The sequence below is a fragment of the Stenotrophomonas sp. GD03877 genome, assembly GCF_029840555.1.
GTDB lineage: Bacteria > Pseudomonadota > Gammaproteobacteria > Xanthomonadales > Xanthomonadaceae > Stenotrophomonas > Stenotrophomonas geniculata.
In genome coordinates this window covers 115344-171570 of the sequence record NZ_JAOCCT010000001.1, presented here as the reverse complement: position 1 = coordinate 171570, position 56227 = coordinate 115344, and the positions used below count along the sequence as shown (strand labels likewise).

The 56227-nt window shown below is 67.6% G+C and carries 51 protein-coding genes, 1 pseudogene and 1 riboswitch (2 of these 53 only partly in view); of the genes and pseudogenes, 25 read left to right on the top strand and 27 right to left on the bottom strand.

The features are described 5' to 3' along the window. Nucleotides 1-1184: the 5' portion of a 2-octaprenyl-6-methoxyphenyl hydroxylase gene (gene ubiH / locus N5D20_RS00710; protein WP_049411660.1), read on the bottom strand. The gene continues 25 nt to the left of window position 1, outside the view; the window shows 1184 of its 1209 coding nt (coding positions 1-1184); the start codon lies at nucleotides 1182-1184; the stop codon falls past the left edge of the window. 106 nt (nucleotides 1185-1290) lie between these two features. On the opposite strand from ubiH, the gene N5D20_RS00705 reads away from it, so the two are divergent. The 10 genes and pseudogenes from N5D20_RS00705 to N5D20_RS00660 all read left to right on the top strand — a co-directional run bounded on the left by N5D20_RS00705 (nucleotide 1291) and on the right by N5D20_RS00660 (nucleotide 11180). Next, nucleotides 1291-1875 (top strand): hypothetical protein, encoded by a 585-nt coding sequence (locus N5D20_RS00705; RefSeq protein ID WP_019338105.1) that lies wholly within the window; start codon nucleotides 1291-1293, stop codon nucleotides 1873-1875. A gap of 8 nt (nucleotides 1876-1883) precedes the next feature. After that, nucleotides 1884-2438 carry a cob(I)yrinic acid a,c-diamide adenosyltransferase gene (locus N5D20_RS00700; RefSeq protein ID WP_049411657.1) on the top strand — a complete coding sequence of 185 codons (555 nt, stop codon included), beginning with the start codon at nucleotides 1884-1886 and terminating at the stop codon, nucleotides 2436-2438. Nucleotides 2439-2447: 9 nt separating this feature from the next. Further along, nucleotides 2448-3386, top strand: coding sequence for a histone deacetylase family protein (locus N5D20_RS00695; protein ID WP_010481827.1), 939 nt, complete (start codon nucleotides 2448-2450; stop codon nucleotides 3384-3386). Nucleotides 3387-3475: 89 nt separating this feature from the next. Continuing rightward, entirely contained in the window at nucleotides 3476-5977 is a 2502-nt protein-coding gene (gene lptD, locus N5D20_RS00690) for an LPS-assembly protein LptD (RefSeq protein WP_279915048.1), read from the top strand. Continuing rightward, nucleotides 5974-7305: pseudogene (locus N5D20_RS00685) on the top strand (peptidylprolyl isomerase); the annotation flags it as partial. The gene lptD and the pseudogene N5D20_RS00685, both read left to right, overlap by 4 nt. An 18-nt stretch (nucleotides 7306-7323) precedes the next feature. After that, nucleotides 7324-8304, top strand: a complete 981-nt coding sequence (gene pdxA / locus N5D20_RS00680) for a 4-hydroxythreonine-4-phosphate dehydrogenase PdxA (RefSeq protein ID WP_049453800.1) — start codon at nucleotides 7324-7326, stop codon at nucleotides 8302-8304. Continuing rightward, on the top strand, nucleotides 8301-9104 hold the full coding sequence (gene rsmA / locus N5D20_RS00675; RefSeq protein WP_005408139.1) for a 16S rRNA (adenine(1518)-N(6)/adenine(1519)-N(6))-dimethyltransferase RsmA: 804 nt from the start codon (nucleotides 8301-8303) through the stop codon (nucleotides 9102-9104). Before pdxA ends, rsmA begins: the two co-directional genes overlap by 4 nt. 13 nt (nucleotides 9105-9117) lie before the next feature. Then, complete coding sequence (gene apaG, locus N5D20_RS00670; protein WP_005412297.1) at nucleotides 9118-9501, top strand: Co2+/Mg2+ efflux protein ApaG; 384 nt, start codon at nucleotides 9118-9120, stop codon at nucleotides 9499-9501. 15 nt (nucleotides 9502-9516) lie between these two features. Beyond that, the gene (locus N5D20_RS00665; protein WP_279915046.1) at nucleotides 9517-10539 is read left to right on the top strand and encodes a symmetrical bis(5'-nucleosyl)-tetraphosphatase; all 1023 of its coding nucleotides are present in this window, start codon (nucleotides 9517-9519) and stop codon (nucleotides 10537-10539) included. Then, nucleotides 10536-11180, top strand: a complete 645-nt coding sequence (locus tag N5D20_RS00660; RefSeq protein ID WP_279915045.1) for a DUF1287 domain-containing protein — start codon at nucleotides 10536-10538, stop codon at nucleotides 11178-11180. Before N5D20_RS00665 ends, N5D20_RS00660 begins: the two co-directional genes overlap by 4 nt. An 88-nt stretch (nucleotides 11181-11268) precedes the next feature. Here the strand turns inward: N5D20_RS00660 and N5D20_RS00655 are convergent, their stop codons facing one another. From N5D20_RS00655 to N5D20_RS00610, 10 genes are all read right to left on the bottom strand, one after another. After that, nucleotides 11269-11760 carry a dihydrofolate reductase gene (locus N5D20_RS00655; RefSeq protein ID WP_279915044.1) on the bottom strand — a complete coding sequence of 164 codons (492 nt, stop codon included), beginning with the start codon at nucleotides 11758-11760 and terminating at the stop codon, nucleotides 11269-11271. After that, a complete protein-coding gene (locus N5D20_RS00650) occupies nucleotides 11757-12044 on the bottom strand; it encodes a hypothetical protein (RefSeq protein WP_065179687.1) in 288 nt (95 codons plus the stop codon). The genes N5D20_RS00655 and N5D20_RS00650 overlap by 4 nt, the downstream gene beginning before the upstream one ends. An 81-nt stretch (nucleotides 12045-12125) precedes the next feature. Continuing rightward, nucleotides 12126-12920, bottom strand: a complete 795-nt coding sequence (locus tag N5D20_RS00645; RefSeq protein WP_279915043.1) for a thymidylate synthase — start codon at nucleotides 12918-12920, stop codon at nucleotides 12126-12128. Further along, complete coding sequence (lgt, locus tag N5D20_RS00640) at nucleotides 12917-13804, bottom strand: prolipoprotein diacylglyceryl transferase (protein ID WP_279915042.1); 888 nt, start codon at nucleotides 13802-13804, stop codon at nucleotides 12917-12919. Before lgt ends, N5D20_RS00645 begins: the two co-directional genes overlap by 4 nt. Before the next feature lie 51 nt (nucleotides 13805-13855). Beyond that, nucleotides 13856-14350, bottom strand: coding sequence for a TPM domain-containing protein (locus tag N5D20_RS00635; RefSeq protein WP_012479191.1), 495 nt, complete (start codon nucleotides 14348-14350; stop codon nucleotides 13856-13858). Beyond that, nucleotides 14350-15231 carry a TPM domain-containing protein gene (locus N5D20_RS00630; protein ID WP_279915041.1) on the bottom strand — a complete coding sequence of 294 codons (882 nt, stop codon included), beginning with the start codon at nucleotides 15229-15231 and terminating at the stop codon, nucleotides 14350-14352. Before N5D20_RS00630 ends, N5D20_RS00635 begins: the two co-directional genes overlap by 1 nt. A 3-nt stretch (nucleotides 15232-15234) precedes the next feature. Then, nucleotides 15235-15852, bottom strand: a complete 618-nt coding sequence (locus N5D20_RS00625; RefSeq protein WP_019336335.1) for a LemA family protein — start codon at nucleotides 15850-15852, stop codon at nucleotides 15235-15237. 568 nt (nucleotides 15853-16420) lie between these two features. After that, nucleotides 16421-17581, bottom strand: a complete 1161-nt coding sequence (locus N5D20_RS00620; RefSeq protein WP_279914675.1) for an MFS transporter — start codon at nucleotides 17579-17581, stop codon at nucleotides 16421-16423. A gap of 225 nt (nucleotides 17582-17806) precedes the next feature. Next, nucleotides 17807-18556, bottom strand: a complete 750-nt coding sequence (locus tag N5D20_RS00615; RefSeq protein WP_010481853.1) for a TerC family protein — start codon at nucleotides 18554-18556, stop codon at nucleotides 17807-17809. Nucleotides 18557-18587: 31 nt separating this feature from the next. Beyond that, on the bottom strand, nucleotides 18588-18983 hold the full coding sequence (locus tag N5D20_RS00610) for a diacylglycerol kinase (protein WP_010481854.1): 396 nt from the start codon (nucleotides 18981-18983) through the stop codon (nucleotides 18588-18590). A 213-nt stretch (nucleotides 18984-19196) separates the two neighbouring features. Here N5D20_RS00610 and N5D20_RS00605 point away from each other — a divergent pair, with 213 nt between their 5' ends. Then, nucleotides 19197-19898 carry an SGNH/GDSL hydrolase family protein gene (locus N5D20_RS00605; protein WP_279914673.1) on the top strand — a complete coding sequence of 234 codons (702 nt, stop codon included), beginning with the start codon at nucleotides 19197-19199 and terminating at the stop codon, nucleotides 19896-19898. Between the two features lie 135 nt (nucleotides 19899-20033). Here N5D20_RS00605 and N5D20_RS00600 read toward each other — a convergent pair whose 3' ends face one another. The 3 genes from N5D20_RS00600 to N5D20_RS00590 all read right to left on the bottom strand — a co-directional run bounded on the left by N5D20_RS00600 (nucleotide 20034) and on the right by N5D20_RS00590 (nucleotide 22906). Further along, nucleotides 20034-21305: a HAMP domain-containing sensor histidine kinase gene (locus tag N5D20_RS00600; protein WP_049399778.1), complete on the bottom strand. Its 1272-nt coding sequence runs from the start codon at nucleotides 21303-21305 to the stop codon at nucleotides 20034-20036. Between the two features lie 155 nt (nucleotides 21306-21460). Continuing rightward, nucleotides 21461-22174, bottom strand: a complete 714-nt coding sequence (locus N5D20_RS00595) for a response regulator transcription factor (protein ID WP_002811889.1) — start codon at nucleotides 22172-22174, stop codon at nucleotides 21461-21463. An 87-nt stretch (nucleotides 22175-22261) separates the two neighbouring features. Further along, on the bottom strand, nucleotides 22262-22906 hold the full coding sequence (locus N5D20_RS00590) for an arylesterase (RefSeq protein ID WP_043398033.1): 645 nt from the start codon (nucleotides 22904-22906) through the stop codon (nucleotides 22262-22264). A 75-nt stretch (nucleotides 22907-22981) separates the two neighbouring features. Between N5D20_RS00590 and N5D20_RS00585 the strand changes: the two genes are divergently transcribed. Beyond that, entirely contained in the window at nucleotides 22982-23629 is a 648-nt protein-coding gene (locus N5D20_RS00585) for an ATP-binding cassette domain-containing protein (RefSeq protein ID WP_010481858.1), read from the top strand. Then, complete coding sequence (locus N5D20_RS00580; RefSeq protein WP_279914671.1) at nucleotides 23626-26139, top strand: FtsX-like permease family protein; 2514 nt, start codon at nucleotides 23626-23628, stop codon at nucleotides 26137-26139. Before N5D20_RS00585 ends, N5D20_RS00580 begins: the two co-directional genes overlap by 4 nt. A 107-nt stretch (nucleotides 26140-26246) precedes the next feature. On the opposite strand, the gene N5D20_RS00575 is transcribed toward N5D20_RS00580, so the two are convergent. The 5 genes from N5D20_RS00575 to N5D20_RS00555 form a co-directional block, all read right to left on the bottom strand. Beyond that, nucleotides 26247-27173 (bottom strand): DUF6607 family protein, encoded by a 927-nt coding sequence (locus N5D20_RS00575; protein ID WP_057504247.1) that lies wholly within the window; start codon nucleotides 27171-27173, stop codon nucleotides 26247-26249. 73 nt (nucleotides 27174-27246) lie between these two features. After that, nucleotides 27247-27846: a hypothetical protein gene (locus N5D20_RS00570; protein ID WP_010481862.1), complete on the bottom strand. Its 600-nt coding sequence runs from the start codon at nucleotides 27844-27846 to the stop codon at nucleotides 27247-27249. A 4-nt stretch (nucleotides 27847-27850) separates the two neighbouring features. Beyond that, the gene (locus N5D20_RS00565) at nucleotides 27851-30058 is read right to left on the bottom strand and encodes a TonB-dependent hemoglobin/transferrin/lactoferrin family receptor (protein WP_010481864.1); all 2208 of its coding nucleotides are present in this window, start codon (nucleotides 30056-30058) and stop codon (nucleotides 27851-27853) included. Between the two features lie 189 nt (nucleotides 30059-30247). Beyond that, complete coding sequence (locus tag N5D20_RS00560) at nucleotides 30248-30442, bottom strand: hemin uptake protein HemP (protein ID WP_005412278.1); 195 nt, start codon at nucleotides 30440-30442, stop codon at nucleotides 30248-30250. 292 nt (nucleotides 30443-30734) lie between these two features. Further along, nucleotides 30735-31706, bottom strand: coding sequence for an aldo/keto reductase (locus N5D20_RS00555; protein WP_010481868.1), 972 nt, complete (start codon nucleotides 31704-31706; stop codon nucleotides 30735-30737). 193 nt (nucleotides 31707-31899) lie between these two features. On the opposite strand from N5D20_RS00555, the gene N5D20_RS00550 reads away from it, so the two are divergent. Together N5D20_RS00550 and N5D20_RS00545 are read left to right on the top strand one after the other, a co-directional pair. Then, complete coding sequence (locus N5D20_RS00550; protein WP_049453452.1) at nucleotides 31900-33198, top strand: nucleoside transporter C-terminal domain-containing protein; 1299 nt, start codon at nucleotides 31900-31902, stop codon at nucleotides 33196-33198. A gap of 25 nt (nucleotides 33199-33223) precedes the next feature. Continuing rightward, complete coding sequence (locus N5D20_RS00545) at nucleotides 33224-34189, top strand: ribokinase (protein ID WP_010481872.1); 966 nt, start codon at nucleotides 33224-33226, stop codon at nucleotides 34187-34189. Between the two features lie 64 nt (nucleotides 34190-34253). Here the strand turns inward: N5D20_RS00545 and N5D20_RS00540 are convergent, their stop codons facing one another. Further along, nucleotides 34254-35474 (bottom strand): MFS transporter, encoded by a 1221-nt coding sequence (locus N5D20_RS00540; protein ID WP_279914668.1) that lies wholly within the window; start codon nucleotides 35472-35474, stop codon nucleotides 34254-34256. Between the two features lie 94 nt (nucleotides 35475-35568). On the opposite strand from N5D20_RS00540, the gene N5D20_RS00535 reads away from it, so the two are divergent. The 4 genes from N5D20_RS00535 (at nucleotide 35569) to N5D20_RS00520 (ending at nucleotide 39057) form a co-directional block, all read left to right on the top strand. Beyond that, a complete protein-coding gene (locus N5D20_RS00535) occupies nucleotides 35569-36486 on the top strand; it encodes a LysR family transcriptional regulator (RefSeq protein ID WP_010481875.1) in 918 nt (305 codons plus the stop codon). Nucleotides 36487-36595: 109 nt separating this feature from the next. Next, the gene (locus N5D20_RS00530) at nucleotides 36596-37027 is read left to right on the top strand and encodes a hypothetical protein (protein ID WP_043398005.1); all 432 of its coding nucleotides are present in this window, start codon (nucleotides 36596-36598) and stop codon (nucleotides 37025-37027) included. Between the two features lie 147 nt (nucleotides 37028-37174). Next, complete coding sequence (gene dusB, locus N5D20_RS00525; RefSeq protein ID WP_279914666.1) at nucleotides 37175-38170, top strand: tRNA dihydrouridine synthase DusB; 996 nt, start codon at nucleotides 37175-37177, stop codon at nucleotides 38168-38170. A 59-nt stretch (nucleotides 38171-38229) separates the two neighbouring features. Next, complete coding sequence (locus N5D20_RS00520; protein ID WP_005415318.1) at nucleotides 38230-39057, top strand: class I SAM-dependent methyltransferase; 828 nt, start codon at nucleotides 38230-38232, stop codon at nucleotides 39055-39057. A 44-nt stretch (nucleotides 39058-39101) separates the two neighbouring features. On the opposite strand, the gene N5D20_RS00515 is transcribed toward N5D20_RS00520, so the two are convergent. The 3 genes from N5D20_RS00515 to N5D20_RS00505 all read right to left on the bottom strand — a co-directional run bounded on the left by N5D20_RS00515 (nucleotide 39102) and on the right by N5D20_RS00505 (nucleotide 42780). Next, nucleotides 39102-40148: a metal-dependent hydrolase gene (locus tag N5D20_RS00515; protein WP_279914664.1), complete on the bottom strand. Its 1047-nt coding sequence runs from the start codon at nucleotides 40146-40148 to the stop codon at nucleotides 39102-39104. A 119-nt stretch (nucleotides 40149-40267) separates the two neighbouring features. Next, nucleotides 40268-41068, bottom strand: a complete 801-nt coding sequence (locus tag N5D20_RS00510; protein WP_010481879.1) for a UDP-2,3-diacylglucosamine diphosphatase — start codon at nucleotides 41066-41068, stop codon at nucleotides 40268-40270. After that, nucleotides 41065-42780: a lysophospholipid acyltransferase family protein gene (locus tag N5D20_RS00505; RefSeq protein WP_241885823.1), complete on the bottom strand. Its 1716-nt coding sequence runs from the start codon at nucleotides 42778-42780 to the stop codon at nucleotides 41065-41067. The genes N5D20_RS00510 and N5D20_RS00505 overlap by 4 nt, the downstream gene beginning before the upstream one ends. A 326-nt stretch (nucleotides 42781-43106) precedes the next feature. Here N5D20_RS00505 and metK point away from each other — a divergent pair, with 326 nt between their 5' ends. Next, complete coding sequence (metK, locus tag N5D20_RS00500) at nucleotides 43107-44318, top strand: methionine adenosyltransferase (protein WP_010481882.1); 1212 nt, start codon at nucleotides 43107-43109, stop codon at nucleotides 44316-44318. Between the two features lie 140 nt (nucleotides 44319-44458). Then, complete coding sequence (locus tag N5D20_RS00495) at nucleotides 44459-44965, top strand: acyl-CoA thioesterase (RefSeq protein ID WP_010481883.1); 507 nt, start codon at nucleotides 44459-44461, stop codon at nucleotides 44963-44965. Nucleotides 44966-45032: 67 nt separating this feature from the next. Here the strand turns inward: N5D20_RS00495 and ppc are convergent, their stop codons facing one another. Next, a complete protein-coding gene (gene ppc / locus N5D20_RS00490) occupies nucleotides 45033-47744 on the bottom strand; it encodes a phosphoenolpyruvate carboxylase (RefSeq protein WP_279914661.1) in 2712 nt (903 codons plus the stop codon). A 234-nt stretch (nucleotides 47745-47978) separates the two neighbouring features. After that, nucleotides 47979-50495, bottom strand: coding sequence for a prolyl oligopeptidase family serine peptidase (locus tag N5D20_RS00485; RefSeq protein WP_279914660.1), 2517 nt, complete (start codon nucleotides 50493-50495; stop codon nucleotides 47979-47981). A 120-nt stretch (nucleotides 50496-50615) separates the two neighbouring features. Further along, nucleotides 50616-50699: riboswitch (S-adenosyl-L-homocysteine riboswitch) on the top strand. 36 nt (nucleotides 50700-50735) lie between these two features. On the opposite strand from N5D20_RS00485, the gene ahcY reads away from it, so the two are divergent. The 3 genes from ahcY to N5D20_RS00470 all read left to right on the top strand — a co-directional run bounded on the left by ahcY (nucleotide 50736) and on the right by N5D20_RS00470 (nucleotide 53328). After that, entirely contained in the window at nucleotides 50736-52181 is a 1446-nt protein-coding gene (ahcY, locus tag N5D20_RS00480; RefSeq protein ID WP_019338084.1) for an adenosylhomocysteinase, read from the top strand. A 170-nt stretch (nucleotides 52182-52351) separates the two neighbouring features. Continuing rightward, entirely contained in the window at nucleotides 52352-52825 is a 474-nt protein-coding gene (gene ybaK / locus N5D20_RS00475) for a Cys-tRNA(Pro) deacylase (protein ID WP_279914659.1), read from the top strand. Continuing rightward, entirely contained in the window at nucleotides 52825-53328 is a 504-nt protein-coding gene (locus tag N5D20_RS00470; RefSeq protein ID WP_279914657.1) for a hypothetical protein, read from the top strand. The genes ybaK and N5D20_RS00470 overlap by 1 nt, the downstream gene beginning before the upstream one ends. On the opposite strand, the gene N5D20_RS00465 is transcribed toward N5D20_RS00470, so the two are convergent. Then, a complete protein-coding gene (locus tag N5D20_RS00465; protein WP_279914656.1) occupies nucleotides 53325-53939 on the bottom strand; it encodes an energy transducer TonB in 615 nt (204 codons plus the stop codon). The two genes, N5D20_RS00470 and N5D20_RS00465, sit on opposite strands and share 4 nt — an antisense overlap. 108 nt (nucleotides 53940-54047) lie before the next feature. Further along, nucleotides 54048-54605, bottom strand: coding sequence for a DUF3228 family protein (locus N5D20_RS00460; RefSeq protein WP_019338080.1), 558 nt, complete (start codon nucleotides 54603-54605; stop codon nucleotides 54048-54050). Nucleotides 54606-54740: 135 nt separating this feature from the next. Here N5D20_RS00460 and N5D20_RS00455 point away from each other — a divergent pair, with 135 nt between their 5' ends. Then, nucleotides 54741-56227, top strand: partial view of an amidohydrolase family protein gene (locus N5D20_RS00455; RefSeq protein ID WP_279914654.1) — the 5' portion only. Its footprint extends 31 nt past the window's final position; 1487 of the gene's 1518 nt are visible here — the first part of the coding sequence; its start codon is at nucleotides 54741-54743; its stop codon lies off the right edge, out of view.

Sequence of the window (56227 nt, the reverse complement as noted above, 5' to 3'; positions counted from 1 at the left end):
CGCGGCACGTCGCCACGGAAGCCCATCGCGCCACCGACCAGCATCGACTGCACCGACGCGCGTTGCGCGGCCACCAGGCCGAGGCTGCGCAGCGGCCGCATCAGCGGCGCCGGGTTGCTGGTCAGGCGTGCCAGCCCACCGGAGAACGCCACCGTCTGCCGGCGGTCTTCCTCGCGGCGCGCGGCGTAGGCCTGCAGCAGTGCATCACTGCCGGCATCCTCATGCGCATCCTCCAGCAGCTCGGCCAGGGTCAGCGCATCGCGCAGGCCCAGGTTGAAGCCCTGTGCACCCAGCGGATGAATGGTCTGCGCGGCATTGCCCAGCAGTACCGTGCGTTCACCGGCCAGCGCGCGCGCCAGTACCTGGATGAGCGGATAAGCACTGCGTGGACCGGATTCGAGCAGGCGGCCGGCACGCCAGCCGATCGCGTTCTGCAGGCGTTGCAGCCACGCCGCATCGTCCAGCGCCATCACCGCATCGGCGTGGTCGCGCGCTACGCCATGCACGGTGCCGAAGTGACGATCGCCACGCGGCAGCAGGGCAGTCGGGCCGGTATCGGTGAACCGCTCCCAGGCCGTGCCGTCCGGCGCGCGCTGGCTGCGCACGCGGGCCACGAACAGGGTCTGCTGGAAATCATGGCGGTCGACCTCGATGCCCAGCGCGCCACGCACGCCGCTGGTGGTGCCATCGGCCCCCACCACCAGACGTGCCAGCAGCACGCGTTCACCCGCCTCGTCAGCCACCCGCACCTGGCGGTAGCCGTCCACCACCTCGCCCAGTCCCAGGAACCGCATCGGCCGATAACGGCGCAGGCGCGGCAGCTCCTGAAGCCGCGCTTCCAGCGCCTGGCCGAAATCGCGCGCGACCACCACCTGGCCGAACCACGGCCGGTCGTAATCGGCCGCTTCGAGCTGCACACGGCCGAAATCGCCGGCACGACTGACATGGATGCGCCGGATCGGGCCCGGTGCCATCGCCAGCTTCTGCATCACCCCCAGCGCGGTCAGCGCATTGACGGTGGCAGCGGCGAAACTGAGATTGCGCTGGTCGAACACCGCAGGCAGCTCGCCGGCCGGGCTGGCCTCGAGCAGGCCCACGTCGCGGCCCAGGCGGTCCAGGGCAATGGCCAGGCTGGCACCGACCAGGCCACCACCGACGATCAGCACGTCATGTCGTTCACTCATGTGTTCATGATACGCGCTCGTCCCGACTGTACGCCGAACGGGCGGCACCTGCGCCAACCTGCGCGGCGGGCTAGAATGAAACCTGAATCCGCTCCGGGCCCCCGCCATGTCCGATACCGCCAACCGCGCCTTCGTCCTGTCCGTACTCGTACTGCTGCTGGCGGCGACCCGGGTCAACCACTTCGCGGCCATTCCGGATGCCTCCTGGGCCGTGTTCTTCATCGGTGGCTTCTACCTGGCCCGCTGGACGCGCTGGGCGTTCCCGCTGCTGATGGTGTTCGCCGTGCTGGTCGACTGGATCGTGATCCGCAGCAGCGGACTGGATTTCTGGCAGCACTACTGCGTGTCGCCGGGCTACTGGCTGCTGCTGCCGGCCTACTTCTCTTTGTGGGCCGGCGGCATGCTGCTGGGCCGCAACTACCAGAGCGCGCGCTGGCCGGTACTGGCCAAGGGCGCACTGCTGCTGGTCGCCTCGGTGGCGGTCTGCCACCTGCTGGCTCAGGGCGGCTTCTACTGGTCCAGCCGCAACGTGGCCGAGCCGACCCTGGCCGGCTGGGCGCAGAACTACGCGCAGTGGTTCGGGCCCTACCTGCGCACCACGGCGATCTATGTGGCGCTGGCCGCCGCCCTGCAGCTGGCCGTGGAGCAGGTGTTGAAGCTCCAGCAGGCCCGCCGCGACATCCGCCACTGAGCCGCGCCATGGGTCATCGCCTCTCGCGCATCTACACCCGCACCGGCGACGACGGCAGTACCGGCCTTGGCGACGGCCAGCGCGTGGCCAAGGATGACGCCCGCGTGGCGTCCTTCGGCACCGTCGACGAGGCCAACGCCGCGCTCGGCCTGCTGCTGGCTGCTCCCCTGCCCGAGGATGTGCGCGCGCTGGTGGTGCATCTGCAGCACCAGCTGTTCGACCTGGGCGCCGAACTGTGCATCCCCGGCCACGCTGCGATCCATGCCGCCGACGTTTCGGCGCTGGAACAGCAGCTGGACCATTACAACGCCGACCTGCCGATGCTGAAGGAATTCATCCTGCCAGCCGGCGGCGAAGCCGCCGCGCGCTGCCATCTGGCCCGCACCATCGTCCGCCGCGCCGAGCGCGAAACGGTCACCCTGGCCCGCCACGAAGCCGTGCGCAGCGAGGCGCTGCAGTACCTCAACCGGCTGTCGGACCTGCTGTTCGTGCTGGCCCGGGTGCTGGCCCGCGCCGATGGCGAGGGCGAAGCGCTGTGGCAACCGCAGCAGCGCCAGCGCTGAGTCGGCACGATGCTGGTCTATACCCACCCGTCCTGCCTGCTGCATGACCCCGGTCCCGGCCATCCCGAATGCCCGCAACGCCTGCAGCATGTGCTGGACGCGCTGCACGCGGCCTTCCCCGGCCAGCTGGACTGGCGCGAAGCGCCGCCGGCCAAGTTCGGCGAACTGACCCGGGTCCACGACAGCGCCCTGCTCGACTTCGTGCTGCAGCCGCAGACCGCGCCGTTGCGCCAGCTGGACATGGACACCTGGACCTCGCCCGGCTCGGCCAGCGCCGCCGTGCACGCCGCCGGTGCCGGTGTGGCCGCAGTCGATGCGGTGATGCTGGGCGAGGACCCGCTGGCCTTCTGCGCGGTGCGCCCGCCGGGCCACCACGCCACCAGCAGCACGGCGATGGGCTTCTGCCTGTTGAACAACATCGCCATCGCCGCCGCCTATGCCCGCGACCGCCATGGCCTGGAGCGGATCGCGGTGGTCGATTTCGACGTGCACCACGGCAATGGCACCCAGGACATCTTCCAGCACGATGCCCGGGTCTCGTACTACAGCACCCACCAGGCTGGGCTGTTTCCCAATTCCGGCCTGCGCCGCGACCGCGGTGCCGGCAACCTGATGAACATCCTGCTGCCGCCGGGCAGCGGCGGCTTCCGCTTCCGCAACGTCTGGGCCGACGAGATGCTGCCGGCCATCGACGACTTCCGCCCGCAGCTGCTGCTGATCTCGGCCGGCTTCGACGCCCACCTGCGTGATCCGCAGGCGGACCTGATGCTGGAGACCGACGATTTCGCCTGGATCACCCGTGAACTGCACGCGCTGGCACGCCGTCACGCGGCCGGCCGGGTGGTCTCGATGCTGGAGGGAGGCTACGACCTGCAGGCCCTGGCCGAGTGCAGCGTGGCCCATGTCCAGGCCCTGATCACCCCCTCTGCGGGTGCCTCCGCCGGATGAACCCGAACCGGCAGGCTCCGGCGCCCTTCATTGCCCCTATGCAAGGGATGGGGCAAGCTACCGTCCGTTTTCGCCCGAATCCGAACCGCGTGCGCCGAGCCCTCCGCCTGCTTCCCCTGCCTCTGAGCATCGCCATCAGCCTGCCGGCGATGGCCGATGATAAGCCGCTCAACTGGGGCCTGTGCCCGGCCACCGACGTCATTCCCGCGTTCACAGACGCCCCCACCCCGGTCCCGGCCCAGGACAAGGCTGCCGCCGCGGCCGCCCGCGAGAACCAGCCGACCGACATCGAAGGCGACCAGCTGCTGGGCACCACCACCGTGCCGCAGTACGAGGGCAACGTGGCGCTGCGCCGCGGTGACCAATTCGTCGGTACCGACAAGCTCAGCTTCGACACCGAGACCGGCAACTACATCGCCGACGGCAATGTCCGCTACCAGGACGGGTCGATCCGGATGGTCGCCAAGCGCGCCGAAGGCAACCAGGAAAGCGACACCCACAAGATCTCCGACATCAAGTACCAGCTGGTGTCGCGCCGGGGCAACGGCGATGCCGAGTCGGTCGACCTGCAGGGCGCGGTCGGCCAGATGCACCGCTCCACCTACACCACCTGCGACCCGTCGCAGCCGGTATGGAAGCTGTCGGCGCCGCAGATCGAAGTGGACAACGACGAAGGCTTCGGCACGGCCCGCAACGCGGTGCTGCGCATCGGCAAGGTGCCGGTGCTGTGGGCGCCCTACTTCAAGTTCCCGATCGATGAGCGCCGCAAGACCGGCCTGCTGTTCCCGCAGCTGGGCATGTCCGGCCGCAACGGTTTCGACTACGCGCAGCCGATCTACTTCAATCTGGCGCCGAACTACGATGACACCCTGACCCCGCGCTACATGAGCCGGCGCGGCCTGCTGCTCGACAACGAGTTCCGCTACCTCTACAACGGCGGCCGTGGCGAGGTGCTGACCAGCTACATGCCCAGCGACAAGCTGCGCGACCGCGACCGCGGCCGGGTGATGTTCGACGGCTACCACAACGTGAACAGCCACTGGCAGGCCCGCGCCAACCTGGCCTGGGTGAGCGACGAGCGCTATGTCGAGGACTTCGCCAACCGCCTGGTGGGCGTGACCGCCTCCAACCTGCAGAGCACCATCGGCCTGTACGGCACCGGCCAGAACTGGACGGCCGGCATCATGGCCGACCGCTGGCAGCTGACCGACTACACCCTCGACGAGCGCGCCCTGCCCTACAACCGCGAGCCACGCCTGTTCTTCAACTGGAACAAGCCGGTGCTGCCGTGGCTGGAAACCGGCATCTACACCGAAGCGGTGCGCTTCACCCACGACGACGTCAACTTCAAGTACGGACCGGACCGGGGCACGGATCTGCAGTACACGCGGAACGGCATCCAGCAGACATCCGGTCTTGGCATCAGCGGTGGCTCGCGCCTGGACGTGAAGCCGTACGTGTCGTTCCCGATCAGTGGCGCGGCCTGGTACATCACCCCGACCCTGGCCTACCGCTATACGGCCTACCAGCTGGACCGCGGCCTGGTCGACGGCGTCAACGGCATCCAGGCCCAGATCCTGCGCTCGCAGGGCATCGACCCGGCCACGGCCACCCCGGAACAACTGCGCGGCAATACCTCGCCCAGCCGCAGCCTGCCGATCGGCAGCCTTGATGCCGGCCTGTTCTTCGATCGCGAGACGTCGATCGGTGGCAAGTCATTCCTGCAGACCCTGGAGCCGCGCCTGTTCTACCTGCGCACGCCCTATCGCAACCAGGACGAGCTGCCGATCTTCGACACCCGTGACTTCACCTTCAGCTGGGGCCAGCTGTTCCGCGACTCGCGCTATACCGGCGCCGACCGCCAGAACGATGCCAACCAGTTGACCCTGGCACTGGGCACCCGCTTCATCGACCAGACCACCGGCAAGGAACGCTTCTCGGCCGCGATCGGCCAGATCCAGTACTTCGACGAATCGCGGGTCAGCACCACGCCGGGCGGCGCACCGGTGGAGAAGGGCAAGTCGGCCTGGATCGCCGACGGCAACTACATGATCAACGACCGCTGGACCCTGGGCGCCACCTACCAGTGGGACCCGAAGTACAAGCGCGAGGATCTGGCCAGCGTGCGGGCCCGCTACCTGATGCCCAACGACGGCGTGGTCAACCTAACTTACCGTTACCGCATCAAGACCGACGCCCTCGTCGATGCCAACAAGCGTGACCGGACCCTGCTGGAGCAGGCCGACCTGTCGTTCCTGTACCCGCTGAATGCGCGCTGGAGCCTGGTGGGCCGGTATTACTACTCGCTGCAGGACAAGGAACCGCTGGAGATCATCGCCGGCGTGCAGTGGGACAGCTGCTGCCTGGCGGTCCGTGCGGTGGCCCGCCGCTACGTACGCAACCGCGAAGGCGACATGAACAATTCCTTCCAGCTGGAGTTCGTGCTCAAGGGCCTCAGCTCCATCGGCCAGGACACGGACCGTACGCTGCGCCGTGCTATCCTCGGCTACAACCGCGACGACCTCTATCTCGTGCCGCCCAGCAACACCGGGGCGACCCGGGATGACTACGATCCGAATCAGATCCCATGACCAAGCGCTTCCCCGTTCTTCTCGCCTCCCTGCTGGCGGTGTCCAGCGTGTCCGCCCCCCTGCAGGTGCTCGCGCAGGAGGCGCAGCCGTTGGACCGCATCGCCGCCGTCGTCGACGAGGACGTGATCCTGCAGAGCGAGCTCCAGCGTGCGATCGCCAACATCAAGGCGCAGTACGCCGGCCGTGAAAACCAGCTGCCGCCGGAAGACGTGCTCAGCCGCCAGGTGCTCGAGCGCCTGGTGCTGGTCAAGCTGCAGGTGGCCCGCGCCCAGGGCAGCGGCATCCGCGTCAGCGACCAGGAGCTGAACCAGGCGATGAATGCCATCGCCCAGCAGAACGGCTCGGACCTGGATGCACTGCGCCAGCGCCTGGCCCACGACGGCATCGATTTCAACGATTTCCGTGCTTCGGTGCGCGATGAAATCACCGTGCAGCGCCTGCGCCAGAGCTTCGCGCAGAGCCGCATCAGCGTCAGCGAGGGTGAAGTGGACGCCGCGCTGAAGCAGCAGGCCACGGTGGGCAACCAGTACCACCTGGCGCACATCCTGATCGCCCTGCCCGACGGCTCCAACGCCGACCAGATCGCCACCGGCCAGAAGAAGGCCGAGGGCGTGAAGGCCCTGCTGGACAAGGGTGAGCTGGACTTCAACGCGGCCGCCGTGCGTTATTCGGACAGCCCGAACGCGCTGGAAGGCGGCGACCTGGGCTGGCGCAGCCTGGATGAAATCCCGCAGGCCTTCGCCCAGCTGATGGAAAAGATGAAGCCCGGCGAAGTGGTCGGCCCGATCCGCGGCCCCAGCGGCTTCCAGTTGCTGAAGCTGGTGGAAGTGCGTGATGCCAGCGCCGCCAGCGGTGGCGCGCACACGGTCACCGAATACCACGGCCGCCACATCCTGGTGCGCGTGGACGATCACCAGAGCGACGCTGCCGCCAAGGCCAAGATCGATACCCTGCGCGCCCGCATCGCCGGCGGCGCGGATTTCGAGACCGTGGCCAAGGAATCCTCCGAGGACAACAACAGCAAGGGCCAGGGCGGCGATCTGGGCTGGTTCCCGGTCGACGCGTTCGGTCCGGCGTTCGGCCAGCAGGTAGCCGGCATCCAGGACGGCGGCGTCAGCCAGCCGTTCCGCACCGATGCCGGTTGGCACATCGTGCAGCGCGTGGCTACCCGCCAGACCGACGTAACCAACGACAACCAGCGCGCCCAGGTCCGCGAGACCATCGGCCGCCGCAAGCTGGAAGACGAGTACAACCGCTTCCTGCAGGAACTGCGCGGCGAAGCCTATGTCAGCTTCCGCAGCGGGGACCGCGCGGAAAATACCGCCACGCCGCCGCAGTCCTGACCGATGCGTCCCGAGCTCGCTCTGGTACCGGGCGAGCCCGCCGGGATCGGCCCGGAGCTGTGTGTCCGCCTCGTCCAGCAGCCGCGTGAAGATTGCCGGCTGCTGGCCTTCGCCGACCCGGATACCCTGCGCGCGGCCGCCGCCGCGCTGAACCTGCCGCTGCAGCTGCTGCCCGAGGACGCCGAAGCACGCGTCCCCGGCGATCTGCGTGTGCGCGTTGTGGCCAATACCGTGCCCAGCCACTTCGGCCAGGCCAACCCGGCCAATGCCGGCGCCGTCATCGGTGCCCTGCTCGGTGCTGGCCAGGCCTGCCTGTCTGGCGAACTGCACGGCGTGGTCACCGGCCCGGTGCACAAGGCGGTCATCAACGAAGGCGGCATCGCCTACAGTGGGACCACCGAACTGCTGGCCGACCAGGCCGGGGTGAAGGTGGTGATGATGCTGGCCAACCACATCGTCCGCGTGGCCCTGGCCACTACCCACCTGCCACTGCGCAAGGTGGCCGACGCGATCACCGCGCCCCGCCTGGAACACACCCTGCGCACCGTGCATGCCGCCCTGCGCCGCGAGTTCGGCCTGCCTGCGCCGCGCATCGCCGTGCTCGGCCTGAATCCGCACGCCGGCGAAGACGGCCATCTGGGTCGTGAGGAGCTGGACCTGATCATCCCGCTGCTGCAGCGCCTGCGCGCCGAGGGCATGGACCTGATCGGGCCGCTGCCGGCCGATACCGCCTTCCTGCCGGCCAAGCTGGCGGGCGTCGACACCGTGCTGGCGATGTACCACGACCAGGGCCTGCCGGTGCTGAAGTATTCGGGCTTCGAGCAGGCGGTGAACCTGACCCTGGGCCTGCCCTACCCGCGCGTGGCGGTGGACCATGGCACGGCACTGGATATGGCCGGGCGCGGCATTGCCGATCCTTCCAGCCTGCAGGCGGCAACGACGTTGTGTGCGCAGCTTGCGCGGCAACGTACACTGAGCGCATGAATTCCCCGCATTCCCCCTCCGGCCCGGTGTTCACCGCCCCGGCCAAGAAGCAGCTTGGCCAGCATTTCCTGGCCGACCGCCACTACATCGACAAGATCGTGATGGCGGTCAACCCGAAAGACGGTGACCGCTTGGTCGAGATCGGTCCCGGCCAGGGCGCGATCACCCTGCCGCTGCTGCGCGTGCATCCGAAACTGACGGTGATCGAGTTCGACCGCGACCTGATCGCGCCGCTGACCGCCGCCGCCGAGCCGCTGGGCGAGCTGACCATCGTCCACCGCGACGTGCTGCGCGTGGACTTCACCGAGCTCGCTGCCGGCCAGCCGATCCGCCTGGTCGGCAACCTGCCCTACAACATCTCCTCGCCGATCCTGTTCCATGCACTGGAACATGCCGCGGTGATCCGCGACATGCACTTCATGCTGCAGAAGGAAGTGGTCGACCGCATGGCCGCCGGCCCCGGCAGCAAGGTGTACGGCCGGCTCAGCGTGATGCTGCAGGCCTACTGCCAGGTGACCTCGCTGTTCGTGGTGCCGCCGGGCGCGTTCCGGCCGCCGCCGAAGGTCGATTCGGCCGTGGTGCGGCTGGTGCCGCGTGACCCGGCCACAATCAACATCAACGACCACAAGCGTTTCGCCGAGGTGGTCAAGGCCGCCTTCGGGCAGCGCCGCAAGACCCTGCGCAACGCCCTGAACAACGTGGTGTCCGCCGAACAGTTCGTTGCCGCCGGCGTGCGTCCCGATGCCCGCGCCGAACAGCTGGACGTGGCCGAATTCATCGCCTTGGCCAATGCCTCCTGATTACACTGCCGGTATGGAAGACGCTGACGTTTATGCCATCTCCGTCGAAGTCGCACCGCGCTTCCTCGACGATCAATCCGCGCCGGAAGACGGGCGCTATGCGTTCGCCTACACGATCCGCATCCACAACCAGGGACGTGTTGCCGCGCGCCTGGTCGCACGCCACTGGCGCATCACCGATGCCAACGGTCGCGTCGAGCATGTCGACGGCGACGGGGTGATCGGCGAGCAGCCGCGCCTGCGTCCCGGTGAAGACTTCCATTACACGTCCGGTGTCATGCTGGGGACCGATCACGGGACCATGCAGGGCCACTACGACATGGTCGCCGACGACGGCACCGAATTTGCCGCGCCGGTCGCACCTTTCGTGCTGGCCATCCCGCGTACCCTGCACTGACACGGAGGCCGAACGATGAGTGTGTGGGCGATCGGCGACCTGCAGGGCTGCTATGACGTCACCCAGCGACTGCTGGAAAAGATCCGTTTCGACCCGGCGCAGGACACCCTGTGGTTCTGCGGCGACCTGGTGAACCGGGGTGGCCAGTCGCTGGAAACGCTGCGGCTGGTGCATTCGCTGCGCGAGCACAGCGTGGTGGTGCTGGGCAACCATGACCTTTCGCTGCTGGCCGTCGGTGCCCGCACCGAAGAGGAACAGCGCAAGGTCAACCCGGACCTGCTGCGCATCGTGCAGGCCGAGGACCGCGACGAACTGCTGGACTGGCTGCGCCTGCAGAAGCTGGTGCACGTGGACCGCGAACTGGGCTGGATGATGGTGCACGCCGGCCTGGCGCCGAAGTGGACCACGCAGATGGCCGAGAAGCATGCGGCTGAAGTCGAGGCACAGTTGCACGGCGCCGGCTACCGCAAGTTGTTCCGCAACATGTACGGCGACAAGCCGAGCTGGGCCCCCAACCTGTCCGGCTACGACCGATCGCGCGCGATCATCAACGTGCTCACCCGCATGCGCTACTGCACCCCGCGCGGACGCATCGGCATCGAGGACAAGGGCACGCCGGGCACGCAGGAACAGGGGCTGTATCCCTGGTTCGAAGTGCCGGGCCGGGTCGAGCGCGACCTGAAGGTGGTCTGCGGCCACTGGTCGGCGCTGGGCCTGACCATCACCCAGGGCGTGCACGCCATCGACACCGGCGCGGTCTGGGGCGGCAAGCTCACCGCGATCCAGCTCGATACCGATGAACTGCGCGTGGTGCAGGTGCCAGGCCGCGATGTACCCGCCCCCGTGCCCAACGCCCGTCCGCCCGCGCGCCCGGCGCACGAGCGCCCGGCTGCGTCGGCGCAGGGCAAGGAACAGGGCGGCGGTAACGCTCCGGCCGCCAACCCGGGCAATCGCGGCCCGCGCCGTCGTCGTCGCCGTGGTGGCGGTGGTGGTGGCGCCGCGGGCCCCGGCAACAGTAGTCCCCCGCCGCAGGCATGACGCGGCGCGGCTGGGCACCATGGTTGGTGCTGCTGACGCTGGCCCTGGCCAGCGGCTGCCAGCCCACTTCGGCCCCGGCCCCCACCGGCGGCGGAAACGCCGGTCACACGCCATCGCAGCCGCAGGCGCCTTCGCCGCCGCTGGTGGCTGCAGCGCGCGCGCAGATCGGCGTCACCACCCGCTACGACCCTGCCTATCAGGTGCTGGCCTATCCCGGCGGAGACGTCCCGGTTGATCGCGGCGTGTGCACCGACGTGGTGGTGCGCGCGCTGCGCAGCCTGGACGTGGACCTGCAGGCCCGCGTGCATGAGGACATGCGCGGCAACTTCAGTGCCTATCCGGCGATCTGGGGCCTGTCACGACCGGATCGCAACATCGATCATCGCCGCGTACCGAACCTGATGCGCTGGTTCGAACGGCAGGGCTGGCAGCAGCCGATCACGGCCCTCGCCGCCGACTACGCGGCCGGCGACATCGTCGCCTGGAAGCTCAACGGCAACGGCCTGCTGCACGTGGGCATCGTCTCCGACCGCAGGCTGGCCAACGGCACGCCGCTGGTGCTGCACAACATCGCGCGCGGCACGCGCGAAGAGAATCTGCTGTTCCAGCACGCCATCATCGGGCATTACCGGATGCCGTAGGCAATCCTGTAGAGCCGAGCCATGCTCGGCTACGGGATGTGTCCGGCAACAGCAGCCGAGCATGGCTCGGCTCTACAGGAAACCATCTTCAGCGGCGCACGTAGTGCACGAAGCGGAACGCGTGGGCATGGCGTTCGTCGGCCGGGTGCGGCTCGCTGCTCACTTCCCGCCAGTCCTGCGCATCCACCTCGGGGAAATGGGTATCGGCGGGGACTTCGGCATCCACCCAGGTCAGGTACAGGTCACTGGCCTGGTCCAGCAGCTGGTGGAAGATCTCGCCGCCGCCGATGATGCACAGCTCGCTGGCGCCCTCGCGTTCGGCAATCGTCTTCGCCTCATCCAGCGACGCTACCGCGCGCATGCCCTTGAACGGCACCTGGCCGCTGCGGGTCAGCACCAAGTTGGTCCGCCCCGGCAGCACGCGGCCGATCGACTCGGCCGTCTTGCGCCCCATCAGGATCGGCTTGCCCAGGGTGAGCGCCTTGAAGTGCTTGAAATCATCTGGCAGGTGCCAGGGCATGGCATTGCCCTGGCCGATGCCACGGTTGCGATCCAACGCCACGATCATCGACAGCTTCATTTGTCCGGATACAACTCGTTGAAGATTTTCATCGCCGCGCTACGTCCACCGAGTACTGTCGCAACCGCTGAACAATAGAGCAGGAACAGTATTGCCGCAGTAGTCGGCTTGAGGTCAGTAATCATGACCCAAAGGTCCACATCCTTTCCCGCGACCGCCGCATTGGCGACTGCCAGGAGAGGAGTAATCAACACACCAACAGTCAATGCAACGGCCAGGGAGCCGGACATCGACATCAAGCCTTCCGCCAGCTTTTCCCGTGCCTTTCGTGAATGTTTGCTCATTGCTCCTCCACTTAGTGAATCCGAGAAACAATCTGCATCAGTCAGGTCTCACCAGCTGATACGCAGCATGCCAAACATCAATCACACCGCCACCAGTGCCTTGATGGTCGGGTGCGGATCGTAGCCGTCGATGCGGATGTCGTCGAACTGGAAGCCGAACAGGTTGGTCACCTCCGGGTTCAACCACAGCGTCGGCAGCGCGCGCGGTTCACGCGACAGCTGCTCGCGCGCCTGCTCGAAGTGGTTCGAATACAGGTGCGCATCGCCCAGCGTATGCACGAAATCACCCACGCCCAGGCCGGTGGCCTGCGCCACCATGTGGGTCAACAGCGCATAGCTGGCGATGTTGAACGGCACGCCGAGGAAGATGTCGCCGCTGCGCTGGTACAGCTGGCAGCTGAGCTTGCCGTCGACCACGTAGAACTGGAACAGGTTGTGGCACGGCATCAGCGCCATCTGCGAAAGCTCGCCCACGTTCCAGGCGCTGACCACCAGCCGGCGCGAATCGGGATTGCGCTTGATCTCGTCCACCAGCCACTGCATCTGGTCGATCTCGCCACCATCGGCGGTGGCCCAGCTGCGCCACTGCTTGCCGTAGACCGGGCCGAGGTCGCCGTTCGCATCGGCCCACTCGTCCCAGATCCGCACCTGGTTGTCCTTCAGGTAGCCGATGTTGGTGTCGCCCTTCAGGAACCACAGCAGCTCATGGATGATCGAGCGCAGGTGCAGTTTCTTGGTGGTGACCAGCGGGAAGCCTTCGGCCAGGTTGAAACGCATCTGCCAGCCGAACACGCTGCGGGTACCGGTGCCGGTGCGGTCGCTCTTCTCGGCGCCGTGCTCGAGCACGTGCGAGAGCAGGTCCAGGTAAGCCTTCATGCCTTGCCCTCGGCAGCCACCGGCAGCTGCGGCTGCAGCACCGGCGCGCGGCGCGACATCACCAGCAGCACCAGGCCGAAGGCGATCAGCGGCAGGCTGAGGATCTGGCCGCGGGTCAGCCAGTCGAAGGCCACGTAGACACCGTTGTCGGGCATGCGCACGAACTCCACGGCGAAGCGGAACAGGCCGTACATCAGCGCGAACAGGCCACCCACCAGGTAGCGGTGGCGCGGCTTGGCCGACACCACCCACAGCACCACGAACATCACCAGGCCTTCCAGGAACGCTTCATACAGCTGCGAGGGATGCCGTGCGAACTGGTTCAACGCGCCGGTCGCGAACTGCGTCTGCAGGGTCGCGTGGTCCAGCTGGTTCAGCGGCGCCGGCAGGCCGGACGGGAACACCACGCCCCACGTGCCGTCGGTGTACTTGCCCCACAGCTCGGCGCCGATGAAGTTGCCGATGCGGCCGAAGCCCAGGCCCAGCGGCACCAGCGGCGCCATGAAATCCATGGTGTCGAAGAAGTGCAGCGCGTGCTTGCGCGACCACCACCAGCAGGCACCGAGTACGCCGAGCAGGCCGCCGTGGAAGCTCATGCCGCCATCCCAGACCTTGAACAGCAGCAGCGGGTTGTGCAGGAAATCGCCCAGCGCGTAGAACAGCATGTAGCCGATGCGTCCGCCCAGCACCACGCCGAGCATGGCGTAGAACAGCAGGTCAGAGAAGCCGTTGGCATCGACGCCCGGCAGGCGACCGGCGGCGATGCGCTTGCGGCCCAGCAGCCAGGCCGCGGTGAAGCCGAGCAGGTACATGATGCCGTACCAGTGCACCTTGATCGGCCCCAGCGAGAGGGCGATGGGGTCGATGTCGTGGAAATAGATCATGGAAGGTGCCTTGCGGTTGAACGCCTATTCTCGGGCCAGTGCCGCCCCGGCTCAACCAAGGAGCTGGGGCGAGTTCGGCAACGCGTCATCGTTCGACCGCGTCGAGGCCGGAAAGTGCCCTTCGATCAGGCTGGAGACCTCGTCGATGGCATCCTGCAGCGCTTCCACCGGATGGGAACCACGCAGGCCCTCGCGCAGGTGGGTGCAGACCCGCTGCCACTGCGCCGGGCTGACCCGGCCGTGCAGGCCACGGTCGGCGACGATCTCGATGGCGTGGTCGGCCAGCAGCAGGTAGATCAGCACGCCATTGTTGTGGGTGGTATCCCAGGTGCGCAGGCGCGCGAAGGCATGCTCGGCGGCCTGGCGTGGGGTGACCCTGTGCCACAGCGCGGCCAGCGGCAGGTCCGCTTCCACCGCGAACATCACCTGCCCGCCGTGGCGCTGCTCACCGGCCGCGATGGCCTCGGTGATCGCCTGCAGGGTGGCCGGCGGGAACGCGCGCCGTACCGACGGCGAAAACACATGACGACACAGTCGTTGGATCATCACCAGCCCCCCGAAGCACCGCCACCACCGGAGCGGCCACCACCGCCTCCCCAGCCGCCGCCAAATCCGCCACCGAAGCCGCCGCCGCCGCCCCCGCCCCAGCTGCCACCGCCCCAGCCACCGCCACCGGCAAAGCGGCCCGGGTGTCCTGAGAGCATGGCCACGATCAGGCCTACGATGCCCGCCAGGCCACTGGCCAGCAGCGTGGACGTGAACAGGAACGCCGCCAGGGCTGCACCGGCACCGCCGAGCACGCCACGCAGCGGACGCGGCACCCGCGAGAACACGCCGCGCAGGATGCTGCCGGCGAACACACCGATGAACAGCGCCAGGAACCAAGTATCACCGCCACCGCTGGGATCACGCCCGCGATGGCCGCTGACCGGTGCCGGCAGCGTTTCGCCGTCGATCAGCTTGACCAGCACCGCCGTGGCGTCGGTGATGCCACCGGCGTAGTCGCCGCTGCGGAAGCGCGGCACCAGGTATTCCTGGATGACCCGGTTGGCGATGGCATCGGGGATCGCGCCTTCCAAGCCGTAGCCGGGTTCGATGCGCACGCGCCGGTCATCCTTGGCCACCACCAGCAGCACGCCGTCATCCACGCCCTTGCGGCCAATCTGCCACTGGTCGAAGACGCGCGTGGTGTACTGCGCGATGTCTTCCGGCTGGGTGGTGGGCACCACCAGCACCTGCAGCTGGCTGCCCTTGCGCTGCTGCAGTTCAATCGCCTGCTGTACCAGCGCCTGCTTCTGCGTGGCGTCCAGCGTGCCGGTGGTATCGACCACGGGCGAATCCAGCGCCGGAATCGGCGCCAGCTGCTGCGCCTGCGACGCCAGCGGCAGCCACAGCAGCAGAGCCAGCAGCGCAGTGGCCAGGCGCATCGGTCAGTGGCCCGGCTGCGGCGCCGGCTGCTGCGGCGCGTTGCCGAAATCGACCGCCGGCGCGTTGGAGATCTGCGCTTCGTTGTCCACGGTGAAGTTCGGCTTGGTCTTGTAGCCGAAGAGCTTGGCGGTGATCACCTGCGGGAACGAGCGGATGTAGGTGTTGTAGTCCTGCACCTGCTGGATGTAACGGCCACGCGCGACGGTGACCCGGTTCTCGGTGCCTTCCAGCTGGGCCTGCAGGTCGCGGAAGTTCTGGTCGGACTTCAGCTGCGGATAGTTCTCGGTGACCACCAGCAGCCGCGACAGCGCGCTGCCCAGTTCGCCCTGGGCCTGTTGGAACTGCTTGAGCGAGGCTTCGTCATCGGCGTTGACATTGATCTGGCCGACACGCGAGCGGGCGTTGGTCACTTCGGTCAGCACGCGCTCTTCCTGGCTGGCGAAGCCCTTCACGGTCTGCACCAGGTTGGGCACCAGGTCGGCGCGGCGCTTGTACTGGTTGATGACCTCCGACCAGCTGGCCTTGACCGCTTCATCCTTCTGCTGGATGGCGTTGTAGCCGCAGCCGGACAGCAGGGAAGCCAGCAGCATCAGGGGCAGGACACGGGTGAACAGGCGCATGGCGGAGGTTCCGGGTGGGCTTGGCGCCGAGCATGCCATGGTTCGGGTGAAAGACCGGCCATCGGGCGCGGCCCCCCTCCGCGGTGTGGTCCAGCCAGCTCGGGGATGGGCCGGGAGGGTGGGTCGGCTGGGGGCCGCTGCAAGTACGTCCATGTAAGCTCGGTCGCCGCATCCATGCGGCTCACGCCCCCAGCCGACCCACCCTCCCGGCCATGGACAGTTTTCTGCGCACCGCGGGAAGATCAAAAGAAGAGCCAAAGGCAAAAGCCGACCCTTCAGACATTCCTGGTGTCTGCCATCCACGCATGGCGTGGATCTACCGTGTCGACCAAGATCGACACCTACCAACAGCAGCGCAGAACGCATTCCGACAGATCGCGGAAGACTGTCGAAGGCGGGGTGGGTCCGGTGGCGGGGGTGTCCGCGGCATGGATGCCGCGGCCAAGCCCCCAGGGACGGGTTTACGGCGTCCCCCGCCACCGGACCCGCCCCGCCATCCCTCAGTAGCCCAGCTTTTGACGTTGCCTCTGCGGGTGCAGGGCGCAGCCCTGCCGGAATCCAACACCCCTCAGCAGGCTTCAGCCACCGCAGTGCGCGGACGCCCCAGCCATGCCAGCACCAAACCGGATGCCGCCAGCAGGCCACCGGCCACCGGAATGGCCGCATAGCCCAGGCCCAGGCTGATCACTGCCCCGCCCAGCGCAGCCCCCAGCGCATTGCCCAGGTTGAACGCGCCCACGTTGATCGATGACGCCAGCCCCGGCGCCTCGCTGGCCGCCTGCATCACCCGGATCTGCAGCGGCGGCACGATGGCGAACGTCGCCGCACCGAACAGCAGTACACCCAGCGCCGCGGTGGCGTGGCTCATGAAGGCCAGCGGCAGCACGAACATCAGCACCGCCAGGGAAGCCAGCAGGATACGGGTGGCGCCATCGAGCGACCAGTCAGCCATGCGCCCGCCGATACCGTTGCCGAGGGTGAAGCCGATGCCGATCAGGGCCAGCGAGATCGCGATGAAGGTATTGGAGGCGCCGGTCAACTCGGTCAGCACCGGCGCCACGTAGGTGTAGAGGGTGAACATCGCGCCCGCGCCAAGCACGGTGGTGGCCATCGCCAGCAGCACCTGCGGCTGCAGGATCGCCTTCAATTCGCGGCGCACGTCCGGGCGCGGACCCGGCGCAGACGCCGGCAGCGCGAAGCCGAGCGCGGTGATCGCGACCAGGCCCAGCACCGCAGTCCCGGCGAAGGACAGGCGCCAGCCCAGCTGCTGGCCCACCCAGGTGGCCAGCGGCACGCCACCGATGTTGGCGATGGTCAGGCCCATGAACATGGTGGCCACGGCAGCAGCCTGCTTGTCCTTCGGCACAAGGCTGGCGGCGACCACCGCACCGATGCCGAAGAAGGCACCGTGATTGAGACTGGTGACCAGACGCGACAGCAGCAGCAGGCCGTAGTTCGGGGCCAGTGCCGAGAGCAGGTTGCCGACCACGAAGATCGACATCAGCAGCATCAGCGCGGTGCGCTTGCCGAACCGTCCCATCAGCAGCGTCATTACCGGGGCCCCCAGCATCACGCCCACGGCGTAGGCGGTGATCAGCATGCCGGCGGTGGGAATGCCCACGCCCACGCCGTCGGCGATGACTGGCAACAGGCCCATCGGCGCAAACTCGGTGGTTCCGATGGCGAAGGCGCCGACGGCAAGCGCCAGCAAGGCGGCTCTGGAATTCATGGGAGGTTTTCCTGGGGGCGGGAATCGGGAGTGCGTAGCCTGCGCGCTCTGCTGTTCCGGATTAAGCCTCGCCCCGGGAAAACACTGTTGATCCTGGTTCACAAGTGGCGGCAGCAACCCCGCTGCAGATGCAAAAGCCGCAGCGCCGGTGTGGAACCGGGCCCCACAACGCAGAACCCCCGGCCAGGCCGGGGGTTCTGAGGGACTCACACGCCAGCAGCGCGCTTACCAGTTGCCGGCACCCGGCACATTGTGTTCGCGGGCGCGGCGGCGCATCAGCAGGTTCAGCCACTCCACCAGCACCGAGAAGCCCATGGCAGCGTAGATGTAGGGCTTGGGAATGTGCACATCCAGGCCATCCAGGATCAGCACCGCACCGATCAGCAGGATGAAGGCCAGCGCCAGCATCTTCACGGTCGGGTTGGCATCGATGAAGCGGCCCAGCGGGTTGGCGGCCAGCAGCATCACCGCCACCGACAGCAGGATCGCGGCGACCATCACCGGCACGTGGTCAGCGATGCCGACCGCGGTGATCACCGAGTCCAGCGAGAATACGATGTCGATGACCGCGATCTGCGCGATCACATAGCCGAACACGGCCGAGGTCTTGGTCGTGCTCGGATCTTCATCCTCGCCACCGGTGATCATTTCCTTGATCTCCATCCAACCCTTGATGATCAGGAACAGGCCACCAACGATCAGCACCAGATCTCGGATGGAAATGCCCATGCCGGCCACGGTGAACAGGTTCGCCTGCATGTGCGCCAGGTACGCCAGCGATACCAGCAGGCAGATACGGGTGATACAGGCCACCGCGATGCCGAGCCGACGCGCGAACGGGCGGCGGTGCTCTGGCAGCTTGCTGACGGCGATGGAGATGAACACCAGGTTGTCGATGCCGAGCACGATTTCCAGCGCGCTCAGCGTGAACAGGGTCAACCAGACATTCGGATCGGCAAGAAACTCAAGGGACATGGGAAGTCTTCAACAAGGGGGGAATGAGGGATCAGCCGTAATTGCCGGCCATTGCATGCGGGACCACGACCAGCGCCCAGCACAGAAGCACGTTCATCATCAGCACGAAGACCGCCGCCGAGCCCATGTCCTTGGCGCGGCCGGCCAGCTCATGGATCTCGCTGCCGTAACGTTCGATCACCGCTTCGATGGCCGAGTTGGCCAGTTCCATCGCCAGCACCAGCAGCATCGAGCCGATCAGCAGCGCGCGCTCGACCGGGGTCTGGCCCAGCCAGATCGCGACCGGGGTCAGCAGGATCAGCAGGTAGACCTCCAGCCGGAACGAGGACTCGTGCAGCCAGGCGGCGCGCAGGCCCTGCCAGGACCAGCGGGCGGCCTGGACGATGCGGCGCGGGCCGCGGGGCAGATGGCCGAACTGATCAGCCACGGGTGGAACATCCAGCAACAGGGGCGCGGCGCAGCGACCGCTCAGACGCACGGCAGGGAATCATGGGTGCACAGGGATAGGCAGATGGCCGCCATTTTGCCACAAGGCCGCCAGCCGCATCCCGGCACCGGCCCGGTGAATGGACTGCCAGGGGCAAGCCCCGGCCCGCCCCAGCTTCTATGATGGCTGTCCCCTTCCCTGCTGGAGCGCCTGATGTCCCGTCGCCGTACCTGCCTGCTGATGCTGGGCCTGCTGACCGCCGCCCCCCTGGCCCAGGCGCTGAGCCCGGCCAAGCCGCCGCGCGTGCCCGAGCAGGTCTCCAACGTGGCCTGGGCCGGCGACATGGCCCGCTTCGCCAGCGCCGACCAGGCCAGCCCGCCGCCGCGCGGTGGCATCGAGTTCATCGGCAGCTCCTCCATCCGCTTCTGGGAGAGCCTGGCCACCGACTTCCCCGGCCAGCCGGTGTTCAACCGTGGCTTCGGCGGTTCGGAAGTGCGCGACAGCACCTGGTATGCCGACCGCATCGTGGTGCCGTATGCGCCGTGCAAGGTGTTCTTCTACGCCGGTGACAACGACCTCAACAGCGGCCGCAGCGCCGTGCAGGTGCGCGACGATGTGGTTGCCTTCGTGCAGCGCGTGCATCGCGACCTGCCGAAGACCAGGGTCGAGTACCTGTCGATCAAGCCGAGCCCGTCGCGTGCGCATCTGCTGCCGGCGATCAACGAAGCCAACGCGCTGATCAAGGCCGCCCTGGCCAAGCTGCCCAATACCGGTTTCACCGACGTCTACACACCCATGCTCGGCACCGATGGCCAGCCGGATGCGTCGCTGTTCCGCGAGGACATGCTGCACATGACCCCGGCCGGCTATGCGATCTGGGCCAGGGCGCTGGCGCCGAAGGTCAACTGCAACTAGGGACTGCGGACGCCGCAGAGGCGCCACGCGCACGCCTTCCGGTCGATGCCAACCTTGGTTGGCATCGGGCACCGGCGTGACTCCTGTTGAAAGCGCCGACCAAGGTCGGCATCTACCGAGGCAGCAGGTGCCGCGTCAGCGGAACACCACCGTGGCCTCGGTGCCCTGGCCTGGCTCGCTGGCCAGGCTGACCTTCCAGCCGAAGCGGTCGCACAGCCGGCGCACGATCGACAGGCCCAGGCCGGTGCCCTGCGGACGGCTCGGCTCGGCACGGTAGAACGGCTCGAAGGCCCGCGACAGCGCGTCGGCCGACATGCCGATACCGGTATCGCGCACCACTACCCGGTCGTTGTGCACATGCACGTCGATGCGCCCTTCGTCGGTGTAGCTGCAGGCGTTGCGCACCAGGTTGCTGACCACCACCTGCAGCACCCGCGGCGGCGCATGCAGCTGCACCGGGCCATCGCTGTGCAGGTGCACCGACACCGGGCGCGTACCCAGCAGTTCGTTGGCGTTGTCCACTTCATAGCGGACGATGTCGTTGACGTCGAACAGCTCGACCTGAGGCTCGACGTCGGCCTCGCGTGCCAGGATCAGGAAGGCATCGATCACCGCCTCCATGTCACGGCCGGCACGCTGGATGCGCTGCAGGCTGCGGCGCAGGCGCGGCTCCAGGCTGTCATCGCCCAGTGCCATGTCGCTGGCCACGCGGATGACGGTCAGCGGTGTGCGCAGTTCATGGCTGGCGTCGCGGGTGAAATTGCGCTCGCGCGCCACATGCGCGCTGACCCGGTTGGCCAGCGAATGCAGTGCGGCCGCCAGCTGCCGGGTCTCGCCCTGCATGTCCGCCGGCAGCTTGTTCGGTTCCAGGTCGGCTGCCTCCGGGTGGCCCGGATCCCAGCGTGAGACGCGCCGCGCCAGCCAGTTCACCGGCGACACCAGGCGCTTGGAGGCCCGATAGGTCACCCAGCTGGCGCCATACACCGCCAGCAGGGTCAGCAGCACCGGCACGATGCCGAACCAGAACGCCAGCATCTCCGCGCGCGAACGCAGGAACACCAGGTACAGGCGGCCGGCCGGGCGCACATCGACCAGCACCAGCTGGTCGTCCTTGGGCAGTTCGTGGAAGCCGGGTTCCAGATTGCGCAGGTTGGCCGGCAGCGACAGGGCCGACTGCCCGCTTTCCAGCAGGTAGCCACGGATGTTCTGGGTGTTGGGTGGAGGCTGTACCGGCGAGGCCTCGTGCAGCGTCCAGAAGTACGCCGCCTCCTCGCGCAGGGCGGCGCCGACCAGGCTGTGCTTGATCACCAGCGAAACCAGCCACGCACCGAGCAGGATGCCCAGGCTGGCCAGCACTGCCTGCAGGATGAAAGCGATACGGATCTTGCGCGGCAGGCCGTGCGGCATTGCGGAGTCCCGGTCAGAGCGCTGCGATTATAGGCAGCGCACCGCGCCGTTGGGATGCACGGGCGATGACCGGCGGCACTGCCGGACGATCATCCCCTGCCCTTGTGCCGGGCCGCAGCCCGGCCCGGCCTGAGGCTGCACCGGCGCGGACCTGCTCAGGCCATCGGCTGGGCGATGTCGGCAATGCGGTAGCCGGCACTCTGCACGGTATGCAGCAGCGGACGGTCGAACGGCTTGTCGATGATCTTGCGCAGGTTGTACAGATGGCTGCGCAGGGTGTCCGAATCCGGCAGGCCGTTGCCCCAGATCTCGCGTTCGATCTCCTGGCGGGTGACCACGCGCGGCGATTCGCGCATCAGGATGGTCAGCAGGCGCAGGCCGATCGGCGACAGCTGCAGCTCGGTACCGGCACGGGTGGCACGCATGCTGACCGGATCGAGCACCAGGTCGGCGACCTTGAGCACTTCCGACCCCACCTGGCGACGTTCGCGGCGGATCAGCGCGCGCAGGCGGGCTTCCAGCTCCTGGATCGCGAACGGCTTGGTCAGGTAGTCATCGGCGCCGAAACCGAGGCCGGTGAGCTTGTCGTCCAGCGTGTCGCGTGCCGTGAGCATCAGCACCGGGGTGGACTTGCGCGCATCGTTGCGCAGGCGACGGCACACTTCGATGCCATCCAGGCGCGGCAACATCAAGTCGAGCACCACGACGTCATAGCTGTTTTCCGCCGCAAGGCGGTAGCCATCCAGGCCGTCCTGTGCATAGTCGACTTCAAAGCCGCGACCTTCCAGGTATTCCCCGATCATCTCGGAGATGTTGCGGTTGTCTTCGACCACCAGCACCAAGCCGGAGGTCTCCTTCGTCTGACGCATGTGATTCCCTCTAACTTCAGCTTTGTGAAACATGCCGGATCGACGGTGGACGCGATGTGAAGTTCCGTCAAGAGGGAAGTAAATCGTTCAGAGCAGAGGGCGCAGCAGCGGCCAGACGTTGTCCAGCACCTTCGGCTGCGCCTGTGCGGTCGGGTGCAGGCCATCGGCCTGCATCATGCCCGGCTGCAGGGCCACGCCCTCCAGCAGGAACGGCAGCAGCGGCACCTTGTACTGCGTGGCCAGCGCCTTGTAGGCCGCGGCCAGGCGCTGGCGGTAGGCCGGGCCGTAGTTGGGCGGAACATCGATGCCCAGCAGCAGCACCTTGGCCCCGGCCTTCTGGCTGGCCTGCACCATCTTTTCCAGGTTGCCCTGCACCTGCGCCGGGGTCAGTCCGCGCAGCGCGTCATTGCCGCCGAGGGCAATCACCACCACGGTCGGTTTTTCCTTCGCCAGCAGGCCCGGCAGGCGGGTCAGCGCGCCGGCGGTGGTTTCCCCGCTCATGCTGGCGTTGACGATGCGTGCCGGGGTTTTCGACTGCTGCCTGACCCGCTGCTGCAGCAGGCTGACCCAGCCGGCGTCGACGGGGATATTGTGGGCTGCACTGAGGCTGTCGCCCAGGACCAGCACGGTGCCGGCCGGACCTTTGGCACAGGCCAGCCCGGGCAGCAGCAGGAACCCTAGCAGCAGCACCATCATCACGCCGGCTCGCCGGCTCCATCCCGTCTTGCGCATTGGAGTCTCCTCATCGACAGCCTGTCCCCCCGCAGCGCGTCCGTTGCCATCGCCGTCGACCAGGTCGGCAAATCCGTGCAGGGCCCGGAGGGTGAAGTCCACATACTGGACAACATCACCCTGACCGTCCATGAAGGCACCAGCGCGGCCATCGTCGGCGCCTCCGGTTCCGGCAAGACCACCCTGCTCGGCCTGCTGGCCGGGCTGGACCTGCCCAGCCGCGGCCGCATAGGCCTCGCCGGGCAGGATCTGGCGGCACTGGATGAGGAAGCACGTGCCCAGCTGCGCGCACGCGAGGTCGGTTTCGTGTTCCAGAGCTTCCACCTGCTGCCGGCGCTGACCGCCGCCGAGAACGTGGCGCTGCCACTGGAGCTGGCCGGGCGCGAGGACCGCGTACGGGTCGATGAAGTGCTGGCCCAGGTCGGCCTGGCCCATCGCGCCCGCCACTACCCGCGCCAGCTGTCCGGCGGCGAGCAGCAGCGCGTGGCACTGGCGCGCGCCTTCGTCACCCGCCCACGCATCCTGTTCGCCGACGAACCGACCGGCTCGCTGGACCACGCCACCGGCCAGCACATCAGCGACCTGCTGTTCGAACTCAACGCGAGCAGCGGCACCACGCTGGTGCTGGTCACCCACGACCTGCGCCTGGCCCAGCGTTGCCAGTACATCCACCGCATCGACAATGGCCGCCTGCTGCCGGTCGAGCGTGGGGCGCAGGCATGAACCTGCTGCGGCACGCGTGGCGCGCGCTGCGCCGCGAGGCGCTGGCCGGCGACCTGCTGACCGTGTTCGCCGCACTGGTGCTGGGCGTGGCAGTGATGACCGCGGTCGGCACGCTGGTGAACCGGGTCAATCTGGCACTGACCGGCAGCGCAGCGGAAATGCTCGGCGGTGACCTCGGCATTGCCGGGCGCGATGACCCGCCGCAGGCGTTCGCCGACGAGGCGCAGCGGCGTGGACTGGCCTTCACCCGTATCGCCAGCTTCGGCAGCGTGCTGTTCAACGGTGATGCCAGCCAGATGGCCAGCATCAAGGCGGTGCAGGCGGGCTATCCACTGCGCGGCACGCTGCGGGTGCGCAGCACGCCCGGTGGCGCGCTGATCGCCGAGGCCGGCATGCCCCCCAAGGGCCAGGCCTATGCCGACCCGCGCCTGCTGCAGGGGCTGGGGCTGAAGGCCGGCGATGACCTCGAATTCGGCGCCGGCACGCTGCGTATCGCCGGCATCATCGAGGCCGAGCCGGATGCCGGTGGCGACCTGTTGACCCTATCCCCCACCCTGCTGGTCAACCGTGCTGACGTGGAGGGCACCGGCCTGCTCGGCCCCGGCAGCCGCATCAACTACCGGCTGATGTTTGCGGGACCGGCGGGGCAGATCGCGTCCCTGCGCGAGTGGCTGCTGCCACAGGTGAAGGGCCTGCGCCTGCTGAGCGTAGATGACACCCAGCGCGGCGTGCGCCAGGCCTTCGACCTGGCCGGCCGCTTCCTCGGCCTGAGCGCGCTGCTGGCGGTGCTGCTGGCGGGCGTGGCCACCGCATTGGCGGCCAACCGCTTCGCCCTGCGCCGCATCGACCAGGTGGCGATCCTGCGCTGCCTCGGTGCGCGCCAGCGCGACATCCTGCTCGGCCTGGCACTGCAGCTGCTGATGCTGGCAGTACCGGCCTGTGCGCTTGGCATCGGCCTGGGCATGGCCGCCCAGGAAGGGCTGGTACAGGTGCTGGGCAGCCTGGTGCCGCAGCGCCTGCCACTGCCGGAGGCAATGCCGGCGCTGACCGGTGCCGGCATCGGCCTGTTGCTGCTGTTCGGCTTCGGCCTGCCACCGCTGCTGCGCCTGCGCGGGGTGCCGCCAATGCGCGTACTCAACCGTTCCTTCGCCACGCAGCCACCGGCCTCGCTGCTGGCCTATGTGGCCGCGCTGGGGGCCAGCCTGGTGCTGGCGGTGCAGGTCACCGGCGACCTCAAGCTGGCCTTGTGGGTGCTGGGGGGCTTGGGCGGGCTGGCGGTGGCGGCCGGCGTGGTCGGTTTCGTGCTGCTGCAGTTGATGCGCGGCCTGCAGCATCGCCTGCACGGCCACTGGCGGTTGGGCCTGGCGGCGCTGACCCGGCGCCGGATGCTGGCGGTGATGCAGCTGGTGGGCTTGTCACTGTCGCTGTGTGCGCTGCTGTTGCTGGCAGTGACCGGTCCCGGCCTGCTGCAGCAGTGGCGCGAGCGGTTGCCTGCGGATACACCGAACTACTTCCTGATCAACATCCAGCCCGAGCAACGCGACAGCGTGCTGGCAGCGCTGCGTGGGCTGGGTGCCAATGACGCCAGCATCGAACCAATGGCCACCGGGCGCCTGATCGCCATCAACGGCAAGCCGCCGCTGCGCGTGGATCGCGAGCCCGGACAGGACGGGCAACCGGCGCAGGGCGGCCAGCGCGATGACGATGACGAGAACCGGCCGTTGAACTTCAGCTGGCGCAGCACCTTCCCGCCGGCCAATACGCTGGTCAATGGCACGTTCTGGAAGGCCGACAGCACCGCGCCGGAAGCCTCGGTGGAGATCGGCTGGGCCAAACGCTACGGCGTGCATCCGGGCGACCGCATCGCCATTGCCGTGGGCGAACAGGAGCGCGAGTTCACCGTCACCAGCGTGCGCAAGGCGGACTGGAACACCTTCCGGCCGAACTTCTTCGTGCTGCTGAACCCGAATGCGGTGGGCGACACCCCGCACAACCTGCTGTCGGCGTTCCATCTGCCGGCCGGCAAGGCAGCCGGACTGGGCGAGCTGGTACGCGCGCAGCCCAACCTGTCGCTGCTGGACGTGGATGCGGTGATCTCGCAGGTGCGCGATGTGATGGAACGGGTGGCACAGGCGGTGCAGCTGGTGATGGTGTTCAGCCTGCTGGCCGGCGTACTGGTGCTGCTGGCCGCGCTGCAGGCCACGGCCGGCGAGCGTCGCTACGACAGCGCGGTGCTGCGCACGCTGGGCGCGACCCGGCGGCAGCTGCGCGGCGCGGTGCTGGTGGAATTCGGCGCGCTGGGCACCCTGGCCGCGTTGCTGGCAGTGGGGGCGGCGGCCGCCATCGGTGTGGCGGTCTCGCAGAAGGTCTTCGAGCTGCCGTTGCTGCCGCCGTGGCCGGGCCTGCTGATCGGCGGCGTGGTCGGTATCGGGTTGAGCCTGCTGGCGGGCTGGTGGGGTACGCGGGCGATCCTGCATACGCCACCGGCACTGGCCCTGCGCGAGGCCTGAGGCGGCGCCGGACCGGGGCGCGTGCCGAGCAAGCTCGGCACCTACCAAGAGCACATGACGGCGTTGCCAGTGTTCAAGGAACAAGCACATCCACGCATGGCGTGGATCTACTGGGCTTTTTCCACGTACTTGGCGAACACGTCGTCGATCTGCGTGTCCTTCACCTTCTTGCCGGACTGGATTTCTTCGGCCTGGGTGAACAGCGGAATGATCATCGCCATGCCGTCGATCCTGGTCTTCAGGTGCACGCCCGGGGCCTGGGCCAGGAAACCGTCCCAGCGCTGGCGCACCTTGGCCCAGTAACCGGCAGTAGCCTTCCAGTAGTCACGCGCCGGGGTGAAATCGATCTCGGTGGTCTTCACGTAGTCGTTGAAGCCGAACTCGCGTGCGATCTCCACCTGGCTGCCGTCGGCGTTGCGCTGCACCTTGGTGTTGAACTGTTCGTGGGTCCAGCCGTTCGGGGTCAGCGTGTGGCGGTTGATCACGGCCAGCGCGTTGTAGTCGCTGCGCTTGGTGTACTCACGGCGCGGCAGCGGGCGCCAGCTCAGGTCGCTGGTCCAGCTCGGCACGTTGTTGGTGTAGGTCCAGGTGCCGGTGCCGCAGTAGCGCGGTGCGTCGCTCACTTCGTACACGCACTGGGTCCAGGCGCCCTGGTTCACCGCCGCCGGAATGCTGCGCACCTTCCAGGTCTGGTCGGCACTGAACTCGAAACGGTTCGGTGCCTCGTACACCCAGTCCTGGCGCCAGTGCTTGGTGATGTGGCCGCTCTTCTCGTCCAGCAGCAGGTGCTGCAGCACGATGCGCTTCGGCGTGTCCTCGACCACGATGACCACTTCGCTGCCACCGCTGCGCATCGCCGGTGCACGCTCGTAGCCCGGCTTCAGCAGCACGGTCTCGTCGAACGCGAAGTCCACGGTGTACTCACCCTGCATGGCAAGGATGCTGTCGTGGTCGCGGGCGATATCGGAGGGCTGCGCGCTGGCCACGCCGCTGGCGGCGAGCAGCAGCATGGCGCTGGCTGTCTGGAGCTTCATCGGGGTCTTCCTTCGGGGGTGCAGATTCATTGAGGGGCCATCCGTGGCCAACGGGCGTTCCATCAGGAGAGGGTCACAGGCGGATCAGCGGCAGGTCGCCGGGAATCCGTGGCGCCGGGCGCCGGGCGGCGTCGGCACAACAACAGTCGTCGATCACCAGTTCGCCTTCAGCACCTTCCAGGCGTGCGATGCGGCGGGCGGTGGCCGCGCCCAGCGAGGACAGGGTCGAGAGGCTGGCCGCCAGGGTGCGCCCGTCGTCGGCGGCGTGCAGGCGCAGCGCGCACAGGCGCCAGCGCTGGCCGCCGAGATGGCCGGCCAGGCGCCGCCACAGTCGTTCGCCGACGCTGCCATCGCTGTCGTGTTCCGGTCCCGGCGGCAACGCGGCCACCAGCCGGTCCCAGGCCAGGAAATCGCTGTCCGGTAGCAGATACAGACGCCACACGCAGCGGCCGCGGCCATCGAGGAAGCACAGGCTTTCGCGCAGGCCCTCGCTGTCCACGCCCTGGCAGGCGTGCACGCGTACGGCCTGGCGCCAGCCACCCAGCTCGTTGCCGTCGGCGCGGTACAGGCACAACACGGTGCCGAGCGTGGCCAGCTGTGCCGGGGTCGGCCAGGCCGCGCTGTGCGGCGCGGCGATGGAGTCATTCCTGCGTGCGGACAGTGCTCGGCTCATGAGGTCACCAGGAAACGGCAAGGCTGGCGGAGAAGGTGCGGCCCGGGCTGCTGAAACGATCGCTCAGTGCGCGATTGGTGATCAGGCTCGGGGTGATCGACGACCATTCGATGTAGCGCTTGTCGGCCAGGTTGAACACGCCGACATTGAAGGTGGCACCCGGTGCGAAGTTCCAGTGCGCCATCAGGTCGAGCACGCCGTAGCCGGCCGGCTGGTAGACGAACGGCGCCGGTGCGTTCGGATTGGTCTGCGCAGCAGGCGGCGGCAGGCGCTTCTTGCGCTGTACGAAGGTGCCGGCCAGTTCGACGCCCCAGGTATCGGTGTCGTACATCAGGCCCAGCGTGCCGCGAAGCGGATCGACCGAGGCCAGCGGCTCGTCATCGGTCCGGTTGTCACCACGCGACCATGCCAACGCACTGCGCAGCGCCCAGCCCTTCAGCGCCGGGCTGAGCTCGCCGAACTCGATGCCGGCCTTCATTTCCGCGCCATAGATGCGTGCTTCGGCGATGTTCTGCGACTGGAACACGGTCAAACCCTGTGCGTTGCGGCCGGTATCGACGTTGGACTGGATGAAATCCTTGTAGTCGTTGTAGTAGCCGCTGACGCTGACGTACGCCGCCGGCGCGATGAAGCGCAGGCCCAGTTCGTAGCCGTCGCTGGTTTCCGGCTTCAGGTCCGGATTGGCGATGGCGGTATAGCGGAAGGCGACATTGGTCAGGCCGATGTTGACGTCGTTGTACGGCGGCGATCGGAAGCCATGCGCATAACCGGCGAACAACGACCACTGGTCGGTGAAGCGCCAGACCATGCCCAGCTTCGGCGACACGCTGGTCTTCTTCAGCTGCGCCACGGCCGTGGTCGGGTTGTCTTCGGCGAAGATGCTGTCCACTTCCGGCTTCAGCTCGTAGCGGTCCACGCGCACGCCCGGCACCAGCGACAGCCTGCCATCGGCAAAGCGCATCTCATCCTGTGCATACAGGCCCAGCTCGGTGGTCTTGCTGATCGGGAAGTCACGCACCGGGAAGGTGTCCGGCAACACCGTGTTGCTGACCACGCCCGCCTTGCTGACCTGGTAGCCGTCGCGCTTCTGGCGGATCTCGGTACGGGTGCCTTCGAAACCGTAGGTCACTGCGTGCTCGACGCTGCCGGTGGTGAACGCCTTGTTGAACTGCGCCTGCAGGCCATAGGCATGCTGGTCGAAGGAGAACACGCGGTGGCGGCGGGTGCCGTCGGTGCGCGTTTCGTCGGTCTGCTGCCGGGTTTCGCTGTTCTGCGCGTACACCTGCCAGTGCAGGCTGTCGGCGAACGGCTGGTCCAGCGCATCCATTTCGTGGGCGAAGGACACGCGGTTGCGCTTCTGGGTGTCGTGGGACTTCATGCCAGTTGCGGCAGCCATCGCGCCGGGACGCGGCGCAACACTGGCAATCGCCGACAGGACATTGGTATCGGTGGTGTCTTCGTTGCCTTCCACGGTCAGGCGGAAGCGCTGGTCCTCGCTCGGTGCATAGACCAGCTTGCTGAGCAGGCTGCGGCCGTCGCGATCCTGCGGATTGGACGCCGTGCGGGTGTCGTTGTCGCTGCGCACCGTGCCCTTATTGTCGGTTTCCTGACCCTGGTGGTGGTTGACGTTGACCAGGCCGCTCCAATGGTCACCACCAAAGGCCGCCGTGGCACCGCCAAGCAGGCCCTTCCACTCACCGTCGTAGCCGAACTTCAGGCCGAAGTAGCTGTTCTTGCCGTCCTTGAGGTAGTCGGCCGGGTCCTTGGTCACGAACGCGACCACGCCGCCGAGTGCATCGGAGCCGTACAGCGAGCTGGCCGGGCCACGTACGATCTCGACGCGCTTGAGCGTATCGAGGTCGGTGAAGTTGCGGTTGGAACTGGCGAACGAACCGATGTCGAACCGGGTCGGCATGACGATGCCGTCGGTCTGGATGCGCACGCGGTTGCCGTCCAGGCCACGGATGCGGAAACCATCCAGGCCGAAGCGGGTCGCGCTGCGGGTGACCGACAGGCCCGGTTCGTAGCGCACCAGATCCTTGATGTCCTGCACCAGATGCCGGTCCATCTGCTCACGGTCGATGACGTCCACGGTGGCCGCCACGTCGCTCACGGCCCGCTCGGTGCGGGTGGCGGTGACCTGCACCCGATCGAATTCGCGCGCATCGGGTGCGGCAGTGGCAGCAGCGTGGGCGGACAGCGGCAGCGCCATCCAGACAGCAAGGCAAAGGGCGGTATGGCGGGTCATCGGGTTCGGTCGGTCAGGCAGGGGAACCCCCGGTTACCGGCACACCCGGAAGGTGCACGCGGTAGACCGAGGGGGAGAGAGCAGGAGCGGACGGGTCGCCCACCCTGTCGGCGCTGCCGGCAGGAGGGAGGGAGGCGGGCGACCAGGCCGCGATTACTTGGTCAGGATCAGCTTGTCGTTGCTGGTGTGCCGCAGGCGATAGAAGCGGTCGCCGTGCTGGATCAGGATTTCACGACGGCCCTTGAGCAGGGCTTCGCTGTCGATGACCTCTTCCGGCGGAACGACGCGGACCGGTCGATCGCGGAGCGTCAGCGTTTCGGGGCGCAGCAGTACAGGTTGAGCATTCATGAGCATCTGGACTCGTGCGAGGGACGAGTTAAATGATAATGATTCTCAGTTGACAATCAACAACCATTCTCAATTTCATTGATGAGATTAATGATCGAATTCGGAAATTCGATAGCTTTTATCAATCAAATAGCGGCGTAGATGTGTAGAGTCGACTGTTAGTCGACTGCTGTTGCTCGAAGCAGTCGTTTATTCGAAGCAGTCGACTAACAGTCGACTCTACCGATCCCGTTCCCGATCCCTCGGCCGAGCCGACCTGGCCGAGGCCCCAGGCCCGGTCGGCCCCCGGGGTTCAGGCGAAGACGGCTTCGACCTGGGCCCAGCCGGCGGCGTCGACCTGCTCCAGCACGTCCAGTGCCTGCAGGTTCTGCAGCAGCTGGCTGACCCGGCTGGCGCCGAGGATCACGCTGGAGACATTCGGGTTGCGCAGGCACCAGGCAATCGCCAGCGTGGCCGGGGCCTGGCCCAGCGCGCGCGCGACTTCGCTGAAACGGCGCACCTGACCCAGGCGGGCCCCGGCGTCGGCCCCCAGCACCAGGTCCTGCAACCACTCCATGCCTTCGCGCCCCAGCCGTGCATCGGCCGGGATGCCCTGGTCGTACTTGCCGGTGAGCAGGCCCGAGGCCAGCGGCGAGAAGATGGTGGTGCCCAGGCCGGCACCGGCATACAGCGGCGCGTACTCGACCTCGACCCGCTCGCGGTGCAGCAGGTTGTACTGCGGCTGCTCCATCGACGGGCCCTGCAGGTTGCGCGCCTCGGCGATGTCCAGCGCCTGCTGGATCTGCGCCGCCGACCACTCCGAGGTGCCCCAGTAAAGAATCTTGCCCTGCCGTACCAGGGTATCCATGGCGTGCACGGTCTCGGCGATCGGCGCGTCCGGATCCGGGCGGTGGCAGTAATAAAGGTCCAGGTAGTCCACCCGCAGGCGCTTGAGTGCAGCGTGGCAGGCGTCGGTCACGTGCTTGCGCGACAGTCCGCGCTGGGTCGGTCGCGGGTCCTTGGCGCTGCCGAAGAACACCTTGCTGGACACGCAGAAGCCGTCGCGCGGCAGGCGCAGGTCGGTGATCACGTCCCCCATGACCTGTTCGGCACGGCCGTTGGCATAGCCCTCGGCGTTGTCGAAGAAATTGACGCCATGATCCCAGGCGGCGGCCACCAGGTTGCGGGCCTCATCGCGCGGAACCTGATCGCCGAAGGTCACCCAGGCGCCGAAGGACAAGGCGGAAATCGGCAGGCCGGTGGAGCCCAGGCGACGGTATTGCATGCGAATCTCCTGCTGCGGGCCCGCATCCGGGCCGGGATCAAACCCCATTCTACCTGCCGCCGCCAGCCGCAAGCCCTTGCCGTTGCTGGCCTGATCGGCACCGATGGCCGCGCACACGCTGCTTTTTCTTGCCCCGGCCCCTGCCCTGCACTAGGCTTCCCGTTTTTCGCGACGCCCCAGGGGAGTCACTCACATGGTCGAAGGTTTGGGCAGGATCGGCTTCGGCCTGTTCGGGTTGGCGGTGCTGATCGGCATCACCTGGTTGTTTTCCAATAACAAGCGCGCGGTTGACTGGAAGCTGGTTGCCACCGGTATCACCCTGCAGATCGCCTTTGCGGCGCTGGTGATCCTGGTGCCGGGCGGGCGCGACGTGTTCGACGCGCTGGGCAAGGGCTTCGTCAAGATCCTCAGCTACGTCAACGAGGGCTCGGGCTTCATCTTCGGCTCGTTGATGGACACCAAGAATTACGGCTTCATCTTTGCCTTCCAGGTGTTGCCGACCATCATCTTCTTCTCTGCACTGATGGGGGTGATGTACCACCTCAACGTCATGCAGGCGATTGTGCGCGTGATGGCGTGGTCGATCACCAAGGTGATGCGCGTGTCCGGCGCGGAAACCACCAGCGTCTGCGCCAGCGTCTTCATCGGCCAGACCGAGGCGCCGCTGACCGTGCGCCCGTACATCGCCAGGATGACCCAGTCCGAGCTGCTGACCATGATGATCGGCGGCATGGCACACATCGCCGGTGGCGTGCTGGCGGCCTACGTGGGCATGCTCGGCGGCGGTGATCCGGCGCAGCAGGCCTTCTATGCCAAGCACCTGCTGGCGGCCAGCATCATGGCGGCCCCGGCCACCCTGGTCGTGGCCAAGCTGCTGATCCCGGAAACCGGCACCCCGCTGACCCGCGGCACGGTGAAGATGGAAGTCGAAAAGACCTCCAGCAACATCATCGACGCGGCCGCTGCCGGCGCCGGTGACGGCCTGAAGCTGGCGCTGAACATCGGTGCGATGCTGCTGGCCTTCATCGCTCTGATCGCGCTGTTGAACGCACCGCTTACCTGGATTGGCGATGTGACCGGCCTGGCCGCTGCCATCGGCAAGCCGACCAACCTGTCGACCATCTTCGGTTACGTACTGGCCCCGATCGCCTGGGTGATCGGCACCCCGTGGGCCGATGCCACCACCGTCGGTTCGCTGATCGGCCAGAAGGTCGTGATCAACGAGTTCGTGGCCTACACCGAGCTGTCGCAGATCGTGAACGGCCAGATCGCCGGCGTGAGCCTGTCCGAGGAAGGTCGCCTGATCGCTACCTACGCGCTGTGCGGCTTCGCCAACTTCAGCTCGATCGCGATCCAGATCGGCGGCATCGGCGGGCTGGCCCCGGAACGTCGCCACGACCTGGCCAAGTTCGGCCTGCGCGCCGTGCTGGGCGGTACCATTGCCACCTTCATGACGGCGACCATCGCCGGCGTGCTGACGCACTTCAGTTGAACCCTTGGTTGAGAAAAGATTCCCTATGAGCAGCAGTGTCGTTGTCGTCGGTTCCTTCAATGTCGATCACGTGTGGCGATGCGAGTCGCTGCCGGCACCGGGTGCGACCATTGCCGGCCGTTACAGCACCGGCCCCGGTGGCAAGGGCTTCAACCAGGCCGTGGCGGCCTGCCGCGCCGGTGCCGACACCCACTTCGTGTGCGCGCTGGGCGACGATGCCGGTGGCGCCACCGCCCGTGAGCTGGCCGCGCAGGACGGCTTCGGTCTGATCGCCGAAGCCAGCAGCGAACCGACCGGCACCGCCGGCATCTATGTGGACGCGCGCGGCCGCAACACCATCGTGATCGGCCCGGGTGCCAACGCCGCGCTGAGCACCGACTTCCTGCAACAGCAGCAGGCGCTGCTGACCGGCGCCAAGGTGGTGCTGGTGCAGCTGGAATCGCCGGTGCAGACCATCGAAGCGGCACTGGCCACGGCCCGCGAGGCCGGCGTCACCACCGTGCTCAACACCGCACCGGCCGATGCCCCCTCCACCATCGGCCTGCTCAAGCTGGCCGATGTGATCACCCCGAACGAGACCGAGTTCGCCGCCCTGCTCGGCCGTCATGTCGGTGAGCGCGTGGATGCCAACGACGTCGCCGCGCTGGATGGCGCCAGCCTGCACGCGCTGTGCCGCAAGCTGGTCGGCAACGGCACGGTGGTGGTGACCCTGGGTTCGGTGGGCGTGTTCGTGTCGCATGCCGACGAGAACCTGCGCGGCGATACCCAGCCGTACTACCGCGTGGGTGCCGAACAGGTGCAGGCGATCGACACCACCGGCGCCGGCGACGCCTTCAACGGTGCGCTGGCCGCATCGCTGGCACAGGTGGCCGACGCCCCGTTCGCCCGTCACGTGCGCTTCGCCAACCAGTTCGCCGGTCGTTCGACCGAGAAGGAAGGTGCCGCTGCGGCAATGCCGCGTTTCACCCCGGCCGACGCCGAAGCAAAGTAATTCCACGCCATGCGTGGATGAAGAAGCCCGGGTGTGCAGACACCCGGGCTTTTCTGTTTGTTTTTCAATGAGGCAGATCCACACCATGCGTGGATGAACGAGACCGCGCAAGCCATCCCAGCAACAGGCCAGCGGCAATCGCCAGCAACGCGACGGCCGCGCCCACCGCGCCCAGCGATGCCAGGCCGAAGCGTTCGATGGCCCCACCTCCCAGCAGCGCACCCAGGCCGATGCCGGCGTTGGCCGCAGACACATTCAAGGTTCCGGCCAGCGCCTGTGCCTGGGGCGCTGCACGCATCACCCGCACCTGGCACAGCGGGAACAATGCGGTATGCGCCACACCCCACAGGACCAATGCGATGAGCACGAATGCGCCGTGGCCGGCCAGCCCGACACTGGCCAGCATGCCCAGCGCCAGCACCGCGCAGAACACCAGGGTCGCGCCCAGGGGCGCACGATCGACCCAGCGCCCACCCAGTGCATTGCCGAGCAGTCCCACGGCGCCGAAGCCCATCAACCACCAGCCCACCTGTGCCGCCGGTACCCGCATCAGCCGCTCCAGTACATCGGCCAGGTAGGTGTAGGCAGCAAACATCGCGGTGAACACCAGCACCGACAGCAGCACATGGCCCAGCAACTGCGGCTGGCGCAGCACACGTGCCTGCTCGCCCAGCGCGCGCCGCGGCCCGACCACGGTGTCCGGCATCCACAACGCCAGCGCGCCCGCCATCAACAGCGACAGGGCCGCCAACAGCCAGAAGCTGCCGCGCCAACCGAGGGCGTCGGCGGCCAACGTCCCCAGTGGGATACCGAACAGCATTGCGGCGGTGATACCCAAGTAGACCCGCGCGACAGCACGGCCTCCCTGCCCTGCAGGAGCCAGCTGCACAGCAGTCTCGCTGGCGGTGCCCCAGAACACCGGCAGGGCCAGTGCCGGCAGCACCCGCGCCAGCGCCAGCAGCCACGGCTGCGTGGCCATCGCGGCCAGCGCGTTGGAAGCCGCGAACAGCAGCAGGATGACCACGAACAGGCGGCGCCGGCCGACGTGTGACAGCAGCGCGGTCAAGGGTGGCCCGGCCAGCATCACGGTGAACGCGAACAAGGTGACCAGCTGCCCCGCTCGGGCGATGCCCAGGCCAAGGTCGCGCGCCAGCGCGGGCAACAGGCCGACGATCAGGAACTCGGTGGTGACGATGACGAAGGCGGACACCGCCAGCAGGACGACTGAAAAACGTGCGCGAGCGTTTGCGTGGACAGCGGTCACGGCGGAATCAAGGGAGGACATGGGCGGGCATCAGAACAGGGGTCGCCAGCCTATTTCCTCCGTGAGTTCCGATTGCTGCTATGTTTTCCATCGATTCCGGACAGAATTTCTCCCCATGCTTCCCACCGAGCGGCTGCGCGGCATAGAGGCCTTCGTCGCCACCGCCGATGCCGGCAGTTTCACTGCCGCCGCCGAACGCCTGCACCTGACCAGTTCGGCGGTGGGCAAGACCATCGCGCGGCTGGAGGCGCGGCTGGGAGCGCGGTTGTTCGAACGCAGCACGCGCCGCCTTCGCCTGACCGAGGCCGGTGAGGGCTTCTACCGCACCTGCGTGCGGGTGCTGGGCGAACTGGCCGATGCCGAGTCAGTGCTGGTCTCGCACGCAGACGCTCCCGTGGGCCGCCTGCGGGTGGATGCGCCGGCCACCTTCGGGCGCCTCAAAGTCTGGCCGTTGCTGCTGCAGCTGGCCGCCGAGTTTCCACAGCTGCATCCGCAGGTGACCTTCAGCGACCGCTTCAGCGACCTCGCCGAGGACGGCGTCGACCTCGCCGTACGCATCGGCGGTCCCGAGCCGCTGCCCGCCACGCTGGGCAGCCGCCAGCTCGGTTACGAATGCCTGCGCTTCTGCGCCTCCCCGGCCTACCTGCTCCGGCATGGCCAGCCCCGCTCGGCCGCCGAGCTGGCCGGGCATGACGGTGTGCTGTTCGGACGCGCGGACGGCAGCATCGGGCCGTGGCAGGTGGCCGATGGCGGGCAGCGCAGTACACCGCTGCAGGCCCGCGCGCGCCTGGTGGTTGGCAGCGCCGAGGCCCAGGTGGCGGCGGTCGAGGCCGGCTTCGGCATCGCGCAGCTGGCCACCTGGCTTGTCGATGACGCGCTGGCGCGCGGCAGCCTGGTCTCGATCCTGCCGTCGCTGGACTGCCGCGGCCTGCCGCTGCGCCTGTTGTGGCCGCAAGGCCGGCAACGGCTGCCACGCGTGGACGTGGCCCTGGACCGTCTCGGCGCCGGGTTGCAGATCGATCCGCCGCGCTGAGCGCAGCGCTATCATCTGTGGTCGCATCGGACGGCTGCGACTGCCGGTCGCATTGCCCGCATCCCGCCCCTCACCCACCATCCGCGCAGCGTTTCAGCGTGGGCAGGACATGGACGGATTCCCTTGGTTGCTGGTTGCCGCCGCCGGTAGTGCCATTGCGGCCCTGCTGCATATCGGCTGTATTGCCTTCGGCGCCTCGTGGTACAGGTACTTCGGTGCTGGCCCGCGCATGGTCCGGCTGGCACAGGCCGGGCATTGGTGGCCGCCGCTGATGACCGCCGGCATTACGGCCGTGCTGGTGGCCTGGACCCTGTACGCACTCGCAGCCGCGGGCTGGCATTCGCCGCTGCCGGCCAGCCGTCTGGTCCTGTCGGGCATCGCCCTGCTGTTGCTGCTGCGCGCGGCGATGGGCTTCGGGCTGGCCCTGCTCCAGCCCGGCGACAACGGCCGGCGCTTCTGGGTGGTCAGTTCACTGGTGTGCCTCAGCCTGGGGCTGGCCTTCGCCCTGGGTACCCGCCAGGCCTGGCAGAGCCTGGGGTAGCCGCCTACCATCGCCCGCCCTTGGGGGCGGCGGAAGCAACCGTCAAGCATCTGCTGATGCCGGTACGGCATGAGGTCGGTGCCGATGGGCCTGAACCGGGGCGGGGCTGACACGGCCGTACCGCCGCCCGCGCCCTACAATGGGCGCATGCAGATCGGCCCCTACACCATTGCCCCCAACGTCGTGCTGGCGCCCATGGCCGGCGTCACCGACAAGCCCTTCCGCCTGCTGTGCAAACGGCTGGGCGCGGGTCTGGCCGCCTCGGAAATGACCATCAGCGATCCGCGCTTCTGGAACACGCGCAAGTCGATCCACCGCATGGACCATGACGGCGAGCCGGCCCCGATCAGCGTGCAGATCGCCGGCACCGAGCCGCAGCAGCTGGCCGAGGCCGCACGCTACAACGTCGACCACGGCGCGCAGATCATCGACATCAACATGGGTTGCCCGGCCAAGAAGGTGTGCAACGCCTGGGCCGGTTCGGCACTGATGCGCGACGAGCAGCTGGTGGCGCGCATCCTCGAGGCCGTGGTCAACGCGGTGGACGTGCCGGTCACGCTGAAGATCCGCACCGGTTGGGACTGCGACCACCGCAACGGCCCGTTGATCGCACGCATCGCCGAGGACAGCGGCATCGCGGCACTGGCGGTGCACGGCCGTACCCGCGACCAGCATTACACCGGCCAGGCCGAGTACGCCACGATCGGCGAGATCAAGGCCGCGCTGCGCATTCCGGTGATCGCCAACGGCGATATCGATTCGCCGCAGAAGGCCGCCTGCGTCCTGAAGGAAACCGGCGTAGACGCGGTGATGATCGGCCGCTCGGCACAAGGCAGGCCGTGGATCTTCCGCGAAGTGGCGCACTATCTGGCCACCAGCGAGGAACTGCCACCACCGTCGTTGGCGGAAGTGCGCGACATCCTGCTCGGCCACCTGCACGCACTGCATGCGTTCTATGGCGAGCCGCAGGGCGTGCGCATCGCGCGCAAGCACCTGGGCTGGTATGCCAAGGACCGGCCGGAGAATGCGGCCTTCCGCGCCGTGGTCAACCGCGCCGAAGACCCGCAGAGCCAGATCGCGCTGACCACCGAGTACTTCGACCGCCTGATCGCCGGGGAACCGGCGTTGTCTTCGGCGGCCTGAGCCGCCAATCCTGCGTTTCCGGACAGTCGAGCCTGCTCGACGCTACAAGAGCCCGCCCCATGACCCCGCCGATCTCCTCCCCGACCTACCTGCACGGGTTCTCCGGCACCGAGCAGCAGCGCCTGATGACCCAGGCGCGCCTGCTGGAATCGAGCATCTTCGGCCAGATCGACTACAGCGGCGCGCGGCGGCTGCTGGAAGTCGGCAGCGGCGTGGGTGCGCAGACCGAGATCCTGCTGCGCCGCTTCCCCGAGCTGCACGTGACCGGTGTGGACCTGAGCGAGACCCAGCTGGCCACCGCGCGCGAGAACCTGGCGCGCACGCCGTGGTGCAGCGATCGCTACACCCTGCAGCAGGCTGACGCCGGCGAGCTCCCGTTCGAGGCACGCAGCTTCGACTCGGCGTTCCTGTGCTGGGTACTGGAGCACGTGCCGTCACCGGCGCGCGTGCTGAGCGAGGTGCGCCGGGTGCTGGCACCGGGTTCGCCGGTCTACATCACCGAGGTGATGAATGCCTCGTTCCTGCTCGACCCGTATTCGCCGCACATCTGGCGTTACTGGATGGCGTTCAACGATTTCCAGTACGACCACGGGGGCGACCCGTTCGTTGGCGCCAAGCTGGGCAACCTGCTGCTGGCCGGCGGCTTCCGCGACGTGCACACCGAGATCAAGACCATCCACCTGGACAACCGCGAACCGGCGCGGCGCAAGACGATGATCGCGTTCTGGGAGCAGCTGCTGCTGTCGGCCGCCGACCAACTGCTGCAGGCCGGCTCGGTGGACGAGGAAACCGTGGAAGGCATGCGTCGCGAGTTCCGCCTGGTGCAGAACGACCCGAATGCGGTGTTCTTCTATTCGTTCGTGCAGGGCCGCGCCACGGTGTATTGAGCCGACGCGGCACCAATGCTCCCGCATCCACGCATGGCGTGGATCTACTCGACAGCGCCGACTACGGGCGCATGCCAGATCCGCTGCCACATCGCCGCCAGCCGGCGCCCGGCATCAGCGCGCGCGGCGGGACTGCTGTAATCCGCCCGCAGCTGCTCGGGCGTGATTGGCCGCCACTGCCCGCCGACCTGCTCGGCCACGGCGAAGTTGAAGGTGTAGTCCGGCTCCAGGCCCATGCGCAGGTCGCTCAGCACCAGCCGGCCGTCCATCACCTGCGCACGCATGAAGCCACGGTTGAACCAGGTCAGCTGCTGCACCGCCGGGATGCCCCCTGCTTCGCGCAGTGCCTGCACGTTGGACGCGTGGCCTTCGAACTGCATCGGCCCGTGGTCGGCCACCAGCGAGCGGTCGCCCACCACGTAGCCGTTCGGCGTCATCGCCACCACCCGCCACAGCAGGGTGTTGAACGGCATCGGCACCGAGAAGCGCGGGGCATCGCCCAGGCCCATCGCCGCCAGGCTCTGCTGGGCAGCACGGTCGACCTGGGCCTTGGCGATCAGGCCCCACCCCAGGTAGGCACTGCTGGCCAGCAACGCCACACCCAGCACCTTGCCAGCCCAGGGGCGGGCGCGGCCAAACCAGGCCAGCACGCAGCCCAGCAGCAGCCACACCGTGTAGCCGGGATCGATGATGAAGACGCTGGAGCCCATGGTCGGGTGTGGCCGCAACGGCCACCACAACTGGGTGCCGTAAACGGTGAATGCATCCAACAGCGGATGGGTGACCAGCGCCAGCTGGATCGCCCAGAACCAGCGCACTGGTGACTGCGCAACGCGGCCGTTGCCGAAGCGCTTGAACAGCCACCAGATCAGCGCTGCCACCCAGGGCAGCACCAGCAGCGAATGGCTGAAGCTGCGGTGCTCGATCATGTTCGCCACCGGGTCGGCGGCGGTGAAGCCGAGCCACAGGGCATCGAGGTCCGGCAGGGTGCCGAGCGCGGCACCGGCCAACAGGGCCGCGCGGCGCTGGCCGGGCGGAGCGATGGCAGCGGCGACGGCGCCGCCGAGCACGATCTGGGTCAGGGAATCCATGGACCGATGCTAGCGGCTTGCGGGCGGTGCATGTAGAGCCGAGCCCATGCTCGGCTGCCGTTACACGCAATGAAGAGCAGCCGAGCATGGGCTCGGCTCTACAAGGGGACAATCGCGGGTTACGCCGCCTGCGACAGGCGCGCGCCCGGCAGCTCCACCAGCGTCTGGCCGTTGTGGTCCAGCAGGCGCAGCGCGCCATCGTGGTCTTCGGCCAGTGCTGTCAGGCTTTCCACCCAGTCGCCGTCGTTGGCATAGACCAGGCCGTCGCGTTCAATCAACGCAGCGCGGTGGATGTGGCCACAGACGATGCCATCCAGTCCGCGACGGCGCACGTCGTCCAGGCCGGCCTGCACGAAGCGCTCGATGTAGCGTTCGGCCGCACCGCTGCGCTTCTTCAGGAATTCAGACAACGACCAGTAGCGCATTCCCAACAGCCGCCGCACCGCGTTCAACGCCTGGTTGCCGGTCAGGATGCGGTAGTACAGCCAGTCACCGAACTTTTCCTGCAGGCCGCCGAAGTGGGTCACGCCGTCGTACTCGTCCCCATGCGCGACCAGCAGCCGGCGGCCATCGGCGGTCACGTGGATGGCGCGCCGGCGCACCTGCATCGCCGGCAGCATCAAACCGCAGACCTGGCGCAGCGAAGCATCGTGGTTGCCGGGGATGTAGACGATCTCGGTCCCGGCACGGCGCAACGCGTGCAGGGCCTGGATGACTTCGCTGTGTGACTGCCGCCAGTTGGCCCGGCGGTGCGCCATCCACCACAGGTCGATGATGTCGCCGACCAGATACAACCGTTCGCAGCGCAGCTGCGAGAGGAACCGTGCCAGCTCGGTGGCATGGCAGTGACGTGAACCCAGATGTACATCGGAGACGAACACTGCGCGCCGGTGCGGCGACAGGTTCGCCAGCGCGCTCATGCCGGCGTCCCCGCGTCGCGCAGGTAGCGTTTGCGCTTGTTCGGCCGGATCGCACACAGGTCCACTTCGATCAGGCCGTCGATCGAATCGCTGAAGTCCGGGTCCACGCCGAAGGCGAGGAAGCGCGCGCCACCGGGTTCACACAGATCGGTGTACTGGCGGTACAGCGTGGGCACGCCGGTGCCAAGTGCGGCCAGGTTGGCCTTGAGCACATCGAACGCGGCGCCTGCATCCAGCTCGCCGAAACTGGGCGGCGCGGCGAAGTACTGGAACGGGCGGTTCGATTCGACCAGGCCAGCAGTACCGCTGTAATAGCGCTGGTAGTACGCCACCAGCTGCTCGCGCGCATCGCGTGGCAGCGCCGCGCTGATCGACACGGCGCCGAACAGGTAGCGGATGCCCGGCCGGCACTGCAGGTAGGCGCCGATGCCCTGCCACAGGTAATCCAGGCTGCGGCTGCCCCAGTAGTCGGGCACCACGAAGCTGCGGCCCAGTTCCAGGCCCTCGGCGATGTGGGTGATGGCATCGTCGGAATAGCGGAACAGCGACGCACTGTAGAGCCCGGACAGGCCGTGCCGGGCCAGCGCATGGGCGCCGCGCATGATCCGGTACGCGCCGGCGATGCGCTGCGCGGCCGCGTCCCAGATCACGATGTGCTCGTACCGCAGGTCGTAGTCGTCCAGGTCGCGGCTGCGCCCGGTGCCCTCGCCCACCTGGCGGAACGTCAGTTCGCGCAGGCGGCCCAGCTCCAGCAGCAACGGTGAATCAGCGGTACAGGTGGCCAGCAGGATCTGCTTGCCATCGGCGGTCTGGCCCAGCTGGGTCGCTGCGGCAATCCCTGCGGCGACCTGCGAGGGCGGCACCGGGGCAGCCAGCGGCTCCGGACCTGCGCAGGCAGCGGCATTACCGGCTGCGCCATTGCGGCCCAGCGCATAGAGCGCGCGGCGTACCGCCAGCAGCTGTGCGCCCGGGTCGCCGCCTTTGCCCAGCTGCATTGGCTCGCCGATGCTCAGGCGCAGCGGGCGGCCACGGCGGGTGAACATCTCGCGCGCCAGCAGCGCGGTGCCCGCCGGCTTGAACAGGGTCGAGGCGCCGTAGAACAGTGCCGAATTGCGTGCTTCCACGCGCACCGGCAGCACCGGCGCACCGGCGGCACGGGCAAAGCGGACGAACCCGCGCTGCCAGCGGCCATCGCGGATGCCGCGCAGCGACAAGCGCGAGACCTCGCCGGCCGGGAACACGATCACGCACTGCTCGGCGGCCAGCGCCTCCTCCACCGCGTGCAGACTGCCGCGCTGGGCCTTGCCGCCAAGGATGCGCACCGGCAACAACAGGTCCTGCAGTGGCGCGATGGCCCCCAACAGATCGTTGGCCACGATCCGCACGTCACGACGGATGCGGCCGACCGCGTCCAGCAGTGCGAGGGCGTCCAGCGCCCCCGAGGGGTGGTTGGCGACGATCAGCAGGCGGCCGGTGGCGGGAATCTTCGCCAGCGCGGCCGGATCCACCTGGTACTGGCCATCGATGAATTCCAGGCCGGCGGCGACGAAGCCGAATCCGCGCAATCCTGTACTGCGCTGCAGGAACGCTTCGATCTGGTCCAGGCGCGACCAGCGGCCGACACTGCGCAGCAACGGCCGTGCCAGTTGGCCCCGGCGGCCGTGGAACCAATCGGGGAAGCGTTGCTGGAGACGCTGTTCAAGTTCCTGCATGGCGGATCCACTCATGCCCGGCGGCCGGATTGGCCGACAGCCTGCGCCCGGCAGGCGGCAGCCAGATGGCGGTTTCGGGGCAGAACGATGACGGCCGGCCTGGCAGGGTCGCGGCGTGCGCGGTCCGGGGTTGGACAGCCCCATCCGTCGTCACGCTGGTGGAACACTGGGCCTCGAGGCCAGGCCCAATCCCGTCACGACGGCCCTTGCCAGGCCTACGCGGGCTTAACCACCGGCAACCGGTACCGGTTCACAATGCACAGGCGGCGCACCCCGTGTATCATTCGCGCCCATCTTTCCATCCGAATCAAGGGATATTACGCCTGATGTCCAGCTATCTCTTCACCTCCGAGTCGGTCTCCGAAGGCCATCCGGACAAGGTTGCCGACCAGATCTCCGATGCGGTGCTGGACGCGATCCTGACCCAGGACCAGCGCGCCCGCGTGGCCTGCGAGACCATGGTCAAGACCGGTGTTGCCATCGTGGCCGGTGAAATCACCACCAGCGCCTGGATCGACCTGGAAGCACTGACCCGCAAGGTCATCACGGACATCGGCTACGACAGCTCCGACGTCGGCTTCGACGGCGCCACCTGCGGCGTGCTGAACCTGATCGGCAAGCAGTCGCCGCACATCGCCCAGGGCGTGGATCGCAAGAAGCCGGAAGAAATGGGCGCTGGCGACCAGGGCCTGATGTTCGGCTATGCCACCAACGAGACCGACAGCTACATGCCGGCCGCGATCCACCTGTCGCACCGCCTGGTCGAGCAGCAGGCCAAGATCCGCAAGAAGAAGAACTCGCCGCTGTCGTGGCTGCGCCCGGACGCCAAGAGCCAGGTCACCCTGCGCTATGAAAACGGCGTGGTCTCGGCCATCGACGCCGTGGTCCTGTCGACCCAGCATGCCCCGGGCATCAAGCAGAAGGACCTCATCGAGGCCGTCCGCGAAGAAATCATCAAGCCGGTGCTGCCGGCGAAGTGGCTGCACAAGGGCACCAAGTTCCACATCAACCCGACCGGCAAGTTCGAGATCGGTGGCCCGGTGGGCGACTGCGGCCTGACCGGCCGCAAGATCATCGTCGACACCTACGGCGGCTGGGCCCGTCACGGTGGTGGCGCCTTCTCCGGCAAGGACCCGTCCAAGGTCGACCGTTCGGCAGCCTACGCGGCCCGCTACGTCGCCAAGAACGTGGTTGCCGCCGGCCTGGCCGACCGTTGCGAAGTGCAGGTCTCCTACGCCATCGGCGTGGCTGAGCCGACCTCGATCTCGGTCACCACCTTCGGCACCGGCAAGATCAGCGACGACAAGATCGAGAAGCTGATCCGCAAGCACTTCGACCTGCGCCCGTACGGCATCATCAAGATGCTGGACCTGGTGCACCCGATGTACCAGCAGACCGCGGCCTATGGTCACTTCGGCCGCAAGCCGAAGGAGTTCAGCTACCTCAACGGCGAAGGCGAGACCGTCAACGCCACGGCCTTCTCCTGGGAGAAGACCGATCGCGCCGCCGCCCTGCGCGCCGATGCGAAGCTGAAGTAAGAAACACGAAGGGCCGCTCACGCGGCCCTTCTGCTTTCTGTAGAGCCGAGCCCATGCTCGGCTTTCTTTTTCCTGCGACAAGAGCAGCCGAGCATGGGCTCGGCTCTACAAGAGCTACGCCACGCCGATACAATCGCCCCATGTCGACCGAACTGAAAACCCACCAGCTGTCCATGACCGTGCTGATGTCGCCGGAGATGGCCAATTTCTCCGGCAAGGTCCACGGTGGCGCGATCCTGAGGCTGCTCGACCAGGTCGCCTATGCCTGTGCCAGCCGCTACGCCGGCAGCTACGTGGTCACCCTGTCGGTCGACCAGGTGATGTTCCGCCAGCCGATCGCGGTGGGCGAGCTGGTCACCTTCCTGGCCTCGGTGAACCATACCGGTACCTCGTCGATGGAAATCGGCATCAAGGTGGTGGCCGAGGACATCCTCAAGCGCAGCGTGCGCCACGCCAACAGCTGCTTCTTCACGATGGTGGCGGTGGACGAGGAAGGCCGGCCGACGCCGGTACCGCCACTGCAACCGGCCACCTCCGACGAGAAGCGCCGCCAGGCCGCCGCACAGATCCGCCGCCAGCTGCGCCAGGAAATGGAACAGCGGCACCTGGAACTGCTGGCGTCGAATCCGCCGTCGCCGGAGGAGTGAGGGCGTGCGGGGCACGCCCCGCACCCACCGAGGCAGGTAGCGCCGGGCCATGCCCGGCGGATACGCATCACCCGGTGTTCTGCACGCCCTGCGAAACACCGTTCACGCACGCCACGAGCGCGCGCAGCAGTTCGTCATCCTCGCGTCCGCTGGCCCGCCAACGCTGCAGCAGATCCACCTGCAGCACGCTGATCGGATCGACGTAGGGATTGCGCAGGCGGATCGACAGCGCCAGCCGCGCATCGTGGTCCAGCAGCGTCTGCTGGTCCATTAACGCCAGCAGCCAGTGCCGGGTGAGTTCCAGTTCACGCTGCACCTGCGGGAAGAAACGCCCATGCAGGTCGCCCGACAACAGCGAGAACTGCTCGGCGATGGTGATATCGCCCTTGGACAGCACCATCGCGATGTCGTCCAGGAAGGTGCGGAAGAACGGCCAGTCACGCGCCATATCGCGCAGGGTCTGTTCGTGGCCGGCATCGACCGCCGCCTGCAGGCCACTGCCCACGCCGTACCAGCCGGGGATGACCGCGCGTGCCTGGCTCCAGGCGAACACCCAGGGAATCGCGCGCAGGTTGCCCAGTGCCGCGTCCTGGCCGAGCCGACGCGAAGGACGCGACCCCAGCGTCATCCGCTCGATCACGTCGATGGGTGTGGCGGTACGGAAGTAGTCCATGAAGCCGGCCTGGCCAACGAACGCGCGATACACCTCGCTGCTGGCCGAGGCCACCGCGTCCATCACCGGCCGCCACTCATCCTCGCGCGGCTCGGCGGCACGCGGGCGCAGGCTGGCGCGCAGCACTGCACCGGTGGCCTGTTCCAGCGAGCGCAGGGCCAGCGCCCGGATGCCGTATTTGCGATGGATCACCTCGCCCTGCTCGGTCACCCGCAGGCGGCCATCGATGCTGCCGCGCGGCGACGCATCGACCGCGTGCGTGGTCTTGCCACCGCCACGGCTGATCGAACCGCCACGGCCATGGAAGAAGGTCAGGCGGATGCCGGCCTCGGCCGCCACCTCCAGCAGTTCCACCTGCGCACGCTGCAGGCCCCAGCGCGAAGCAGCGATGCCACCGTCCTTGCTGCTGTCCGAATAGCCCAGCATCACCATCTGCACGTCGTCGCGCGCACGCAGATGGGCGCGGTAGACCGGGTCGGCCAGCAGGTCACGCAGGGTGGCCGTGCCACGCTTGAGGTCATCCACGGTTTCGAACAGCGGCGCGATGTCGAGCGGCACCGAACCGCCTTCTTCCACCAGGCCGCCACGGCGCGCCAGCGCCAGCACCGCCAGCACATCGCTGCGGTCGTGTGCCATCGAGATGATGTAGCTGCCCAGTGCATCGCTGCCATGCCGCGCGTGCGCATCGGCCAGCGCAGCGAACACCGCATCCAGCCGCTGGTTGCCCTCGTCATCGCCATTGGGCAGCGTGTCTTCCCCGCTGGCATGCGGGCCCAGCAGGCGCGCACGGCCCAGCGCATCCAGCGCCTGCCAGCTTTCTTCGCCGCCCAGCACCGCAGCCAGTGCGCGCGCATGCACGCTCGATTCCTGGCGCACATCCAACCGCGCCAGATGGAAGCCGAAGGTCTTCACCCGCCACAGCAGGCGCTGCACGGCGAAGCCGCCTGCATGTTCGCCGCGATTGGCGCGCAGGCTGTCGAGGATCAGCTGCAGGTCGTCGATCAGTTCGGCGGGGCCAGCATAGTTGCCTTCGCCATCATCCAGCGTGGCCTGCAGGCGCGCGCGCATGCGGTCGTTGAGCAGGCGGTACGGCATGTCGGCATGGCGTGGGCGCGACTGCACCTGCGGCAGCAGCTGCTGGTACTGCGCCACGCGCGCCTGCAGCGCATCACTCACGCCCACCCGCTCGGTGGACTGGCTGAGCAGGCTGGCCAGCTGCAGCAGTTCCTTCTGGTAGCGCCCGAGCACCGCCTGCCGCTGCGCATCCAGCGTGTTGCGGATGGTGGTCGCATCCACGTTCGGGTTGCCATCCATGTCGCCGCCTACCCACGTGCCGAAACGCAGCAGGCGCGGCAGCGGCAGTTCTTCACCGTAGGTATCGCGCAGCGCCTGCTGCAGCGATTCGTACAGCACCGGAATCACCCGGTACAACACCTGCACCAGATAGAAGCCGACATGTTCGCGCTCGTCATCCACGGTGGGCCGCACCGGCGAGGAGTCGGTGGTCTGCCACGAGGCCGTCAGCGCCATGCGGAAGCGCGCGGCGTCGGCCGCGGCCTCACCTGGTGTGCGCTGGCCGTCGAGGTTGTCGACCAGGCTGGCCACCATCAGCTGCTCTTTTTCCAGCAGCGCGCGGCGCACCGCCTCGGTCGGGTGCGCGGTGAACACCGGTTCGATGTCGATGCGCGGGAGCCACTGCGCGAGTTCGTCCAGGCCCACGCCCTGCGCCTTCAGGTGCTGCAGCGCGTCCTGCAGGCCATCAGGCTGTGCACCTGCGGTACCGGCGCGCTGATAGTCACGGCGACGGCGGATGCGATGCACGCGCTCGGCGATGTTGACCACCTGGAAGTACGTGCTGAACGCACGCACCATGGTTTCGGCCTGCTGCGGCGTGCGCCCGGCCAGGCCATCGGCCAGCTCCGACAATGGAGCTTGATTCTCGCGGCGGGCGATGGCGCGGGTGCGCACGTCTTCGACGTCGTCGAGAAACGCGGCGGACACCTGTTCAACCAGCAGGTCACCGACCAGCGCGCCGAGCCGGCGCACGTCATCGCGAAGCGGAAGATCGGGAGAAGCAAACTCGATGCTGCTGCGGTACTCGTTCATCGGCGACGCACAGGCCTCGGTCAACGGATCCAGGCCCCAAGCCTAAACCAGAACGGGCGTCGTGCTGCGATGCAAAAATGGTTTCATCTGCACGTATCCATGACGGACGCAGCCGCGCATGGGCTCGGCTCTACAAGCGTCGTGGCGCGTGACACCGTGTAGCGCCCGAGCCCATGCTCGGGCGGCGGCGCAGCCGCACAGGCGGCCCCGTTGCGGGGGCCGCCGTCACACTAGTCAGCGCTTCTTCTTCGCCTTGCCCTGCTCGGCCGGGCCGATGGTCTGCTCCAGCCAGCGCTCGCTCTCGGCCAGCATGGTCATGATCGATTCGCGTGCGCGGTAGGCATGCGATTCGTTCGGCAGCATCACCAGCCGCGCGGTACCACCCAGGCCCTTCACCGCCGCGAACATGCGCTCGCTCTGGATCGGGAAGGTGCCGGAGTTGTTGTCGTCCACGCCATGGATGAACAGGATCGGATCCTTGATCTTGTCGGCATAATTGAACGGCGCCATCTTCTGGTAGACGTTCTGCGCCTGCCAGTAGTTGCGTTCCTCGGCCTGGAAACCGAACGGGGTGAGCGTGCGGTTGTAGGCACCGCTGCGCGCGATGCCGGCCTTGAACAGGCGGGTGTGCGCCAGCAGGTTGGCGGTCATGAACGCACCGTAGGAATGGCCACCGATGGCGATGTGCTCGCGATCGGTCACGCCACGACGCACCACCTCATCCACCGCGGCCTGCGCGTTGGCCACCAGCTGTTCGATGTAGGTGTCGTTCGGCTCCTTGTCGCCCTCACCGATGATCGGCATCGACGGACTGGCCAGCACCACATAGCCCTTGGCCAGGAACGCCTGCGGGCCCCAGTAGCTGACCGCATTGAAGCGGTACGGCGAATCGGTCACCTGGCTGGCCGCCGCCGCGCTCTTGAACTCACCCGGGTAGGCCCACATCAGCAGCGGACGCGGACCATCGCGCTTCGGGTCGTAACCCGGCGGCAGCAGCAGGGTCGCGGTCAGGTCGACGCCATCCTTGCGCTTGTAGCGGATCTGCTCCTTCTGCACGCCCTTCAGCTGCGGCAGCGGATGGGCGAAATGGGTCAGCGCGCGCGGTGCGGCACCGGCATCGGCCAGCGACTGCACGTAGAAGTTGGCCGGCTCATCCGGGCTTTCACGGCTCAGCAGCAGCGAGCTGCCTTGGTCGTCCAGCAGCGCCACTGGCGCGGCGTAGCTGGGCGCCTGCGAGTGGAACAGGCGGGTGGCCTTGCCCGTGGAGATGTCGAAGCGGTCCACGAACGGGCGGTCGCCCTCCGGCGATGCACCGGCACCGGCCAGGTACAGGCTGCTGCCATCGGCGGTGGTCTGCAGCAGCGAGCGCCCGCGGTCGTCGCTGGACAACAGCGGACGGCCCGGATCGGAATAGCGGTCCTGCGCGTCACGATCCCACAGCAGGCGCGGCTCGGCACCTGCATTGTCCGGGGCAATCAGCCAGGTCCTGGTCTTGCGCGTCTTCCACCACGACTCGGTCAGCAGGGCCAGGTCGCCACGGCCCCAGTTGATACCCACCAGACGGCTGCCGAGCTGGGCCAGGGTCACCGGCGGCTTGTCGAACGGCGCGGCCTGCATCAGCACCGCATCGCGCACCTTGGCCTCCCGGTTCGGATCACCACCGTCCTGTGCCTCGGCCCAGACCAGGGTGGCATCGGCATCACCCCGCCAGCTGATGTCGCGCACGCCGGTCACTTCGGCGTCGTTGCCGGTCGGCAGGCCTTCCACCAGCGGACGCACGGCCACGGTGTGCACCAGCTTGCCGCTGGCACGGTCGATCACTTCGATGCGGCGCGGGAAACTGCTCACCGGCACCACGTAGGAGTACGGCCGCTGCACCGGCTGGCGCAGCACGAAGCGGCCATCCGGCGACACTGCAAAGCCCATGAAGATGCCGGCCGCGCCGATCGCGCGGGTGCTGCCATCCAGGCTGACTTCCATCGGCTGGGTGGTGGCGTAGTAATCGAACTGGCGGGCGTCGGCCTCGTTCTTCAGCAGGTCCTGGTAGGTACGGATCGACACCACGCCGCCGCCCTGGCGGGTCTGCTGCACGGCCGGGCCGGTCGGAATGCCGTCGGCGGCCGGGGCCGCACCGAGGCTGGCAGGGCGGGTGAACACCACCAGGCCGCGGCTGTCCGGCAGCCACTGGTAGCCGCTGCCGATCACCGTGTTCAGGCCGGCAACCAGACGGCGGGCACTGCCACCGGCCACGTCCACCAGCCACAGTTCATTGGCGCCACTGGCGGCATCGACCTGGTTGAAGGCCAGCCACTTCTGGTCCGGCGACCACATCACACTGGCGATCGACAGCTTGGCCGGCAGGCCGCTGATCTGCCGTTCCTTGCCGTCGGCCACGTTCATCAGCCACAGCTTCTCGCCGAAGCTGAAGCGGCTGTCGGAGAACGTACGCGGGTTGATGCGCAGGCCGGCCAGCTTCAGTTCCGGCTGCGCCACCACCTGGATCGAAGGCAGCGACGGCATCTGCATCATCGCGGCCACGTCGCGGCGTGGCGACAGGTACAACGAGGGCGCACGGGGCGCGTCCACCACCGCCTGCAGCGCGGCCGACGGCAGTTCATAGCCGTTGACGCCCTGGGCCTGTGCGGCCGCGGGCTGCGGCGCTGCCGCCCAGGCCAGCGGGGCCACCGCCAGCAGTCCCATCGACAGGACCAGGCCGGTCCAGCGCCGTGTGCGGCGCGCGTGCATGCTCATCGTTCCACCTGTGTGATGCGTGAAAACACCGACCTTAACAGTCTGTGCACGCGATCCCATCTGCCGATGGTTGGGTCGTTCCGATGTCATGCCGGGGCCGCGATATAATGGGGGTTCTCCCCTGCCGAGGGGCGCTGCGACCGGATCCCACGAGGCCCGGCCAGGCTCGGTAAGGTGGCTTTGTAACAACGGCGCCCGGCTAGATGCGAGCACCCGCTCGTCCACAACCGGAGCACACGAATGAACGCTGTTGCCAAGACCTTCTCCACCGAAGGTGATTACAAGATCCGCGATATCACGCTGGCCGACTGGGGCCGCAAGGAACTGGACATCGCCGAGCACGAAATGCCGGGCCTGATGTCGATCCGTCGCAAGCATGCCGCCAGCCTGCCGCTGAAGGGCGTGCGCGTGACCGGTTCGCTGCACATGACCATCCAGACCGCGGTCCTCATCGAGACCCTGAAGGACATCGGCGCCGACGTGCGCTGGGCCTCGTGCAACATCTTCTCGACCCAGGACCACGCTGCCGCCGCCATTGCCGCCACCGGCACCCCGGTGTTCGCGTGGAAGGGCGAGACCCTGGAAGAGTACTGGGACTGCACCCTGGACGCGCTGACCTTCACCCTGGCCGATGGCACCCTGACCGGCCCGGAGCTGGTGGTGGACGACGGCGGTGACGTGACCCTGCTGATCCACAAGGGCTACGAGCTGGAAAACGGCAGCGACTGGGTCAACACCGCCTCCGCCTCGCACGAAGAACAGGTCATCAAGAACCTGCTCAAGCGCGTCGCCAAGGAGCGCCCGGGTTACTGGGGCCGCGTGGTCAAGGACTGGAAGGGCGTCTCCGAGGAGACCACCACCGGCGTGCACCGCCTGTACCAGCTGGCCCAGGCCGGCACCCTGCTGATTCCGGCGATCAACGTCAACGACTCGGTCACCAAGAGCAAGTTCGACAACCTGTACGGCTGCCGCGAGTCGCTGGCCGATGGCCTGAAGCGCGCGATGGACGTGATGCTGGCCGGCAAGGTGGCCGTGGTCTGCGGCTACGGCGACGTCGGCAAGGGCTGCGCCGCTTCGCTGCGTGCCTACGGCGCGCGCGTGATCGTCACCGAGATCGACCCGATCTGCGCCCTGCAGGCGGCGATGGAAGGCTATGAAGTCAACACCATCGAATCGACCCTGGGCCGTGCCGACCTGTACGTCACCACCACCGGCAACAAGGACATCATCCGCATCGAGCACCTGAGCGCGATGAAGGACCAGGCCATCGTCTGCAACATCGGCCACTTCGACAACGAGATCCAGGTCGATGCGCTGGTGTCGTTCGCAGGCATCAAGCACGTCAACATCAAGCCGCAGGTGGACAAGTACATCTTCCCGAACGGCAACGCGATCTTCCTGCTGGCCGAAGGCCGCCTGGTGAACCTGGGCTGCGCCACCGGCCACCCGAGCTTCGTGATGTCCAACAGCTTCGCCAACCAGACCCTGGCACAGATCGACCTGTGGGCGAACAAGGACAGCTACGAGAAGAAGGTCTACCTGCTGCCGAAGAAGCTGGACGAAGAAGTGGCCCGCCTGCACCTGGAAAAGATCGGCGTGAAGCTGACCACCCTGAGCCAGGAACAGGCCGACTACATCGGCGTGCCGGTGGAAGGCCCGTTCAAGCCGGACCACTACCGCTACTGATGACTGTGGGGTGCCGGCCAACGGCCCGCACTTCCGGTGCATGCGACACGGACGGGCGCCTTCGGGCGCCCGTTCAGCGTTTGCGCACGGCCGAACATCACGCATCCACCAGAGTGGGGGCCAATAGCCTCGGTCAAGGCAGCACTCTCAGCGCGCGCTACGATGCCCCCATGACCCCGGCCATCAACCTGCTCAAGCGCGAGAAGATCACCCACACCGTGCGCAGCTACGTGCACGACGCCCACGCCGAATCCTATGGCGGCGAAGCCGTCGACAAGCTCGGCCTCGATCCGGCCCAGGTGTTCAAGACCCTGCTGGCCAGCACCGAGGCACACGAACTGCTGGTGGCCATCGTGCCGGTGGCCGGCCAGCTGGACTTGAAGGCATTGGCCGAAGCGGCCGGCTGCAAGAAGTGCGAGATGGCCGCCGCCGACGCCGCACAGCGCGCGACGGGTTACCTGGTCGGTGGCATCAGCCCGCTCGGGCAGAAGAAGCGCCTGCGCACCTTCCTGGACGCCAGCGCGCAGGCATTGCCCGCGCTGCATGTCAGCGCCGGTCGCCGCGGCCTGGAAGTGGAACTGGCGCCGGCTGACCTGCTCCGCCTCACCGCCGGCCACTACGCTGCCATCGGCAAGTCACGCTGATGCGCTGGCCGTGGTCTGCAGCACCGATTCCCCGGCTCGACGATGCACAGGCCGACGTGCTGCTGCAGGACCTGTTGTCGCGCGACGCAACGCGCATCACCGATGCCGCACGCACCGTCGCCCGATTGTTCACTCCCGCATCCCTGGAGGCGTTGAGCGCGCATGTGGATACGATTGAACGCAGCTGCCAGGGCGTCGCCCTTGGCGGCATGCTGATCAGCAACCAGGCTCACCTCAAGGCGGCCCTGCAACGGCTGCGCTACTGGCAGGCGCGCGAAGGCTGCCTGTGCGCGCTCTACCCTTCCTATGTGTTCTTCAGCCCCGAGCCGCTGCTGGAACAAGGTCACGTGCAGCTGCGTGCACGGGGCGAAGCGGAGGACGGCTGGGGCGAATGCTACCGGCTGACGTGCACCTGCTGCGCGCAGCCATGGAGCGCGACCGAGCGCGAGTACCACTACCGCTGGTGGGAGTGGAAGGCCGAGCCCGCCCTGCAGACGCCCTAGTTGAGCTTGAACGTGACCGTTCCGCGTATCAGGCTCATGTTTGGCGCCTTGCCCGCCGCTTCACGCTCATAACGCCAGTCACGCGCGTGCTTGAGCGCCGCCGCATCGAGCAGTGGGTACCCACTGGACCGGGACAGGATGATCGCCTGGGTCTTGCCCTGTGCATCCAGCAGCAGCATCAGCTCGACACCGCCCTGCTGGGCTTCGCGCATGGCGGCCGCAGGATACGCCGGGACCGACGAGAGCCGCCGCTGGTGCCAGCCTCCTTCCCGGGCAATCAACGGCGTGCTGGAAGAGAGCGGGCAACGCGCAGGCATCTGCAGGTCGAAGCCCGCAGCCCCTTGCGAAGGCCGGGTGGTGGCTGGCCCACCACAGGCAATCGCCGACACGCTCTGGAGCAACGACTGCTGACGCGAAAGCGCTGCTGCGTCATCCGCTTCCACATGGAACGTGCAACGCCCCGAGGTTGCCTGAGCCTGCAGTGACCCCACGCCCGCGTCGCGGATCTGCGTCACGTCGGACAGGGCCCCACAGGCAGCGCCTGCATCGTACTTTGCTGCCGAGCTTTCACTTGCGGCCAACAGGCCTGCGGCGACCCATGCAAACGGCATCCAACGTCGAACATCCATCCCTGTGCTCCCTGCGTTGATTCACCGCCATGGTAGCGCTCCACTGCCGTCACCCTGTTCACATGCCGGCTGTCCGGCCACAGCGTGGGCTCAGGGCCGCCAGTTGGCGTTGTTCTCCCAGAACTCCACCGAGCGCCGGTAGGCCTCCCGGTCCAGCGGTACACCGGAACCGCCCTCCTCCACGCCCAGCGCATTGCGCATCATCGTGATCGGCGCCATCGGCACCTCTTCCGGTTCGGCGGTGTAGATGCAGCCGACGATGCCCCAGTCGGCCTCGATCGGTGAACCTTCCCTCGCCAGCTGCCCGGCGCTGTACAGGATCACCACCAGGTAGTTCGCGCGCGGGGACTCCACACCCTCGAACCAGCGCACCAGTACCGGCAGTTCCTCACGGTTGCGCGCTTCGTAGCCGCTGCGCAGCAGATGGCGGTTGTCCTCGGTGACCGGCACCGTCAGGCAGCGCGTGCTGGTCCAGTTCTCGTAGACGAACAACTTGCAGAACGGCGCGTAGCCGTCGAGAACCTTCAGCGGTGCGTGCGCATTGAGGTGTGCCTCGAACTGCTCGGCAGTGCAGTCCTGGATGGTGTTGCCGCGCGGCACGCGCGGGAACAGGCGGGGACGGGCGAAATCGGTCAGGACGATGGACATGGCAGGCGTGATCAGGAGTTCCACCGCACAGGGTAACCGCCCCGGAGCCAGGCCGGGCCAGATGCCGATGGTCACTGGCGCCCGTGTCCGGCTTGCAGCACCCTGCGGACGACCCAATGCAAGGATTGCCGGCTCATGGATGCAGCACGCGCGTTGCCCCGTTCCGCCGGCCGTCGGCGATGGCCGATCGTTCTGGCCATCCTCCTGCTGGCGCCGCCATTGCTGTTCGCCGTCGCTCTGCTCTGGCCGCTGTCGGCACCGCCGTTGCCCGAGCCGGGCAACAGCCGCGTGATCGTCAACGCGCGGGTGGTGGACGTCGCGCGTGGCCAGGTCAGCGCCCCCACCACAGTGACAGTGCGCGACGGCACGATCACTGCCATTGGCAAAGCTCCACGGGACACCACATTGCCGGTGCTCGATGCCGGTGGCCGCTGGCTGGTGCCCGGCTTCTGGGACATGCATACCCATGCACTGCAGCTGTCACCGCAACTGCAGTTCGCACTGATGCTGGCCAATGGCATTACCGGCACCCGCGACATGATGGACTGCCCGCAGACTACCGACCCGCTGATCGCCTGCGTGGCTGACAAGCGCCGCTGGACTGCACAGGCCATCGCAGGGCAACAGGTCGCACCCCGCTTCGTGCAGATCGCCAGCTTCTATTTCGAGGATCCATCACTCTCGCCAGAGGCTGCCGCATTGCGGGCGCACGCGTACAGCGCCCGTGGCGTCGACGCGTTGAAGGTCTACAACAAGCTGCGTGCGGATACCTACCAGCGGCTGGCCACCGAGGCACGGCAGCTGCACCGTCCACTGGTCGGCCACCTGCCCAGGGCTGTGCCTCTGGAAGACGCGGTGCAGGCAGGCCAGCGAAGCTTCGAACACGCCCATCTGTTCGTGCGCCACTGCTTCGACAACGCGGCGGCATGGCGCGGTGGCGCGCTTGACGGCGAAGACCCGACTGGACTGGCCGAACGCATGGTGGCCAGCTATCAGCCCGCGCTCTGCAGCAAAGCGTTCGGTTTGATGCAGGCCAGTGCTGCAGCATTCGTGCCAACGCATGTCACCCGCGAAGAAGATGCACGTGCACGCGACCCCGCCTTCGTCAACGATCCGCGCTTGGCCTATCTGGACCCGCTCTCACGCTGGGCGTGGCGTGATGACCTGCAGGCCACCGTGGCGCGCTATCCCGGCCGACGCGGCGAAGACGCACTGAAGACCTACTTCGAGCATGGGTTGGCACTGACCGGTGCGGCGCATCGTGCCGGCGTCACCGTGCTGGTCGGCACCGATACCGGATTGGGCGGCTTCCGCTACCACGATGAACTGCAGTGGCTGCGGCACGCCGGCCTGAGCCAGGCCGACGTGCTGCGCGCAGCCACGCTGCAGGCCGCGCGTCATCTGCAGTTGCAGGCATCGCATGGCAGCGTCGAAGTCGGCAAAGCCGCAGACCTGGTGCTGCTTGATGGCAACCCGCTGCACGACACCGCCAATACCCGTCGCGTGCATGCGGTACTGCTGGCCGGCCACCTCTATGACCGCCCGCGGCTGGATGCGCTGCTGGCCTATGCGCGCGGGCAGGCACGCTCACCCGCCGTAATGGCACGCCTGCTGTGGGGCTT

Bases quoted from the DNA above. Each gene is read 5' to 3' on its own strand.
- ahcY (WP_019338084.1), top strand. From the start codon at position 50,736: ATGAACGCTGTTGCCAAGACCTTCTCCACCGAAGGTGATTACAAGATC.
- N5D20_RS00505 (WP_241885823.1), bottom strand. From the start codon at position 42,780: ATGCAGGAACTTGAACAGCGTCTCCAGCAACGCTTCCCCGATTGGTTC.
- N5D20_RS00655 (WP_279915044.1), bottom strand. From the start codon at position 11,760: ATGAAGCTGTCGATGATCGTGGCGTTGGATCGCAACCGTGGCATCGGC.
- N5D20_RS00635 (WP_012479191.1), bottom strand. From the start codon at position 14,350: ATGATCCAACGACTGTGTCGTCATGTGTTTTCGCCGTCGGTACGGCGC.
- N5D20_RS00460 (WP_019338080.1), bottom strand. From the start codon at position 54,605: ATGTCCATCGTCCTGACCGATTTCGCCCGTCCCCGCCTGTTCCCGCGC.
- apaG (WP_005412297.1), top strand. From the start codon at position 9,118: ATGGAAGACGCTGACGTTTATGCCATCTCCGTCGAAGTCGCACCGCGC.
- N5D20_RS00605 (WP_279914673.1), top strand. From the start codon at position 19,197: ATGTCCCGTCGCCGTACCTGCCTGCTGATGCTGGGCCTGCTGACCGCC.
- N5D20_RS00705 (WP_019338105.1), top strand. From the start codon at position 1,291: ATGTCCGATACCGCCAACCGCGCCTTCGTCCTGTCCGTACTCGTACTG.
- N5D20_RS00590 (WP_043398033.1), bottom strand. From the start codon at position 22,906: ATGCGCAAGACGGGATGGAGCCGGCGAGCCGGCGTGATGATGGTGCTG.
- N5D20_RS00600 (WP_049399778.1), bottom strand. From the start codon at position 21,305: ATGCCGCACGGCCTGCCGCGCAAGATCCGTATCGCTTTCATCCTGCAG.
- N5D20_RS00645 (WP_279915043.1), bottom strand. From the start codon at position 12,920: ATGAAGGCTTACCTGGACCTGCTCTCGCACGTGCTCGAGCACGGCGCC.
- N5D20_RS00545 (WP_010481872.1), top strand. From the start codon at position 33,224: ATGAGCAGCAGTGTCGTTGTCGTCGGTTCCTTCAATGTCGATCACGTG.
- N5D20_RS00700 (WP_049411657.1), top strand. From the start codon at position 1,884: ATGGGTCATCGCCTCTCGCGCATCTACACCCGCACCGGCGACGACGGC.
- N5D20_RS00535 (WP_010481875.1), top strand. From the start codon at position 35,569: ATGCTTCCCACCGAGCGGCTGCGCGGCATAGAGGCCTTCGTCGCCACC.
- rsmA (WP_005408139.1), top strand. From the start codon at position 8,301: ATGAATTCCCCGCATTCCCCCTCCGGCCCGGTGTTCACCGCCCCGGCC.
- N5D20_RS00485 (WP_279914660.1), bottom strand. From the start codon at position 50,495: ATGAGCATGCACGCGCGCCGCACACGGCGCTGGACCGGCCTGGTCCTG.
- N5D20_RS00520 (WP_005415318.1), top strand. From the start codon at position 38,230: ATGACCCCGCCGATCTCCTCCCCGACCTACCTGCACGGGTTCTCCGGC.
- dusB (WP_279914666.1), top strand. From the start codon at position 37,175: ATGCAGATCGGCCCCTACACCATTGCCCCCAACGTCGTGCTGGCGCCC.
- N5D20_RS00555 (WP_010481868.1), bottom strand. From the start codon at position 31,706: ATGCAATACCGTCGCCTGGGCTCCACCGGCCTGCCGATTTCCGCCTTG.
- N5D20_RS00595 (WP_002811889.1), bottom strand. From the start codon at position 22,174: ATGCGTCAGACGAAGGAGACCTCCGGCTTGGTGCTGGTGGTCGAAGAC.
- N5D20_RS00515 (WP_279914664.1), bottom strand. From the start codon at position 40,148: ATGGATTCCCTGACCCAGATCGTGCTCGGCGGCGCCGTCGCCGCTGCC.
- N5D20_RS00665 (WP_279915046.1), top strand. From the start codon at position 9,517: ATGAGTGTGTGGGCGATCGGCGACCTGCAGGGCTGCTATGACGTCACC.
- N5D20_RS00650 (WP_065179687.1), bottom strand. From the start codon at position 12,044: ATGAGCAAACATTCACGAAAGGCACGGGAAAAGCTGGCGGAAGGCTTG.
- N5D20_RS00510 (WP_010481879.1), bottom strand. From the start codon at position 41,068: ATGAGCGCGCTGGCGAACCTGTCGCCGCACCGGCGCGCAGTGTTCGTC.
- N5D20_RS00470 (WP_279914657.1), top strand. From the start codon at position 52,825: ATGCGCTGGCCGTGGTCTGCAGCACCGATTCCCCGGCTCGACGATGCA.
- N5D20_RS00695 (WP_010481827.1), top strand. From the start codon at position 2,448: ATGCTGGTCTATACCCACCCGTCCTGCCTGCTGCATGACCCCGGTCCC.
- metK (WP_010481882.1), top strand. From the start codon at position 43,107: ATGTCCAGCTATCTCTTCACCTCCGAGTCGGTCTCCGAAGGCCATCCG.
- pdxA (WP_049453800.1), top strand. From the start codon at position 7,324: ATGCGTCCCGAGCTCGCTCTGGTACCGGGCGAGCCCGCCGGGATCGGC.
- N5D20_RS00580 (WP_279914671.1), top strand. From the start codon at position 23,626: ATGAACCTGCTGCGGCACGCGTGGCGCGCGCTGCGCCGCGAGGCGCTG.
- N5D20_RS00660 (WP_279915045.1), top strand. From the start codon at position 10,536: ATGACGCGGCGCGGCTGGGCACCATGGTTGGTGCTGCTGACGCTGGCC.
- lgt (WP_279915042.1), bottom strand. From the start codon at position 13,804: ATGATCTATTTCCACGACATCGACCCCATCGCCCTCTCGCTGGGGCCG.
- N5D20_RS00630 (WP_279915041.1), bottom strand. From the start codon at position 15,231: ATGCGCCTGGCCACTGCGCTGCTGGCTCTGCTGCTGTGGCTGCCGCTG.
- N5D20_RS00620 (WP_279914675.1), bottom strand. From the start codon at position 17,581: ATGAATTCCAGAGCCGCCTTGCTGGCGCTTGCCGTCGGCGCCTTCGCC.
- N5D20_RS00570 (WP_010481862.1), bottom strand. From the start codon at position 27,846: ATGAGCCGAGCACTGTCCGCACGCAGGAATGACTCCATCGCCGCGCCG.
- N5D20_RS00575 (WP_057504247.1), bottom strand. From the start codon at position 27,173: ATGAAGCTCCAGACAGCCAGCGCCATGCTGCTGCTCGCCGCCAGCGGC.
- N5D20_RS00615 (WP_010481853.1), bottom strand. From the start codon at position 18,556: ATGTCCCTTGAGTTTCTTGCCGATCCGAATGTCTGGTTGACCCTGTTC.
- N5D20_RS00560 (WP_005412278.1), bottom strand. From the start codon at position 30,442: ATGAATGCTCAACCTGTACTGCTGCGCCCCGAAACGCTGACGCTCCGC.
- ppc (WP_279914661.1), bottom strand. From the start codon at position 47,744: ATGAACGAGTACCGCAGCAGCATCGAGTTTGCTTCTCCCGATCTTCCG.
- N5D20_RS00465 (WP_279914656.1), bottom strand. From the start codon at position 53,939: ATGCCGTTTGCATGGGTCGCCGCAGGCCTGTTGGCCGCAAGTGAAAGC.
- N5D20_RS00565 (WP_010481864.1), bottom strand. From the start codon at position 30,058: ATGGCGCTGCCGCTGTCCGCCCACGCTGCTGCCACTGCCGCACCCGAT.
- N5D20_RS00550 (WP_049453452.1), top strand. From the start codon at position 31,900: ATGGTCGAAGGTTTGGGCAGGATCGGCTTCGGCCTGTTCGGGTTGGCG.
- N5D20_RS00540 (WP_279914668.1), bottom strand. From the start codon at position 35,474: ATGTCCTCCCTTGATTCCGCCGTGACCGCTGTCCACGCAAACGCTCGC.
- ybaK (WP_279914659.1), top strand. From the start codon at position 52,352: ATGACCCCGGCCATCAACCTGCTCAAGCGCGAGAAGATCACCCACACC.
- N5D20_RS00625 (WP_019336335.1), bottom strand. From the start codon at position 15,852: ATGCGCCTGTTCACCCGTGTCCTGCCCCTGATGCTGCTGGCTTCCCTG.
- N5D20_RS00495 (WP_010481883.1), top strand. From the start codon at position 44,459: ATGTCGACCGAACTGAAAACCCACCAGCTGTCCATGACCGTGCTGATG.
- N5D20_RS00530 (WP_043398005.1), top strand. From the start codon at position 36,596: ATGGACGGATTCCCTTGGTTGCTGGTTGCCGCCGCCGGTAGTGCCATT.